General features: G+C 71.9%; 37 protein-coding genes and 1 tRNA gene (1 of these 38 only partly in view). 20 read left to right on the forward strand and 18 right to left on the reverse strand.

From position 1 onward, the window contains the following. Window positions 1–239: 239 nt before the first annotated feature. Window positions 240–974 (reverse strand): GOLPH3/VPS74 family protein, encoded by a 735-nt coding sequence (locus ACZ45T_RS13685; protein ID WP_030390041.1) that lies wholly within the window; start codon window positions 972–974, stop codon window positions 240–242. A 186-nt stretch (window positions 975–1,160) separates the two neighbouring features. Between ACZ45T_RS13685 and ACZ45T_RS13690 the strand changes: the two genes are divergently transcribed. From ACZ45T_RS13690 to ACZ45T_RS13710, 5 genes are all read left to right on the forward strand, one after another. Then, window positions 1,161–3,536: a D-alanyl-D-alanine carboxypeptidase family protein gene (locus tag ACZ45T_RS13690; protein WP_468440700.1), complete on the forward strand. Its 2,376-nt coding sequence runs from the start codon at window positions 1,161–1,163 to the stop codon at window positions 3,534–3,536. Window positions 3,537–3,645: 109 nt separating this feature from the next. Further along, window positions 3,646–5,553: an MFS transporter gene (locus ACZ45T_RS13695; protein WP_468440701.1), complete on the forward strand. Its 1,908-nt coding sequence runs from the start codon at window positions 3,646–3,648 to the stop codon at window positions 5,551–5,553. 99 nt (window positions 5,554–5,652) lie between these two features. Then, window positions 5,653–5,856, forward strand: coding sequence for a hypothetical protein (locus ACZ45T_RS13700; protein WP_468440703.1), 204 nt, complete (start codon window positions 5,653–5,655; stop codon window positions 5,854–5,856). Between the two features lie 217 nt (window positions 5,857–6,073). Continuing rightward, window positions 6,074–6,736 (forward strand): sortase domain-containing protein, encoded by a 663-nt coding sequence (locus ACZ45T_RS13705; protein WP_468440705.1) that lies wholly within the window; start codon window positions 6,074–6,076, stop codon window positions 6,734–6,736. Window positions 6,737–6,848: 112 nt separating this feature from the next. Next, complete coding sequence (locus ACZ45T_RS13710; protein WP_468440707.1) at window positions 6,849–8,162, forward strand: ATP-binding protein; 1,314 nt, start codon at window positions 6,849–6,851, stop codon at window positions 8,160–8,162. On the opposite strand, the gene ACZ45T_RS13715 is transcribed toward ACZ45T_RS13710, so the two are convergent. After that, window positions 8,065–8,913, reverse strand: a complete 849-nt coding sequence (locus ACZ45T_RS13715; RefSeq protein WP_468440709.1) for a nitroreductase/quinone reductase family protein — start codon at window positions 8,911–8,913, stop codon at window positions 8,065–8,067. The two genes, ACZ45T_RS13710 and ACZ45T_RS13715, sit on opposite strands and share 98 nt — an antisense overlap. A 232-nt stretch (window positions 8,914–9,145) precedes the next feature. Continuing rightward, window positions 9,146–9,218: transfer RNA gene (locus ACZ45T_RS13720), tRNA-Arg, on the reverse strand. Window positions 9,219–9,831: 613 nt separating this feature from the next. Between ACZ45T_RS13720 and ACZ45T_RS13725 the strand changes: the two genes are divergently transcribed. Next, complete coding sequence (locus ACZ45T_RS13725; RefSeq protein ID WP_468440711.1) at window positions 9,832–14,172, forward strand: ricin-type beta-trefoil lectin domain protein; 4,341 nt, start codon at window positions 9,832–9,834, stop codon at window positions 14,170–14,172. Between the two features lie 107 nt (window positions 14,173–14,279). Here ACZ45T_RS13725 and ACZ45T_RS13730 read toward each other — a convergent pair whose 3' ends face one another. Next, a complete protein-coding gene (locus tag ACZ45T_RS13730; protein WP_468440713.1) occupies window positions 14,280–15,011 on the reverse strand; it encodes a hypothetical protein in 732 nt (243 codons plus the stop codon). Window positions 15,012–15,126: 115 nt separating this feature from the next. Next, window positions 15,127–22,188: an RHS repeat-associated core domain-containing protein gene (locus tag ACZ45T_RS13735; protein ID WP_468440715.1), complete on the reverse strand. Its 7,062-nt coding sequence runs from the start codon at window positions 22,186–22,188 to the stop codon at window positions 15,127–15,129. Between the two features lie 353 nt (window positions 22,189–22,541). On the opposite strand from ACZ45T_RS13735, the gene ACZ45T_RS13740 reads away from it, so the two are divergent. After that, entirely contained in the window at window positions 22,542–23,036 is a 495-nt protein-coding gene (locus tag ACZ45T_RS13740) for a hypothetical protein (RefSeq protein WP_468440717.1), read from the forward strand. Between the two features lie 484 nt (window positions 23,037–23,520). Beyond that, on the forward strand, window positions 23,521–23,775 hold the full coding sequence (locus tag ACZ45T_RS13745; RefSeq protein WP_468440719.1) for a hypothetical protein: 255 nt from the start codon (window positions 23,521–23,523) through the stop codon (window positions 23,773–23,775). Window positions 23,776–23,826: 51 nt separating this feature from the next. On the opposite strand, the gene ACZ45T_RS13750 is transcribed toward ACZ45T_RS13745, so the two are convergent. Beyond that, a complete protein-coding gene (locus ACZ45T_RS13750) occupies window positions 23,827–25,476 on the reverse strand; it encodes a hypothetical protein (protein WP_468440721.1) in 1,650 nt (549 codons plus the stop codon). Window positions 25,477–25,932: 456 nt separating this feature from the next. Here ACZ45T_RS13750 and ACZ45T_RS13755 point away from each other — a divergent pair, with 456 nt between their 5' ends. Both ACZ45T_RS13755 and ACZ45T_RS13760 read left to right on the forward strand, forming a co-directional pair. After that, on the forward strand, window positions 25,933–26,733 hold the full coding sequence (locus tag ACZ45T_RS13755; protein WP_468440723.1) for an AfsR/SARP family transcriptional regulator: 801 nt from the start codon (window positions 25,933–25,935) through the stop codon (window positions 26,731–26,733). A 34-nt stretch (window positions 26,734–26,767) separates the two neighbouring features. Further along, complete coding sequence (locus tag ACZ45T_RS13760) at window positions 26,768–27,547, forward strand: thioesterase II family protein (RefSeq protein WP_468441112.1); 780 nt, start codon at window positions 26,768–26,770, stop codon at window positions 27,545–27,547. Between the two features lie 8 nt (window positions 27,548–27,555). On the opposite strand, the gene ACZ45T_RS13765 is transcribed toward ACZ45T_RS13760, so the two are convergent. Next, a complete protein-coding gene (locus ACZ45T_RS13765; protein WP_468440725.1) occupies window positions 27,556–28,224 on the reverse strand; it encodes a lysophospholipid acyltransferase family protein in 669 nt (222 codons plus the stop codon). Window positions 28,225–28,373: 149 nt separating this feature from the next. Between ACZ45T_RS13765 and ACZ45T_RS13770 the strand changes: the two genes are divergently transcribed. After that, complete coding sequence (locus tag ACZ45T_RS13770; RefSeq protein ID WP_468440727.1) at window positions 28,374–28,640, forward strand: acyl carrier protein; 267 nt, start codon at window positions 28,374–28,376, stop codon at window positions 28,638–28,640. Here the strand turns inward: ACZ45T_RS13770 and ACZ45T_RS13775 are convergent. From ACZ45T_RS13775 to ACZ45T_RS13820, 10 genes are all read right to left on the reverse strand, one after another. Next, on the reverse strand, window positions 28,630–30,369 hold the full coding sequence (locus tag ACZ45T_RS13775) for a beta-ketoacyl [acyl carrier protein] synthase domain-containing protein (protein ID WP_468440729.1): 1,740 nt from the start codon (window positions 30,367–30,369) through the stop codon (window positions 28,630–28,632). The two genes, ACZ45T_RS13770 and ACZ45T_RS13775, sit on opposite strands and share 11 nt — an antisense overlap. Before the next feature lie 2 nt (window positions 30,370–30,371). Then, window positions 30,372–36,704, reverse strand: a complete 6,333-nt coding sequence (locus ACZ45T_RS13780) for a type I polyketide synthase (RefSeq protein ID WP_468440731.1) — start codon at window positions 36,702–36,704, stop codon at window positions 30,372–30,374. Window positions 36,705–36,816: 112 nt separating this feature from the next. Continuing rightward, window positions 36,817–37,896: a beta-ketoacyl synthase N-terminal-like domain-containing protein gene (locus tag ACZ45T_RS13785; protein WP_468440733.1), complete on the reverse strand. Its 1,080-nt coding sequence runs from the start codon at window positions 37,894–37,896 to the stop codon at window positions 36,817–36,819. Continuing rightward, a complete protein-coding gene (locus ACZ45T_RS13790; RefSeq protein ID WP_468440735.1) occupies window positions 37,893–39,137 on the reverse strand; it encodes a beta-ketoacyl-[acyl-carrier-protein] synthase family protein in 1,245 nt (414 codons plus the stop codon). Before ACZ45T_RS13790 ends, ACZ45T_RS13785 begins: the two co-directional genes overlap by 4 nt. Window positions 39,138–39,149: 12 nt before the next feature. Beyond that, the gene (gene fabG, locus ACZ45T_RS13795; RefSeq protein ID WP_468440737.1) at window positions 39,150–39,899 is read right to left on the reverse strand and encodes a 3-oxoacyl-ACP reductase FabG; all 750 of its coding nucleotides are present in this window, start codon (window positions 39,897–39,899) and stop codon (window positions 39,150–39,152) included. Then, entirely contained in the window at window positions 39,899–40,219 is a 321-nt protein-coding gene (locus tag ACZ45T_RS13800; RefSeq protein ID WP_468440739.1) for an acyl carrier protein, read from the reverse strand. The genes fabG and ACZ45T_RS13800 overlap by 1 nt, the downstream gene beginning before the upstream one ends. Before the next feature lie 41 nt (window positions 40,220–40,260). Next, window positions 40,261–41,082, reverse strand: coding sequence for an SDR family oxidoreductase (locus ACZ45T_RS13805; RefSeq protein ID WP_468440741.1), 822 nt, complete (start codon window positions 41,080–41,082; stop codon window positions 40,261–40,263). Window positions 41,083–41,091: 9 nt separating this feature from the next. Next, complete coding sequence (locus tag ACZ45T_RS13810) at window positions 41,092–42,093, reverse strand: beta-ketoacyl synthase N-terminal-like domain-containing protein (protein ID WP_468440743.1); 1,002 nt, start codon at window positions 42,091–42,093, stop codon at window positions 41,092–41,094. Continuing rightward, the gene (locus tag ACZ45T_RS13815; RefSeq protein WP_468440745.1) at window positions 42,090–43,313 is read right to left on the reverse strand and encodes a beta-ketoacyl-[acyl-carrier-protein] synthase family protein; all 1,224 of its coding nucleotides are present in this window, start codon (window positions 43,311–43,313) and stop codon (window positions 42,090–42,092) included. The genes ACZ45T_RS13810 and ACZ45T_RS13815 overlap by 4 nt, the downstream gene beginning before the upstream one ends. 13 nt (window positions 43,314–43,326) lie before the next feature. Continuing rightward, entirely contained in the window at window positions 43,327–44,130 is an 804-nt protein-coding gene (locus ACZ45T_RS13820; RefSeq protein WP_468440747.1) for an alpha/beta fold hydrolase, read from the reverse strand. A gap of 250 nt (window positions 44,131–44,380) precedes the next feature. On the opposite strand from ACZ45T_RS13820, the gene ACZ45T_RS13825 reads away from it, so the two are divergent. The 7 genes from ACZ45T_RS13825 to ACZ45T_RS13855 all read left to right on the forward strand — a co-directional run bounded on the left by ACZ45T_RS13825 (window position 44,381) and on the right by ACZ45T_RS13855 (window position 53,946). Beyond that, window positions 44,381–45,340, forward strand: a complete 960-nt coding sequence (locus ACZ45T_RS13825) for a sterol desaturase family protein (protein ID WP_468440749.1) — start codon at window positions 44,381–44,383, stop codon at window positions 45,338–45,340. After that, window positions 45,337–46,941 (forward strand): MFS transporter, encoded by a 1,605-nt coding sequence (locus ACZ45T_RS13830; RefSeq protein ID WP_468440751.1) that lies wholly within the window; start codon window positions 45,337–45,339, stop codon window positions 46,939–46,941. Before ACZ45T_RS13825 ends, ACZ45T_RS13830 begins: the two co-directional genes overlap by 4 nt. Next, a complete protein-coding gene (locus ACZ45T_RS13835) occupies window positions 46,938–47,606 on the forward strand; it encodes a 4'-phosphopantetheinyl transferase family protein (protein WP_468440753.1) in 669 nt (222 codons plus the stop codon). The genes ACZ45T_RS13830 and ACZ45T_RS13835 overlap by 4 nt, the downstream gene beginning before the upstream one ends. Window positions 47,607–47,775: 169 nt before the next feature. Continuing rightward, window positions 47,776–49,371 (forward strand): isocitrate lyase/phosphoenolpyruvate mutase family protein, encoded by a 1,596-nt coding sequence (locus tag ACZ45T_RS13840; RefSeq protein WP_468440755.1) that lies wholly within the window; start codon window positions 47,776–47,778, stop codon window positions 49,369–49,371. Then, a complete protein-coding gene (aepY, locus tag ACZ45T_RS13845) occupies window positions 49,368–50,573 on the forward strand; it encodes a phosphonopyruvate decarboxylase (RefSeq protein WP_468440757.1) in 1,206 nt (401 codons plus the stop codon). The genes ACZ45T_RS13840 and aepY overlap by 4 nt, the downstream gene beginning before the upstream one ends. Then, window positions 50,570–51,694: a 2-aminoethylphosphonate aminotransferase gene (locus ACZ45T_RS13850; RefSeq protein WP_468440759.1), complete on the forward strand. Its 1,125-nt coding sequence runs from the start codon at window positions 50,570–50,572 to the stop codon at window positions 51,692–51,694. The genes aepY and ACZ45T_RS13850 overlap by 4 nt, the downstream gene beginning before the upstream one ends. Then, entirely contained in the window at window positions 51,691–53,946 is a 2,256-nt protein-coding gene (locus tag ACZ45T_RS13855; RefSeq protein WP_468440761.1) for an FAD/NAD(P)-binding protein, read from the forward strand. Before ACZ45T_RS13850 ends, ACZ45T_RS13855 begins: the two co-directional genes overlap by 4 nt. Before the next feature lie 50 nt (window positions 53,947–53,996). On the opposite strand, the gene ACZ45T_RS13860 is transcribed toward ACZ45T_RS13855, so the two are convergent. Further along, complete coding sequence (locus tag ACZ45T_RS13860) at window positions 53,997–55,274, reverse strand: M6 family metalloprotease domain-containing protein (protein ID WP_468440763.1); 1,278 nt, start codon at window positions 55,272–55,274, stop codon at window positions 53,997–53,999. A 417-nt stretch (window positions 55,275–55,691) separates the two neighbouring features. On the opposite strand from ACZ45T_RS13860, the gene ACZ45T_RS13865 reads away from it, so the two are divergent. Together ACZ45T_RS13865 and ACZ45T_RS13870 are read left to right on the forward strand one after the other, a co-directional pair. After that, window positions 55,692–56,348, forward strand: a complete 657-nt coding sequence (locus tag ACZ45T_RS13865; RefSeq protein WP_468441114.1) for a TetR/AcrR family transcriptional regulator — start codon at window positions 55,692–55,694, stop codon at window positions 56,346–56,348. Window positions 56,349–56,420: 72 nt separating this feature from the next. After that, window positions 56,421–57,671 carry the 5' portion of an MFS transporter gene (locus tag ACZ45T_RS13870; RefSeq protein WP_468440765.1) on the forward strand. The gene runs 282 nt beyond the window's last position, so only the first 1,251 of its 1,533 coding nucleotides appear in the window; its start codon is at window positions 56,421–56,423; its stop codon lies beyond the right edge, outside the window.

Raw genomic sequence — 57,671 nt, forward strand, 5'->3', positions numbered from 1 at the left:
GGGGAGGGGGTGTGGGGAAGTAGGGTGGCAGGGCAGTCATGTACGCCGCTGCCCCCCCCCCCCCCCCCCCCCCCCCCCCCCCCCCCCCCCGCGCTGGCGGCTCCCGGACCGGGTCTTTACGGACGCCGGTCATGGCGATGGCGTTGCGATGGAGCTGGTCGAGCGGTAGAGCGGTCGAACTGGTCGAGCCGGCATTTCGGTGGAGCTGGTGGAGCTGGTGGAGCTGGTGGGACTCCGGATCAGTGCGCGGCCGCGCGGGCCATCGCACCGGTCCGGCGCGGCTGCAGCGGGACGCTGCTCGCCGTGGCCCGGGCCGGCGGTGCCGGAGCGCGGTCACGGCGTGGCTGCGCAGCCACACCGTTCTGGACGTCCATCACGGCATGCGCCACGAGTCCGCCCATCGGGTCGTGCCGGATCAGGTCCCGCAGCCGGGACCTGGACGACCGCCCCTCGTTGCCGGGGTACAGGTGCTTGCCGAGTCCGACCGCGTGGGCCAGTGCGGCGAGCGCCGCGGTCCGCGGGTCCGGCGGGACGCCGGTGCGGATCGCACTGTCGAGCCGGGCTCGGATCTCCCGGCTGATCTCCGTGTCCGTCGCCTGGTAGCGAGTCGTCGGCAACACCCCGCACATCTGTCCCGCGACGGCATGAACCATGCCGCACCGCTCCAGGTGCGCGAGGTAAATCTGACGGAGCCCCAGTCGGGGTCCGCCGATCCAGTGGACGGCCCGAACCGGGCTGCCGCGCCTGCGCAGCAGTTCCAGTGCGGAGTCCAGAGTCGGATCTCCTGTCGGCCGTGGCATCACCACGGCGATACGATCCCCATCAGGGGCTATCCGTCCTGCCAGAGCCAGCTCCACTAGCTGTGCCCCGGCCAGGCCGAGGTCGAGCGACTGCGGCTGCGCCGTGGTACCCGTGGCCGGGTCCAAGGCGAGCAGCAGAAGCTCCTCCGGAATTGTTCTGCGGCTCCTGCCCATCCATGCCTCCCCGCGTGGATGAGTGACAGGGTGACGCCTCTCACATTCATCTGTCGAGAGCGCGTGGCCGCTTTGTGGGGGAACCCGCAGCTATGTCGTTCTCGTCTAGCACGGGGGCGATGCTCCCGAGACGGGACACTGTTAGACATTCGGACAGCCGGACGTGGCGGCGATGGAGGAGGAACGGTGGCGGGCGAGTCCCCCGACAAGTCGGTAGATGAAGGTGCGCCGGGGGCGGCGAAGTCGTCCGCGGAGCGTGATCCGAGGCTGTCCGTGTTCCGGCCGAGGGATCCCGAGGACGGTGTCGCCGGCGCCGGCGAAGCAGGTGTCGCGGCCGAGGCCGAAGTTGAGGCCGCGGTTGAGGCCGAGGGCGAGCGCGAGGTCGTAGCTGAAGCGGCGGCCGAAGCCGAGGTGGAAGCCGAGGCCGAGGTCGAGGCTGGTGTCGAGCCCGAGCCGGATGCCGAGCCGGATGCCGAGCCCGAACCCGAGCCGGATGCCGAGCCCGAGACCGAGCCCGAGGTCGAGACCGACGCCGGCAAGCCGGATCCGCTGCGCGAGGCGGTGGCGGCGTGGGTTGCCACGGCTGACGACGCCGATGCGGATGCCGATCCGGACGAGCCCGGCGCCGACGCGTCGGTCAGTGCGGATTCCGCTTCCGCTTCTGCTGCCGACTCGGCCGATGAGGTGAAGGCCGAGGAGCCGGCGGACAGTGAGCGCACTGCCGTGTTCCGTGCGGTGAAGCCTGCTTCCGCTTCCGGTTCTGCCGCAGACTCGGCCGACGAGGTGAAGGCCGAAGAGCCTGCCGACAGTGAGCGCACCGCCGTTTTCCGTGCAGTGAAGCTGGATTCCGCTCCGGCTTCGGAGAAGCCGAAGCCGAAGGCCGAGCAGCCCGTCGACAGCGAGCAGACGGCGGTCTTCCGGGTCCCGAAGCCGGATTCCGTTTCCGAGCAGCCGGCCGACAGTGAGCGCACCGCGGTCTTCCGGGTTCCGAGGCCGGACAACGTGAAGCCGGACGCCGTGAAGCCCGCGCTGACCAAGCCCGCGCCCGCCAAGCCCGCAACGTCCAAGCCGGCAACGCCCAAGCCCGCAACGCCCAAGCCCGCGCCCGCCGAGCCCGCGGCGCCCAAGGGCAGCACCTTCGTGCCGCTGCGCCCCGAGGGCGAGGGCGCCGCGCCGAAGCCCGAGGCCGGGCAGCAGCCGAAGGCGTCGCGCCCTGTCGCGCCGCCGCCGGCCGCCGCCGACCGGACCGAGCGGACCACGCAGCAGCCGCTGCCGCCCCGGCCGCCGCTCGACATGCTGGCCGACCTCACGAACAACCCGCCCCCGCCGCCGAGCCCGATGCGCACCGCCGTCCGGCGGTTCAAGATCTACGCCCCGCTCGTCGTGGTCCTGGCGATCGTCCTCGGCATCGTCCAGCTGGTGCGCCCGCTGCCCGAGCCGAAGCTCGTGATGACCGCGAAGTCCTCGTACACCTTCGGCGGCTCCAAGCCCGAGCTGCCCTGGCCCGGCGAGGGGCAGGCCTACATGGCCGCCGCGGGCCTCGGCACGCTCGGCCAGTCCGGCGAGCAGAAGCCGGTGCCGATCGCGAGCGTCACCAAGTCGATGACGGCGTACATCATCCTGCGCGACCACCCCATCAAGAAGGGTGAGCAGGGTCAGATGATCGACGTCGACAAGACGGCCGAGACCGAGGGCAAGAAGAACGACTCGGTCAACAACGAGTCCACCCTCGACACGGTCAAGGAGGGCGACAAGATCTCGGAGTACGACGCGATCGCCGCCCTCATGATCCCGTCGGCCAACAACATCGCGCGGCTGCTCGCGCGCTGGGACTCCGGTTCCCAGGAGGCGTTCGTCAAGAAGATGAACGACACCGCCAAGGAACTCGGCATGACCAACACCACGTACACGGACCCCTCGGGTCTGGACGCGACCACGGTGAGCACCGCCGAGGACCAGGTGAAGCTGGGCCTGAAGCTCGTCGAGATCGAGACGCTGCTGGACATCACCAAGAAGCCCAGCTGGGTCGACCCGTCGGGCAAGAGCTGGCGGAACTGGAACGGCCTGGTCCCGTACAACGACTCGCTCGGCATCAAGACCGGTACGACGACCAAGGCGGGCGGAAACCTCCTCTTCGCCGCGCAGAAGAAGGTCGGCAACACCAACCAGCTGATCGTCGGGGCCGTCCTCGGCCAGCACAAGTCGCCGATCATCGACAGCGTGCTCGCCGCGAGCAAGCAGCTCATGATCGCGACCCAGAAGTCCCTCGAGGGCGCGCCCGTCGTGAAGAAGGGCCAAGTCGTCGGGTACGTGGACGACGGACTCGGCGGCCGGACGCCCGTCGTGGCCACCGCCGACGTGCAGGCGGTCGGCTGGGCCTCGCTCACCGTGAACGTGAAGCTCGCGGACGGCGGCGGCAAGATCCCGCAGACCGCGAAGGCCGGTACCGAGATCGGTGTGCTGACGGTCGGTGAGGGTGCCAGCCAGGTGAAGGTGCCGGTGGCGCTGCAGAGCGACCTCGCCGCGCCGGGCCTCGGGAGCAAGCTGACGCGCGTCGGCTGAGTGCAGGTGAGAGCGTGGATCCGGCGCCCCGGGCAACCTCGGGGCGCCGGACCGCGTCTTGGGACCGGGACGTGTGCGGGTGTGGACTCATGTGTTGGGGAGTGCGGCAGTGACCACCGCTGAGCAGCAGGGCCGGCGCCGGGAGGCCAGCGCGCCGGCCGCCGATGGCGAAGCCGACGGGGGCGGCTCCGAGCCTGCTGCCGCCGCCGTAGGCGGCGCCGACGCCGCCACGCGGCCCCGCGGTCCCGTCCGGGCCGGTCTCGACTGGGCCCTGCGGCACCCGGTGACCGTCGCCACCGTCCTCGCCGGGGTGCTGCACGTCGTCTGGTTCTTCAGCTTCGCCAACAGCGGCGGCGACCTCGCCGCGCAGGACGCCTGGGCCGAGTTCGTCGGCCGCCATCCCGACTCGGCGTACAACCTCGCCTGGTACGGCGGCATGCACCCCGTCTCGTACAGCGTGGTCTCGCCGTACGTCATGCACGTGCTCGGTGTCCGGACCACGATGATGATCGCGGGCACCGTCTCGGCCGGGCTGCTCGCGCTGATCCTGACCCGCTGCCGCAGGGCCGTGCGCGAGCCGCTGTGGCCCGCCCTGGCCGGGGTGTACGGGCTGCTCTGCAACGCCCTGTCGGGCCGCGTCACCTTCGGCCTCGGCGCGATGTTCGCGCTCGGCGCGGTCGCCGCCGTCTTCTGCTGGCCCCGCAAGTGGTCGCAGCGGCGCTGGGCCAAGGCCGCGGTGGCGGCTCCGCTGGCCGGGATCGCGACCGCCGCCAGCCCGGTGGCCGGGCTGTTCCTCGGGGTGGTCGCGGCCGCGCTGTTCCTGAGCCGGCGGCGCCCGGGTGCGTACGCGCTGGGGCTGGCTCCGGTGGCCGTGGTCGGGCTGTCGGCGTGGCTGTTCCCGTTCTCAGGGACGCAGCCGATGAAGCTGGGCTCGGCCGGGCTGCCGTTCGTGTTCGCGCTGCTGATCCTGTTCCTCGTGCCGAAGCGGTGGAAGACGGTCCGGATCGCCTCGGCCGTCTATGCCGTCGGGGTCTTCCTGACCTGGGCGATCGACTCCCAAGTCGGTTCGAACGTCACCCGGCTGGTGATGCTGTTCGGCGGGGCCGTGCTGCTCGCGGCCCTCCCGTACGAGGTCCCGCGCTCGCGGCGCTGGTACGGGGTGCTGCTCGCCTTCGTGGGCATGAACGCCTGGATCACCGGCAACAGCATCACGGACATCGTCCGCACCACCCCGGTGGCCGCCTGGAACCGGGAGCTGGCCCCGCTCGTCGACCAGCTCCAGAAGGCGGGCGCCGACCGCGGCCGGGTCGAGGTGGTCCCGGCCAGCAGCCACCGCGAGTCCTCCGCCTTCCCCTCGTACGTGAACCTCGCGCGCGGCTGGAACCGGCAGGCCGACCTGGAGCGCAATCCGCTCTTCTACGACGACACCCTCGATGCCGACAGCTACCGGGCCTGGCTGGAGCGCTGGGCCGTGCACTACGTGGTGCTGCCCGCCGACAAACCCGACTCGGGCGGGGAGGACGAGGCGAAGCTGGTGCGCGAGGGGCTCCCGTACCTCCAGCAGGTGTGGGGCGACACGAACTGGCAGCTGTTCAAGGTCCACGAACCGACGGACCTCGTGGCCGGGCCCGCGACCGTGGTGCGGGCGAGCGCCGACCGGCTGGTCATCGACGTGAAGCAGGCCGGGCGGGTGCTGGTGCGGATCCCGCACTCGCCGTGGCTGGGGCTGGTGGACGGGGCGGGGAAGCCGGTCGCGCCGCCGCAGGAGACCTTCGCCTCGAAGGCGCGGGGCGGGAGCGGCAGCGCCCTTCCGAAGCAGTACGGGAACACGGCCGGGTGCCTGTTCAAGGCCGCTCCGGACGAGGCCGGCGACGTGTGGACGGAGCTGCTGGCCCCGGCGCCGGGGGAGTACCGGGTGGCGGCGAAGTACCAGTTGCCGCGGGGGACGCCGTGCCCGGAGGAGCTGATCTACGCCACGCTGGGGCCGTCGGAGCGGCCGGCGCCGCCCCGGCCTTGATCCAGAATCCTTTACGTCCGGTCCGGGTGCGTTGCCCGGCATATCTGCATACGATCCCAGTAGTCCGATTGGGTGCTTCTTTGAGGAGTTGACGACGGGATGAACAAAGAGCAGAAGCAGGACGTCCGGGCGGCCATCGCGAAGGCGCAGGAGCAGGCACAGCCGCCGCGCGCGCCGGGTCACGGCTTCAGTGGACCGGTGCGGAGCAAGGTCAAGGGCGGACTGCACACGAAGGCCGCGCTCAAGCGGGCCGGCACTCCGCAGGGCGACCGTATCGGTGAGCGCAGCAGTGGCCTGAGCTGACCCCCGCGCGGGGAAGCGCATTCGAGGTGGCACAGCCCTTCCGGGTCCGACCGGGAGGGCTTCGTGCATCGTGGCGCGGCTCCTGCCCCTTTGCCCCTGCCCCTTTGCCTCCCGCCCCTCTGCCTGGCGCCTCGCGACAGCTTCGCCGGGGAGCGGCCGGGCAACCGTTACATTCCCGACGGAATACCCACACGCGGCCCTCGTAACGTCATGTGCCATGACCAGCGCCCTTGCCCCCGTCCGCCCCCGTCGCCGCACCCACCGCACCCGCCGCGCCCTGGCCGCCTCCGCCCTCGCCGCCCTGGTCTGCGGGGGCCTCGCGGCGTGCGGCGGCGGGGCGAAGCTGCCGCCGGACCCCAAGGTCGGCAGTACGGTCGCCCCGGTGGCCGACACCGGCGACACCGGCGGCGCCGCCCCGGCCCTGCCCCGGTCCAGGCCGACCGGAATGAAGATCGACGCGGCCGGTGTGGACGCGAAGAAGATGGTCGACCTCACGGTGGACGCGGACTCCGGCGAGCTCGGCGTGCCGAACGCCGACACCGACGCCGACAGCCCCGGCTGGTGGACCGAGGGGGTCACCCCGGGCGAGAAGGGCGTCTCGGTCCTCGTCGCGCACTTCGACACCAAGCACGGCCCGGCGCTGATGAAGGACGTCAAGAAGATCCAGCTCGGGGACCTCGTCGAGGTGCCGCGCGAGGACGGGACGACGGCCAAGTTCAAGATCCGCGAGATCGAGGACGTGAACAAGAAGGACTTCCCGACCGACAAGGTCTACGGGCGCACCGACCGGCCCGAGCTTCGCCTGCTGACGTGCGGCGGCGAGCTGAAGGACGGCCACCGCACCAACAACGTGATCTTCTACGCGGACCTGGTGGCCTGATCCCTCCGGTCGGTGGTCGTGATCCCGCCTGCCGGCCGCCGGGGCTGGCGCATTACGGTGGCCTGACCGAGGACCGACAGGCCTTGAGGATCATGAACGGGGAGCTCCACTGATGAGAGTGCGGCTGCGCCTGCCCGCGTGGACCTCGACCCTGACCTGGAAGGCCGCGGTCTTCATCACCCTCATGTGCTGCGGGCTGGCGGCGCTGCTCGGCGGCCTCGTGCACAGCGCCATGACCCGCCAGACCGTCGGCACCGCCCGCGAGAAGGCGCTGGTCAAGCTGGAGCGCACCATCCAGGCCTACGAGACCGGCGCGCGCATGCCGCGCGGCGAGGGCATCGACCCCGCAGGCCTGCCCCCGGAGCTGCGCGCCCTGGCCGTCGGCGGCAAGCGCGGCACGGCCGTCGGCGAGCACCGCGGGCGCTCCGCGATGTGGGCGGCGGGGCCCGCCGCCGACGACACCGCGATAGCCGTGTCCGTGGACTTCCGCGCCAGCGAGCGCACCATCGCCGAACTGGACCGGGCCATCCTCGGCTCCTCGGTGCTCGCGATCGGCGGCACCCTCCTCATGGGCGCGTTCGGCGTCACCCGGATCACCCGGCGGCTGCACCTGACGGCGCAGGTGGCCCGCCGGATCAGCGCCGGCGACCTGGACGCCCGGGTCGGCGACAGCCCGCGGAACAAGGACGAGGTGGCGGCGGTCTCCCGGGCCCTGGACACCATGGCCTCGTCGCTGCAGCGCAAGCTCGAAGCGGAACAGCGGTTCACCGCGGACGTCGCGCACGAGCTCCGCACCCCGCTGACGGGCCTGAACGCGGCCGCCGAGCTCCTGCCGCCGGGCCGCCCGGCCGAGCTCGTACGGGACCGGGTGCGGGCCATGCGCGCGCTGACCGAGGACCTGCTGGAGATCTCCCGGCTGGACACGCGCAGCGAACGCGTGGAGCTGGAGACGTGCGACCTGGCCGACGTGGCGGCGCGCACGATCCGCGCCTCCGGCACCGACACGGCCTTGACGGTGGTCTCCCGGCTGCGGGTGGAGACGGACCGGCGCCGCCTGGAGCGGATCCTGGGCAACCTCGTGGCCAACGCGCACAGCCACGGCGCGGCCCCGGTCACGGTCACCGTGGACGGCCGGACCCTGACCGTGGCCGACTCGGGACCCGGCTACCCGGAGTACCTCCTCACGACCGGCCCGCAGCGGTTCCGTACGGAGGGCATGAACAAGGGCCACGGGCTGGGCCTGACCATCGCCGCGGGCCAGGCACGGGCCCTCGGCGCCACCCTCGCCTTCCGCAACCGGGAGGCGGACGGCGGCGCCGAGGCCCGGGTCACACTCCCAGGGCCCGCAGTACCGGGAGCAACTCCTTCTCCTCGTTGTCGAGATGAGCCTCCAGCTCCCGGCTCATCCGGTTCACGCGCTCACTGAACCCGGCGCCCGGCGCGTCCAGGGCGCGTACCAGTTCCCCTTCGAGCTGCGCGATGAGCTCGTGCTCGACGGTCATGCGCTGGATGAACTCCCGCATCTGCGGGGCCTTTTGCTCCAGGAGGGGGAAGAGACCGCCGTTCTCGCCCTCGTGGTGGGACTCCAGCGAGTGGCAGAACGCCAGGCAGTGCTGGCGCAGTTGAAGCCCGAGCGAGGCGATGGGCCCCCCGCGCGCCTCCTCCTCGGCGGCGAGCTCCCGTACGAGGGCCAGCTCGGACCGCAGCCAGCCGTGGATGTTGAGCAGCCTTCCGGCCAACCCGGCTTCGTCCGTGACGGGTTCGGGGGTCCGGTGGAGCGCCACGACGGGTATCACCCGCTCGGTCTTGGCCTGGTACTCGCCGTATCCGGGCGCCTCCCGTGCGACGTGCGCGAACAGCTCGTCCCGCCGCGCCCCTTCGACGGGCACGGCGACGGCCTCGTAGGTGGTGGTCCCGGTCTCGACTTGTACGAGGGGGCGTGCGAGCAGGTTGTGGTACCAGGCGGGATGCCGGTCGGCCCCGGCCGCGGAGGCGACGACGAGCGGCTGCCCGTCCTTGCCCTCCGCGGTTAAGAGCCCCAGCGGGACGGTGTGCTGCTTGAGTGACTTGGCCCCGGTGGTGGTGAGCAGGATCAGGTCGGAGCCTTCGAAGGGCCCGCCGACCTTGCCGGCGTTGGCCCGGAACTCTTCGATGATGCTGTGATTGAAAGATGACACGGAGTGTGGATTCCTCACGGTGTGTGCGCGTGCGTCGGCAGCGGAACAACTGGGGGAGATCACCCGTGACCGGCGGCGTGCAAGCCCTTGGGCACGGTCCTTGAGAAACGGATGCCCGCGCAGCCACCGCCCGGCCCCCATCCCTGTGGGCGGCGCCACACGACACCTGGATCATAAAATCACAACAAGACGAGGCCCCCCAGCCTGAATCGGCTGGGGGGCCTCGGATGTGTGCCCTCGGCAGGATTCGAACCTGCGACACCGGCTTTAGGAGAGCCGTGCTCTATCCCCTGAGCTACGAAGGCGGGGTCTGTCGAAAAGCATGTCCGAGACGAGCTTACCGGCAGGGTGCGGTGACCTGGCTGTGAGGCCGGGCCGCCGCGGTCAGTGTAGCGGGTGGTGCTTGATCCGCATCTGCGATTCACGGCGCCTGGTGATCACCGGCGGCGCACCGGCGGGGCCGTCAGGGAGCGGGCGCACCACGCTGCCGGTGTGAGGTCGATCATGGTGCAGGTGGTGCCCCCGTCGTCGCGGCGGGGTGTCGCGCTCGGGCCACCGCCCTCGACGGGTGTTGCCGGCGTCGGGGTCGACGCGAAGTTCCCGGGAGTGATCGACCGGGAAGGCCGCAACTCGCAACCAGAGCGGCAAAAGCGCCATTACCGTGCTGGAACCTCAAATTCTCTTGGTGCATAAATCCGGCGATCTTCCCGCGGATTGATCCTCACTTGACTGGCCGTCCCCGCCCCCCCATCGTTCCCGTCGAACGTCCGCGCGATCGGCGGACACAGCGGGAGGATGAGTAGCCCCTCAATGTTCAGATTCAGACCCATTTCGGCTGAGGTGCAGCCAAAGTCGGCCAGTAGAGGACGTGTTGTCCCTCTGGCCGCTCTGGTCGCCACCAGCGCGCTGAGCCTCGGAATGCTCGGCGCCCCCGGCGCTCACGCCGCACAGGGATCGTCAACTCCCTCAGCCGGGTCACCCGCCGACGCGAAGCCGGCCCTGACGGCGCTGCAGCAGGGCATAGTGGACGCCCGGGCCAAGGCCAAGTCGACCGGCAAGCCCGCGGTGGTCGACGCCATGACCACCGAAACCTCGCTGACCGTCATCAACCCGGACGGCACGGCCAGCACCACCGACAACACCCATGCCGTGCGCACCAAGCGCGGCAAGTCCTGGGCGGCACTCGACGCCACGCTGCGCAAGAACTCCGACGGCACGCTGAGCCCGGCCGTCGGCCCCGTGGGGATCACGTTCTCCGGCGGCGGTTCCGGCCCGATGGCGACGATCACCACGGCGGACGGCAAGAAGCTCGCCGTCTCCGCACCGTTCGCCCTGACCACACCCGTTCTGGACGGCGCGAGCGCCACCTACCCGAACGTGCTGCCGGACGTGGACCTGAAGCTCACGGCCCTGCCGGCCGGAGGCTGGCGTGACGTCATCGTCGTCAAGACGGCCGAGGCGGCGGCGGACCCCCGTCTGAAGAACCTCCACTTCCCCGTCGGAGTCAGCGGGCTGAAGGTCTCCACCGACTCCGCGGGAAACATCAGCCTCAAGGACGACAGCGGCAAGGTCCGGCTGCACGCCCCCACCCCGCTCCAGTGGGACTCGACGCCGGCGGCTCCCACGCCTCCCAAGGTCAGCTCGAAGTTCACCACACGCGGTGGGCCGTCGGCCGCGCCCGGAGTGAGCGCACCCGACCCCGCGCTCGACGCCTCCACCGCGGACCGCCCGGGCCCCGGGGCGAAGGAGTCCCCGATCGCGGTCCGGGCCGACGAACACGGCATCGACCTGACGCCCGACCCGGCCACCTTCGGCAAGGGCACCGGACCCTGGTACATCGACCCCAGCATCAGCGCCGACAGCGGCGCCGCGCACTCCGCGCAGGTGCAGGAGTACCACCCCAACACCTCGTACTACGACGCGATCAGCTCCCTGGGCACCGGGTACTGCGGATACAGCGACTGCACCGGCTACGGCCGCGAGCGCGCCTACTTCGCCATCAACATCAACCCGGCGATCTACACCCAGCCGAGCGGCGCCCCGGCCCCGCCGACCGTCTACGGCTCGACGCTGTACGCGAACGTGGACGGCGCGTCCAGCGGCACCAACACCCCGCTCGGCCTCTACTGGACCGGCGGCATCTCCAACGGAGTGACCTGGAACACCCAGCCGTGCAACGGCGGCGGCACCTTCGGCGGCTGCTCCAAGGTGGGCGGCTCGGACTGGATCACCGGCATCGGACCCATCGCCTTCGACGTGTCCGCCCACATGAAGCAGGCGGCCGCCCAGAAGTGGGCCACTTGGACCGTCGGCATCGCGCCCGACGACGAGAACAACAAGTACTACCGGCACCACATCGCCAACAACCCGCACATCACGACCAACTACGACCTCCAGCCCAGCATCTGGTGGCCGCGGACCAGCCCGAGCTCCGGCTTCGCGAACGCCGACACCAAGGGCAACCCGGCGAGCTACGACTGCACCAGCGGCGGCGCGCAGGCGTGGACCAACCCGGGGTGGATCGGCGCGAACCAGAGCGTCGTACTGAGCGCCAACAACTGGTCCCCGTCCGGGATGAACCTGTGGACCAACTTCCGCATGTGGGACGACAACGAGTCCGCCAACGGCTGGTCGGGCAGGTCCTCGTGGCAGGGGAGCTACAACACCGCCCAGGTCGCCGTCCCCGAATCGGTACTGAAGGACGGCCACCAGTTCGGCTGGACGGCCAACGCCTACGACGCTGACCCGATCGCGAACGGCCTCGGCTCCGCCGACTCCTCCTGGTGCTACTTCCGCGTCGACCGGACCGCACCGACCGTGAGCGTCAGCTCCGCACAGTTCCCGCCGTCCGGCTCGCCGGCCCCCAACCCCGTGGTGTACGCCAACCAGCAGGGCACCTTCACCCTCGGCGGTTCCGATCCCGTACCCACCGGCGCTGCGGCCTCCGGCCTCGCCTGCTTCAAGGTCAGCACCAGCTCGACCCCGGTCACCGGCTGGCGCTGCAACGACGCGGGTGTCGTGGTGCCCGACGCCGCCACGGGCAAGGGCACGTACAAGTACACCCCCGGCACCTGGGGCACCAACACCCTCTACGTGCAGGCGCAGGACAACGCCGGCAACTACAGCCAGCCCTACGCGTACAACTTCTACGCGCCCTGGAACCAGGCGAGCACCCCGGTGTTCGGCGACGTGACCGGTGACGGCAAGCCCGACATCACGGTCCCGGACGGCACCGGCAACCTGCGCGTGGTCCAGAACACCGGCGACCCGGCCAACGCGGGCTGGATCGGCGGCCCCGCCGCCATCTCGCCCACCGGCACCTGGAACGGCCTGCAGGTCACCCACCGCGCCTCGCTGCGCGGCCAGGTCCCGGTCGACGACCTGATCGTGCACGAGCCCGGCGGCGCGCAGATGCTGCTCTACACCAACGACGGTCACGGCAACTACACCCAGCGCACCCCGTTCTACCCCAACGGCACCACGCAGGCGCAGGTCACCTGCGTCGACACCGCCGGAGCGCCGGTGGTGGCGGGACAGCCGAGCGGCTGCCCGGCCGGTGTCGGCTGGGACTGGTCCCAGGTGAGCCAGGTCCTCGCGCTCGGCACCCCCGACGGCGAGACCACCACCCCCCTCAGCAAGACCTCGCTGGCCGTCGTGATCAACGGCTCGCTCTGGCTGATCCCGCCGGGCAGCGGCGCGGCGGTCCTGCTCAAGAAGACCGACACCCAGCTGTCCTCCCTCCCGTGGGACGGCTCCAACAACACCGACGGCTACGACCTGATCGGTCCCGGCCCGGCCAACGGCACCAGCTCCTGGACCGTGGGCGGGACGAACTACACGGCCAAGCAGGCGACCCTGTGGGCCCGTAACCGCAAGACCGGCCAGATCCTGGCCTACCCGATCACCAAGAACCCCACCACCGGCGTCACCGACTACACGGCCCTCGCCGACCCGACCAAGGGCGCCGTCATCGCCACCGGCGTCGACACGACGGCCTACCCCGTGGTCGGATCCGTGGGTGACTTCGACGGCGACGGCGTCGCCGACCTCTACGCGCAGACCGCGGACGGCAGGATCGTCGTCAAGGCGGGCGTCGTCGGGGACCCGGTGGGCAAGCCCGGCAAGGTGACCGCCCTCGCGGCCACCGCCGCCACCATCGGAGACCCGCGCGGTCCGCTCGGCCGGTTCCCGCTCGCCGGGCCCACCAGCGCCACCGACACCACGCACACGCCCGACCTGACGGGCCGCAACCCGGCCACGATCAAGGGCGACGTGGCATTCGCCCCCGCCACCCTCGGCGGCGCCGCCACCAGCGCGGCGGTCTTCAACGCCGCCGCGGGCACCACGAACAACGGCGAGGTCGGCTCCGCAGTGGTGGTGGACACCGCCAAGTCGTTCACCGTCACCGCGTGGGCCAAGGCGGATCAGCTGACCGACGGCGTGGTCCTCAGCCAGGACGGCAAGTCGACCAGCAACTTCATGATCTGGCCGGCCACCTTCTCGCCCGGGGTCACCAACTGGACCTTCGCCATGTCCAAGACGGACTCGGGCTGGGAGTACGACCACACCAACCCGGTCGGCAACGCGGACGCCAAGAACAACGCGGCCGCCCGCGTGCAGCAGGGCGCCTGGACGAAGCTGACCGCCAGCTTCGACGCGACCACCGGTCAGATGGCCCTGTACGTGAACGGGGCCCTGGCCTCGACCGGAGTGCACACCAGCACGATGGCACCGACGGGCTCGCTCGTCGTCGGCCGGTACTTCAACGCGGGCAAGGGCAGCAACCCGTTCAAGGGCGCCGTCGCGGATGTCGCGCTCTACCCCTTCGCGACCGTCCCGGGCAGCACCGCGGGGCCGCTGGTCTCCGGACTGAGCGCCGCCAAGTGCCTCGACGAGAACGGCGGCGTCGCCACCCCCGGCGCCCGCGTCCAGATCTTCGACTGCAACGGCTCGACCGCCCAGAAGTGGACCTTCCGGGCCGACGGCACCGTCGGCCTTCCCTTCGGGGGCTGCATGGACGCCACCAACTCGGGCCGTGACAACGGCACGCCCATCCAGTGGAACACCTGCTGGGGCACCGCCCAGACCAACCCCGCCCAGCAGTTCCTGCCGCGCGCCGACGGGAGTCTCTACAACCCGGTCTCCCGCCGCTGCGTGGATGTCCCGAACGGGAACGTCACGAACGGCACCCAGGTGGTGCTGTGGGACTGCAACGGCAGCCCCACCAACCAGTACTGGGGGATCACCCCCAACTCCTGACCCGAGAGGCCAGGGCGCGAGGCGGTCCACCGTCGTGGGCCGTCTCGCGCCGGGAAGAAAACTCAGAGCAGCGACCACCGCCGTCTACGACATGGATCGCCCAGAACTCAGAGAAGCCCCAGAACCTCGGCACTCCACCCCAGCGAATTTGGCGAATGCCAACCTGGACGGCCACCGGTAACGGCAAGATCGCGCCCTTCGGAAAACGCGTCGCGATACGAGTCCCCGAGAGCAAGGACTCGCTGAATCAGTGCCCTTGCCTCATCGAGCAATCCCCGGCTCACCAGAAACTCCAGTAGATCCTGCCCAAAGCCGGTTGGGCGAAGAAGTGCCTCCGGGGCCATGGCAACCAAAGTCTCAGGGGCCTCAGATGCGCTGAACCATGGCAATGCAACGTCTCTTACTTGCTCGCACAACCTATCGATGGCCGCAAGTCGATCGGCAGGGTGAGTGACAATCGCCGTAGGCTCCCGGGAAATATCCAGGAAGCTGGTGACACACACAATCCCCTCTACGGCTTCAGGGCGCTCAACCGTGCGGCTGGCATGAGACCGCCTCCACGCTTTGAGCTCTTCATCGAAAACTTCGAGGCTTACGATGCTGAACTGAATCAGGTGCCCGGCCTTGTTCCAGTGACTGCCTTCAAGCCGCATGCGCTCAAGTCGTCCATCAAGGTGACGTTCCAGGCTGGTTCGGCCTTTGAGCCAACGGAAGCCGTCCTGCTCCAACCGGTGCGCCATCCACTCGCCGGCAGCCAGAACGACTTCCTTGGGGGCTTCAAGTCCGATCAGCCGGTCAGCCAGATGCGCCGCCGAACGCCCCTGCTCATTGATACCCATGACCCTCATTATGTCGCATCCATCAAAGCCTACGCAGCGGAGCCACCCACTGCCGGACGGGTAAAACTCGACAAAAATGGGCCCGGAGCGCCTCACGCTCCGGGCCCATTCTCAATCAAGGGCTACATACGCCACACGTCCAATGGTCGATCTCCAGAGGCATCGTCATCCGGTCACCATTCTTGAATCCATACGATTCAAGCTTGCTTGTGCCGAGGATCGCCCCGCCGTTAGTGAGTTCCGGATACCCGACACTTTGATTATCTGTAACGGTACCCGTATTCACCTTGGATTCGATTGCCACCCAGTTGCCGCTCGGATTCCTCGCGACAAAGTCTGCAATGAAGACGTCACCATTGCTGTTGACGAATCGCACCTGCGGCGTGATGTCGGTGTACCCACCGGTCTGGAGTCGATTGAGCGATGCCGCTTCACCGATTGCACCGTGCGGAATTCCATCGACAGGGCAATTTCCGACGTTGTGCACCAGTACCGGCGTATTGCCTGCCAGCACGTAGAACGTGTGGAGTTCGGCGACCGTCAGGTTCAGCATGTCCGCAGCACCCTGCACGACCGCGGTGCCCGCGACGTAGACGCGGGTGTTCGCCGCGGTCTTCAGCGCGTCGCCGGTCAGTAGTTCGCCAGCGGGAATCCACCGCTCGCGGGTGTCGTTCCAGAACGGGTGTTTCGCCGTCGTGTGCACGACGGAGGACTGGCCGTCCGCGGTGGTGACCGTGAGGTCGATCAGATCCTCGTCGTGGTTGACGTGAACCGCTGTGACCTCGCGACCGCCGACATGCTCGCCGGTTGTGGGGTCAGCCGCTTCGACCTGATCGCCCTCGTCGATCTCACCAATGGGTTTCGACTCACCGCCTTCGAGCAGGACGGGAGTATCAGGGGAGAAGCTGCAGCCACCCAGCCCACCCATCTTCACCCCGGCGTACGAGGTGGCAGCGCCGACAGCCAGGCTCAGGGCGAGTGCGCCCTTGTCCTCGCAGTCGGTTGCGCACTGTGAGGCGAGTCCGGACAGCGCCCCGACCGCCACCGCACACGTGACGCCCGTCTCCGGGCACAGAGCCGCGCCCACGAGTCCTACGAGCAGTCCGGCGAGGTGTCCCTTGGAAGCGTCCCAGAGATCCTTGAGGGTCGCGGGTCCGTAGATCGCGATCTTCGCCCAATGCATGAGCGCGTTGTACGCGTGTGTACCTTCCTTGTTCCAGTCCTCCGGATCATTTTTCTTGATCATCTCTAGGTGTGCCTTGAATTGCTCCAGGCGCTCCTTGGGGACCGACTCCAGGATCGTGTGCATGACCGTCTTCGACGGCGTCGTGCTGGTCTTCCCGTTGCCGTTGCTCGGAGTGATCGTGTAGGCGACCGAACCGTCGTTGTTGTAACAGGTCAGACCGGCGCACCCGGGGTGCATGTCGGCCCAGGCCGACGTCGGGTCCATCGAGCAGCTGTCGCAGAACATGCCGCTCGGGTCACTGCTGTTGACGGGGTCGTTGTTGCTGTAGGCGTAGCCGTTCCACTGCTGCGGGTTGCCCGGAGCGATGATCGGGTCGGGGTTGAGGAACCTTCCGTGGACGGGATCGTATTCGCGGGCGCCGAGGTTGGTCAGGCCGGTGGCCGGATCCAGCGTGCCGCCGACGAAGCCCTTGTCGCCGGCCCAGCTACCGGGCGCGGGCTGGGTGCCGCGCGGGTTGCCGAACGGGTCCGTCGGGCGCCGGGTGACCGTCTGCGCGGCGTCGGTGTCGATCTGGACGCTGCCCGTGCCGTGCGGGTCGGCCGCCTGGTAGACGAGCTTGCCCCCGCCGGTGGGCGCTGTGACACGGGTGATGGTGATGCCACCGGACGAGCCGTAGTAGCGCACGTCGGTCATCGAGGCCGAGGCGGTGTCGAGGGTGAGCTCGTCATCGCCGAGGTTGAGCGTGGTCTTGCCCGGGTTGCGGCGGATCAGCTGGTTTCCGTCGGCGTCGTACAGGTACGAGGTTCCCTGGGCCTGACCGGTCTTGGAGACCGAGGCGAGCTTGTCCTCCCCGTTCCAGGTGAGTGAGGTCGTGCCACTCGTGTCGGTGATGCTCGTGGTGTTGCCCTGCGCGTCGTACTGGTAGGTGGACGCGACGGTCCCGCTCGCCGACTTCGTCGACGTGGACAGCAGGCCGTGGGGCCCGCCCGTGCCGCCGCCCGTGTTCGGGGCGTTGGTCGGGGTGTTGACGGACTTCGGCGCGCCGAAGGTCTGGGTCGTGGTGATGTCGTTGGCCGTCACACCGGTGACATTGTGCTGAACCAGTGAGGTCCGGTTGCCCGTCGCGTCGTAGCCGTAGCTCTGCCAGTACGGCGCGGGGCCGCCCACGGTCGGTTTGGCCGGAGTGCCCGTCCAGGCCGGGCCTCCCGCGTTGTTGCAACCACCGATCCCGGGGACGGATGGTGCGGCGTTGGTCTTGGTGCCGGCGGTGTCGGTCCAGGCGTTGGTGAGCCGACCGAGGTAGTCGTAGGTGAAGCACTGCAGGTCGGTCGCGGAACCGTTCTGCACGTCCTTCACCGAGGTGATCTGACCGGCCGGGTTGTAGGTGTAGGCGGTCTGGTCGAGCGAGGTGGTGCCGCTCTGCCGGTCCAGGAAGGAATTGACCAGCCGTCCGGTTGCCCAGTCGTACTGCTGGGTCGAGACGACCTGCGTACCCCAGTCGCCCACCGTCGTGCGGGTGGGTCGTCCCAGGGCGTCGTACTGGACGTCCGTCACCAGGGTGCTGTTGCCACTGGAGGCGATCAGCAGACCGGTGTTGCCGTAGAGGTAGTACACCTCCTCGGCCGGAAGGCCGCCCATCGCCGGCAGGACGGTGTGGTCCAGCGACCCGAGGACCGGCGTGTAGACGTTGCTCGTCGTGTAGGTACCGGCGAGCGCGCCCTCCTTGGCGGGAATGGTCACGCTGGTGCCCAGGATCCGGTACCTCGCGTCGTACCCGGTGACGGCCTGCGTGTAGGCGTCGCCCGAGGCCCCGCCGATGTAGCGGGTGGAGGAGGCGGGCCGGCCCTTGCCGTTCGGGACCGTGTCGTACTTCCAGCCCGCGAGCTGGTTCGCGGGCGCCACGCTCCCCGTGAAGAGTCCCGTCTTGCGGCCCAGCACGTCGTACGAGTACGCGAGCGTGTTGCCCCTCGCGTCCACGGTCGAGGCGATGCGCGAGTTCACGTCGTACGTGGTGCTGCTCGTACCCGTGTCAGGGTCGGTAGCCGACGTCTGACGCCCCAGGAAGTCGTACGTGTACGTCCACTTGTTGCCCGCGGAGTCGGTACGGCCGGTCTGCTGACCGCCAGGGGCGTAGGTGTAGGCGGTGACGTCGGCGTCCGCCGCGTTGCCCGTCGCCGAGCTGCCGCGGTACTGCCACAGTTGCGTCATGTTCCCGCGGAGGTCCATGACCGTGCTGGTCGGAGCCTTGCCCTGCGGCGGTACCGAGTCGACGCGGTCCACGCCGGGATAGGCGGACGTGGACACCCACTGCTGCTGTCCGTAGGACATGAACGCGTCAGTGGTCTTGCGGCCCATGCCGTCGTAGGTGAACCAGTTCTGCGCCGGGACCTGCGAGTCCTGCGGGGCGAAGACCTGCCCGTTCGGCTGGTTCGCGGCGTCGTAGTACGGTGCGGACGTCTTGACGACCCAGCCGTGCGAGTCGTAGACCGTATCCGCTACCAGACGGCCCGCGCCGCCGGTCGCGATCGTCGACTGGCTCTGCCGCACCCGGCCGAGCCCGTCATACAGCTCGTTCTTGGTCGAGTAGGTACCGTCCTCGTTGATCGTTTGTGACGTCACCACCGAAGGCGCCGTGATGCCGTTGATCGCATAGGCATACTTGAGGTTCGCGCCGAGGTTGGTGGCCCGGTCGGGGTGCCACACATCGGTCACTCGGCCCAGGGCGTCGTACTTCATGGTCGTGGCGCGCCCGTTCTGGTCGGTGGCGACCAGCGGCAGGCTGCGGCCCGGATCGAACGTCTGGGACCTGGTCCAGGCCGCTCCGGTCGGTCCGGTCAGGGTGACCAGGGTGGGAATCGCCCCGGTCGCCGGGACGAACGCCGTCGTCGCGCTCACGCCGTCAGGACCGACGGTCGAGACCGCACGGCCATAGGCGTCGAACGAGGCGGTGGCCGGCTGGCCGTACTGCGGCTGCCCATTGCCGTCGTAGGAGATGAGCTCGCGCGAGGAGGTCACATCACCCGTGGCACCCGCCTGGCCGAACGGCAGGCCGTCGTAGAACGACTGGCTGGCCTTGACGGTGTTGGCCGCGGTCGCGGCGGTCCCGCACGCACCGGTGATCGACGACTGCTCGGAGAGCAGCGTGCGGATCAGAGGGTTGGTGCTGGTCGCGTAGGTGTTGGTGGTGCAGATCTCGGGCGTGGTCGGGGTGCCGTCGCCCTTGTCGTCCACCTGGACCGCCCGGTTGCCGTTTGCCGGATCGTAGGTGGTCACCGAGCTGGTGGTTCGCCAGGAGCCGCTGGCCAGCTTGGCCCAGGCGGTCTCGGTGGTGCTGGTGCTCGCGTAGCGGGCGACCAGGTCGGGCATGCCGTTCTGCTGCTTGTGCGTCGCCGTCACCGAGTCGTTCGACGCGACGGTGGAGGCCGCATTGATGACGGCGCCGCCGGCCTTGTCGTAGCTCTGGTTGCCGAGCACGCTGCCCGCGCGCCACTTGTCGTCCGTCACCGTCGTCGCGGCAGCGCCGGGGTAGGGGGTGAAGGAGACGGAGACATTGCGGGCAGTGCCGTTGGCGAGGTAGTCGCCGTGCATGCCCCGCAAGAAGGTGCTGACCTGCTGGGTCTTCGGTGCCTCACCGGTGTTGCCGCTGCCGGTCGTCGTGGTGACCATCTGGTAGCCCCGGAAGTTGTCCCAGGTGCGGACCTTGGGGTCGACGAACTCGCCGTCGTTGCGGTGCCAGGCGGCGCCGCCCCCGTACGCGTAGTTGGTCGACTTGGTCAGAGTGGTGCCGGTGACCGCGTCCTGTTCGGTGACGGCCGTCACCAGGTACTTGTTGAACCAGTCGTTCACCGGTTCCGTCGACGAGGACCCCGGCAGGTACCAGTGCACGGGCATGCACGCCATCGAGTTGGTGTCCTCGGCGGACGGCATGTGACTGCTGACCCGCGAGCATTCCGCGTCCGCGTAGATCACGTTGATCTGGCCGCCGGTCTCGGTCGCGATCTGCTGGATCCGCGGCCGGTAGAAGGCGGGCTGCGCGGGCACCAGGCCGTCGACCCGGTTGGCCAGTTGACGAGCGGTGAACGACACGGCGGGCAGTTGCTTCGCTGTCTGCCCGTTGGTGCCGGTGCGCTGGATCGACGACAGCCACAGGGACGGCTTGGTGCCATCGCCCGGGTCCGGGAACGTGTGCTTCAGGGCCCATTCGTCGACCGTCGTGTAGCTCGTGCCGACCAGCACCTGCGTGCTGATCTTCGAGAGCATCAGGGGAGACCAGAACGTCGGCGAATTCTTGGTGCACGTTCCGCTCGACGCACACGCCTGGTCCAGCGGCGAGTCCGGCCAGTTCGTCTGGTTCGCCACGACGCGCTGGGCCGTCGTGCACGTCACCGATCCCGAGGCCTTGCAGCGCTCTTCGGTCGAGAAGAGCACCTTCGAGGCCGGCTTCACGGTGCCGTTCGCGGCGACCTGCTCCGGCAGGCGCTGACCGTACGCGATCTGCGTGACCTCGGACGCCCGGACGTAGGCGGTCAGCGTGCCGGTGCCGCCGTTCTGGCCGCCGCCACGGTTGTAGTAGTTCAGATCGCGCTGGTAGTTGTAGGTGACCAGGTTCTGGTGGGTGTCCACGACGTAGTCGAGGTTCCAGCGCCAGGCCTCCCGGCACCAGGACGCCGTGCCGGTCGTGGAGCTGTAGCAGTGGTCGCCGCTCTTCGGCGAGTACACCGGCACGTAGGCGACCGAGTTGGTCGCCGGGTCACTGTTGTTGCCGCCCGGCAGGTGGTTCCGGCCAAAGTAGTACTGGATCCCGTCCGAGGTCGTGAGCCGCCAGTACTCGCCGCCCCGCGCCTCGTTGGTGGCGCCGGTGAGCTGCTCGATCTTGGAGCCCTCGTCACCCTGCAGGTGCCAGGCACCCGTCGCGTCGTCGCGCACCAGGGTTCCGGAGTGGCCGCTCAGGCTCAGGACCGCGTTCTGCCCCGCCCAGCACTGGTCACCGGAACCGGTGATGCCGGCCTTGTCGCAGGGGCGGTACGAACGCTCGATGAAACCGGGCTCGTATCCCCAGCCCTCACCGACCCACGAAGCCTGCGCGTTCTGGGCCGAGGTCTTCCCGTCCGCACTCGACGAGTCGTAGGACAGCGCCACCTTCGGACCGGATCCACCGATCGAGGCCGGGGTCTGAATCGGGTACGAGTAGGTGAAGTTACCCACGTTCGTACCGGCGCCCCATGCGTTCGACGGGGAGAGCGGCGAGGCCGCGTAGTCGCCCATCGCGCCACCGGACGTCGAGGTCGCGGCCAGCACCATGGTGGACGGTGCGGCCGCGGGCGCCTCGACGTACCGGGGCTGCGCGTCCTGGCTGCCGCTCGCGGCCAGCAGGGTGCTCTTCATGGGTGCCTTGCCCAAGGTGACGGGCAACGTGACCTGTGCGGCCAGCACACCCGTCTTCGGGTCCACGCGGGAGGCCACCGGAGTCTGCTTCTGGCACTCAGCCCTCTGCGGCGTCGTCAGCGCGCACTCCGGAAGGGCCACGAGACCGGCCCGATCGGCCCATCCGGCGCCCTGAAGGGCCTTCAGGTCCAGGGCGACCTTCACATGGTGGTCACCCGAGGTGGCATCGGTGTCCGTCAGAGCCACCACCGGACCGGGCGCACCCGCGGCATTGCCCCGGCTGCTCTCCACTACTTCGACCTTGACCGATTTGGCGGAACTGCGCTCGCCTTGCGCCACCTTGACCGGCAATTTCCCGGCCTGAACCGGCTTCGCGTCCGGCAGGGCAACGGTCGCCGATCCGGTCGGCGCCGCCTTGGGTGTGGTGGCGGGCTTCCACTCGCCCGGTACGGGATATTTCGGCGCCGCCAACTTTCCCGGTTTCAGGTTCTTCCCCTTGACCGACTTCTGCCCCGAAATCGGTGTATTGGGCGGCGACCACACCTCCCCGTGCCGCTTCGCCGCGAACGCCTCGGTCGGCGGAACCATCAACAACGTTATGATCATGGACAGAACGCCAATAAGAGACACGGATCTGTATCTCCGTCTCAGCGATCTACCGTCCGGCGTCTGTATACGCCAAGCCCCCACGAGCATCTCTCCAATGGATACGTGGCCATGAAGTCGCACAGTCATGCGACTTGCCGGGGAGACCGTAGCGCGGGCACGGCCAAGCTTTCATCGCGCGTCTCACCGACAACCCGCCTGACCAGCCGAATCATTGGGGTGCCGACAGGAAAATGCGGCTATGTCCACCACCTGTGCAATGACAGGCACGCCCCAGGAGTGCAGACTGTGGTCGGCTTATCGGGCCGGCGACTTGCCGCGATTTCTCACGTGATCAGCGAAATGGGGGATTCTTGTCCGGGACCATCGTGATGCGCGCGGAACAGCCGGGGCTCGGCCGGGCAGGGACGTTCGGCGTGGTCGTCGGCAAAGTGACGGTCGGCCAGGTCGACCAGGGGGCCACCGCACGGTTCCCCGTGCCCGTCGGCACCCACACCGTTCGGGTCGCCGGGAAGGATCGCACCCGTTCCAACACCGTCACCGTGGACGTGACGGAGGGGCAGGACGTCCTGGTCGCGGCCCAGGGGACCGGGCTGAAAGCCGCCATCCTGCTTCCGCTCCTGGCCGGCATCTCGGTCCCCGGGCTCTACGTCGTGGCCTCCATGCTGCTGATCGGCGCGCTGTTCTACGCCGTCCCCGGCCTGCTGTTCCGGGTGCGGGTCGTCGGCGGCGCCGGGCGCCGGAGCGCTCAGGGCGCCGAGCCCGCGGAAGAGGAGCACGGCGGGACCGGCCTGTGGTGGGAGACGGACCCGGCACTCGCCAAGCGGTTCCGCAAGGGTTCCTCGTGACGGCTCCCGCGCCCAACCGCGCCTGGGGCACCAAGCAGTGACACCACTTCCAGGGGTGGCCACAAAGATTCGGCGGCTGCGTTGTGAGCCACTGACATGCACCCGAACGTAGCGTCCGTGCATGGCGGTGCACGGTGTCAGGTCTTGAAGTGTCGTACGCCTCTTCGCCGGATGACTCGCGAGGGTAAAGCGCGAGTTCCCGGGCGTGAGGGGCCAACCCGGCCATTACCGAATGGTACTTGGCGGTGCCTTAAGAGTTGTACTGGAGCAAATCCAGCCCTCCGTGAGGGCCGTCGTCGCAGGTCTAAGCTCATCGAGCGACATCGCAATGGGTCGAAGCGAGGAGCGATCGATGGCCCCTGGAAACGGTGCCCCGAGCCCGCGGGGCAGCAGGCGGCACCTGGGCAACGGCCATGCCGCCACTGTTTGCGCATGCCCTGCGAGGGGGCCGCGTTCGGAAGCCGATTGCCGCCACCCTCACTGCGTGGCGCGACGGGAGAGCGAACGGATCGAGCGGCTGCTGAGGCCCCTGAAGGTATGGCTGTGGATTCTGGGGAGCGCCGCTCTGCTCCTCGGAGCAGCCGTAGGCCTCCTGGTGCTGCTCGGACACGCGGACGCGGCTGCCCCGCTCGCCGCCTTGACCGGGACGTGCGGGGTCTGCTTCATCGGCCTGCTCGCCTACAGGGGCCACAAGCGGATGGAGTTGCACAAGCGCTCCGACGCATCCGATCTTTCGTGACGGCCATCGCCCCGGGGGCGGCCCGTGCGGCCGCCCCCGGGGCTCGGTCGGTCAGAGCTCGTCGTACAGGCCGAACATGTCGACCACCAGGTCGGTGGGCTGCCAGCTGCGGTTCCAGAAGTCGATGACGCCGTTCTTGCCGGTGCTCGCCTGGACCAGGTTCGGGACGGTCGCGCCCTTCGTCCAGTTCAGGTTGGAGGAGTTCGGCGGGGTGGGCGTGATCTGGGTGCCCTTGTCGTACTGGGACTTGGTGTTGGGGTCCGGGGAAACCGTGAGGTGACCGTTGCCCTCGGTGTTGGTGACCGTCGTGTTCAGGACGTAGCCCTTGATCGAGAGGTCGTGCGCACCGAGCGCGAGGTGCTCGTAGTCCTGGCCGGCGAGCTTGAAGCTCCAGTCGCGCGTGTCGTACAGCCGCGTCGGCGTGACGGGCAGGTAGGCGGCCTTGCTGCCGGGGCTGTAGTAGCCGACGACGTCCACGATCACGTCGGCCGGGCTCCAGGAGCCGTTACGGATGTTGATCTTGCCGTCCGGACCGACCGGCACGATCACCGAGTTGGCGACCGTCTGGCCGGCGGTGAAGTTCACGTTGGACGTGGACGGCGCCTGCTGTCCGCCCGGGAAGACGGTCAGGTGGCCGGAGTTCCAGGGGTTGGTGACCGTGACGTTGAGGGCCACCGCGGTGACGCCCTGGTACGGCACACCGGCGTGGCCGGCGATCGGGACGGCGAAGGTGCTCTGGCCGGCGACCTGGCCCGCGGCGGTGCCCAGCCCCTCCCGGCTGTCGACGACGCGGTACGGGTCCAGCGAGGTGTAGCCGCTGGCGACGGCGCGGGTGAAGTACCCCGTGACGTCCGCGATCAGGTCCACGGTCCCCGAGCTGCGGTTGGCCAGCTCGACGTAGCCGTCCGCTCCGACCGGCACGATCGTCATGTTCGGAACGGTCTGCCCCGCGACGAAGTTGACGTTCGAGGTGATCGGCCGGTCCGTACCCGCCGGGTACGCCGTGATGTGCCCGCCGGCGGCGGTGTTGGTGGCGGTGAGGTTGAGGGCCACGGCGGTCACGCCGGCCGGGATGCCGCTGTTGCCGCCGACCTTCACGCGGGTCGTGCCGTACGGGGCGACGGCCCCGGCGCTCGCAGCGCCGGTTCCGTCGCGGGTGTCCAGCAGCCGGGTCGGGGCGTGCGGGGTGAACTTGGTGCCGACCGTGGTGACCTCCACGCTGTTGGTGGCGGTGACGTTGCTCCGCAGGTCCTTCACGGTGACGGTGACCGTGCGGGTGCCGAGCTCGCTGTACACGTGCGTCGTCTTGACGAAGTCGCTGTCGGTGACCAGGTCGGAATCGGTCTTGCCGTCACCCCAGTTGATCTCGACCGTGATCGGGGTGGCGACGCTGGTGTAGACGTAGGACGTCAGCTCGATGCCGTACGTGCTGATGCCGCGGGCGGAGAGGTCGACTCCGAGGTCCGGGTTGTCCACCGCGCTCCCCGCCGCCTGCTGGGCCGAGGCGCCCTTGCGGACGGAACGTTCCTTCGGGCTGTGGAAGGTGGCGCCCTGCGCCGCCGCGGCCTTGGCGGCGGCCTCGGCCTTCGCGGAGCCGCTCTCGGCGGTGACGCCGGGAGTGCGGCCCGCGGACGGGCCGGCCGCCTGTGCGGTGCTCGGAACGAAACCAATCGCTGCCGCGACGACGGCAGCGGAAATCATGATGCGGTGACGGTGCACCGGCCCCCCCGGGTTGATTGAACACGTTCAATGATCATGGTCAAGCTACACACCTCCGACGCCGGTGCCGGTCAGGGGGGTTGCGGGCAAGATCAGACCTGGCTGAAAATCGCCGCAAGGTGGCTGGATCCAGGCCATCACCCCCAGCGTCGAGGGTGTGTTTCGGCCGTTCGGAATTGGCTTGAATCAATAGGGTGTGCTGGCGAGAAATAGCTCCCCAGATGCCTGCCGGATGCCTGTGAGATGCGGTCGATCTGCGTGGACCGTTCGCAATCCGGCGAATCGATCGCCCCACCTCAAGTGTTCCTCAGGTGCGAGTTGGCGGCTTGACTCAATCTGCTTCCCCCGTGAAAGATCTGCAGGTGCGGAGGGGGTTGCAGTTCGCAGACGAGTCGTTTGCACCACCTTCGCGGCGCACAGATCTACAGGGGGAATGTCGTGAAGTTCCAAGTGCTCGGACCGGTCGAGATCGAGACGCCGGACGGAGCCCAGGTGTCGCCGAGGGCGCTCAAGCTCCGCTCGCTCCTGGCCTACCTCTGTGCGCACCACGGCGAGGCCGTGTCCTCCGGCCGGCTCATCGAAGCCCTCTGGTCAGGCACTCCTCCCCAGACTGCCTCCACCGCGCTGCACGTCTACGTGTCCAAGCTGCGCAAGCACCTCCAGGGCCTGGGCCTCGACGCGGCCGCCCTCATCACCACGCAACCGCCCGGGTACCGGCTTCGGCTGGTCGGGTGCGACCTCGATGTGTACGAGTTCGACCGTTTGCTTGCAAAGGGTCGGGAATTCCGTGAATCCAATGATCGGGTAAAGGCTTCGGAAACTCTCGACCGGGCCATTTCGCTGTGGCGCGGACAGGCCCTCGAAGACCTGCGCGGTATCCCCGCATTCGAATCCCTGGGCCGTCGGCTGGACGAGAGGCGCTCCTTCGCCCGCGAGCAGCGGTTCGAGCTCGAACTGGAACTCGGGAACCACAAGGCCCTCGTCGGCGAGATCTACTCCCTGCTCGACGACCGCTCGACGTGGGAGAACCTCTACGGCTACCTGATGGTGGCCCTCTACCGCAGCGGCCGGACCGCCGAGGCGCTGGCGACGTACGGCAGGGTCCGGCGGAACCTCGTCGAGGACCACGGGATCGAGCCCGCACCGCGCCTCCAGCGGCTCCAGCACGCGATCCTGACCCACGACCCGTCCCTGGATGACTGTGGCGCGGATCGGCTGGTCGGCGTCATGGCCGCGTGAGGTCCGCCGGTCCGCTGCATAGGCTGGCCGCGTGATGACAGCGAACTCCCGTTCCACAACCGTCTGGTGGCCGTCACTGCGCGGCCAGGGAGCGGCCGATGCCGCCGAGGCGGCCGACGCGCCCCGGGTGCGCCTCCTGGTGTTCCCGCACTCCGGGGCCGGCCCCAACACCCTGCTCCCCCTCGTCGAGGGACTGCCCGCGTACGTGGAAGTGCTCGGCCTGTCGCTGCCCGGCCGGGAGCGCCGCTTCGGCGAGACTCCCGGCTGCCGGCTCGACCAGGTCCTGGCGTCCGTCTCCGACGAGGTGCTGGCGCGCGACCCGCTGCCCACGGTGGTCTTCGGCCACAGCCTCGGCGCGCTCCTCGCCACCCGCGCCGCACGCCTCCTCGGCGCGCAGTGCCGGGCGGCCGTCGTCAGCGGGCAGATGCCCGGGCGGTCCCGGCGCCTCGCCCACGCGACCACGACCGACGAGGACGCCGTCCGGCTGCTGCGGGACAACGGCGGCACGCCGGAGTGGGTCATGCAGGATCCGGTCATGCTGGAGCACATCACCCGCGTCCTGCGGGCGGACATCGCCCTCAGCCGGGAAGCCGCCACGGGGTTCGAGGACGTACGGTTCGACGCGCCCCTGCACGTGCTGGGCGGAACGCGGGATCCGCTGGTCCCGCACGAGCCGCTGGACGGCTGGGCGAGCCACACCACCGGCGAGTGCCGGGTGCGCCGTTTCGACGGAGACCATTTCTTTCTCCTGGCGGAGGAACACCGCGCCGAGGTCGCGGACGTCCTACGCCGGGCCGTCGCGGCGGAATTCTGAGACCCGCCTCAGCGGCTCTTCACGGTCGCGGCATAGATGTCCACGTATTCCTGGCCGGACAGGGCGGATATCTCCTGCATGATCTGGTCGGTCACCGCCCGGCGCGCCCGGCGGTCGGACTCCCGTCCGGCGTGTTCGGGGAAAGTCATCGGGGCGCCGAAGTGCACGTCGAAGCGTGAGACGTAGAGCCGTTTGGCTCCGGCCGGATGCACCCGCTCCGTGCCGACGAGGCCGCACGGGATCACCGGTGCGCCGCTGCGCAGCGCGATCCACGCCGTGCCGGTGTTCCCCTTGTAGAGGCGGCCGTCGGGCGACCGGGTGCCCTCGATGTGGACGCCGACGCCGTGCCCCTCGCCCATGACGCGCAGGGAGGTCTCCAGGCCGGCCATGGTGCCGGAGCCGCTGGTGCTGTCGACGGAGATCATCCCGACGGAACGGAAGAACACGCCCTGGAGCCGGCCCTTGAGGCCGGGCATGTCGAGCCACCCCTGCTTGCCGATGAAGTACAGGGGCCGCGGGGTGAACAGGGCGACGAATATGGAGTCGAAGAACGACAGGTGGTTGGCCGCGATGATGAAGGGGCCGGACTTCGGCAGGTTCTCGACACCGGTGACACGGGGTCGCATGACGAGCTTGAGCGGAATGAGGAGAAGTCGCCTCAGCAGCATCCGGAGCATGTGCAGGTCTCCATCTCTGGAATTGGTCGGGTATCAGTCGGGGATTTGTCGAGCGGTCAGGCGGACAAAAGCATCGCTTTAGCGGGAGCCTCTCCGCCGGTTGTTACGCTGCTGCGCATTCATTGCCAGGATTCAGAGACGAGGATGTTGTGCTCCAGCCCGCCGATCTTGCTTCCGTCCGTGCCTTCGTCGAGCGCGAACTCGTCGACTTCGGGGCGGAGCCCGACGCGATCACGGACGAGGCCAGGCTGGGGGAGCTGGAGATCGACTCGCTCGGTGTCGTCGAACTCACCGCGTCCATCAGGCGCGAGTTCGCCGTCGACGTCCCCCTCGAAGCGCTGACCAAGGACGTCACGGTCGCCGGGATCGTCGCCCTGATCCGTGCGGAACACGCGGAACACCTGCCTACGCCGTGAACACCGGGGCGTAGCGCCGCCGTTCCCACGGGTACGCCGGCAGGTCCAGGACCCGCCGCGGCAGGTCCCCGAAGCCGGGTGGCGCACCCGCCGGGACCTCCTGGGCCTGCGGCGGGGTGAGCCCCTGCGCGACCGCGGTCAGTGCGGCCGCCGCCCGGTGCCGGTCGGGTGCCTCGACGCGGATGCGGGTGGCCAGCGCCGAGCGGCCGTGCGTGACGGTGTACGCGAAGGCGGCGTACTCCTCGTCCTCGAGCTCGTCCAGCCGGGTGGCCAGTCGCGCCGCGTAGGCCCGCAGTGCGGCCGGGGTCCGCGCCGACACCTCGAAGCCGGTGACCGCCGCGGCGGCCGTGGTCACGGCGGCCGACGGCTGCGGATCGGCGGCGCCCAGCACCACGTGCGCGTTGGTCCCGCTCATGCCGAAGGAGCTGACGCCCGCGTAGGCGCCGGCGCCGGCCGGCCAGGGCTCCAGCTCGGTGGGGATGCGGAGGTCCGTGCCCGAGAGGTCGATGCGCGGGTTGAGCGTGGTGAAGTGCGGTACCGGCGGGATCGCCCGGTGCCGCAGGCTCAGCACGGCCTTGAGCAGGCCGAGCACGCCCGCGGCCGACTCGGTGTGGCCCAGATTGGCCTTGGCGGACCCGAGCAGCAGGGGAGCGCCGCCGCTGGGCCGGCCCAGGGCCGCGGCTAGGGCCTCCACCTCGATCGGGTCGCCCAGCGAGGTGCCCGTGCCGTGCGCCTCCACATGGCCGATGTCGGCCGGAGCGAGCCCCGCCTCTGCGAGCGCCCGCTCGACGAGCCGGGTCTGCGCCAGCACGTTGGGCGCGGTGAAGCCCGAGGCGCGGCCGTCGTGGTTGACCGCGGAGCCGTGGATCACGGCGTGCACCCGGTCGCCGTCGCGCACGGCGTCGGCCAGGCGCTTGAGGACCACGATCCCGCACCCCTCGGAGCGGGTGAAGCCGTTGGCCCGCGCGTCGAAGGGGCGGCACACCCCGTCCGGGGAGAGGGAGCCCGTACGCGCGGCCAGCGCGGTCGCCCGCGGCGACAGCACCAGGTTCACCCCGCCCGCCACGGCGATGTCGCACTCCCCGGCGCGCAGTGCCTGACGGGCCAGGTGGACCGTCACCAGCGAGGAGGAACACGCCGTGTCCACGGCCATGGCCGGGCCGGTGATGCCCAGCGCGTGCGCGAGCCGCCCGGCCGAGAAGCAGTGCCCGTTGCCGGTCGCCCAGTACGAGTCGGGGCCGTCCGGCATCCACTCCCGGTAGTCCTGGCCGGTGATGCCCACGTACAGGCCGGTGGCGGCCTCGGCCGCCCTCGCGGCCGGGATGCCGGCGTCGTCCAGGGCCTCCCACACCACTTCGAGCAGCATCCGGTGCTGCGGGTCCAGGGAGCGCCCCTCGCGGGGCGCGACGCCGAAGAACGGGCCGTCGAACTCCAGGACCTCGTCCAGGAATCCGCCCCGGTGCGGCACCTCGTCCCAGGCGTCCCCGAAGGGGTGGCGCCGGGACTCCGGGATCGGGCGCACCGCGTCCGCTCCCGCCGTCAGCGCCGACCAGTAGCCGTCGAGGTCGTCGATGCCGCCGGGGGCCCGCAGGCCCACGCCGACCACGGCGATGGGCTGCGCGCCCCGCAGGGCCGCCAGTTCCTCGCGCAGGGCGCGGATCGTCTCCATGGCCCGGCTGACCGGGGTGACGCGGGCGGCGCCCGCCGCCTTGGTGTCGTGCTGTTCCACTGTCAAGCCTCCTGTTCCGCGAGTCGTTCCACCAGGGCGCCGGCCAGCGGCCGCAGGGCGCCGTACGTCCACAGCAGCGTGGGCGAGAGCCGCAGCCCGAACTCGGCCTCCAGCCGGTTGCGCAGCTCCAGGCTCATCAGCGAGTCCAGGCCGAGGGACTTGAGCGGGGTCTCCCGGTCGATGGCGTCCGCGGCGATCCGCAGCACCCGCCCGGCGAGCTGCCGTACGCGTTCCTCGACCACCGCGGGCCGGTCCTCGGCGGCGGAGCCGGCCCACAGCTGCCGGAAGTCGCCGCCCGAGCCCGCTCCCGGGTCCTTCGTGCTGCGCAGCAGGCTCCAGCTCGGCCGGCCCGCGGCGGCCGGGTACGTCTCGAACCAGCGGCGCGGGTCCAGGGCGACGTACCCCACCACGCTCTCGCCGCCCGTGAGGAACGACTCCAGCGCCTGCCAGGCCTCCGCCGCCTCGAAGCCGTCCATGCCGCGGTCGGCGAGCCGGTCGCCGCGTGCGGCGGACCGGGCCGCCAGACCGATGCCGTCGAAGGTGCCCCACTGCACGCTGAGCGCGGGCCGCCCGGCCCGGCGCCGGGCCGTGGCCAGCGCGTCCATGTACGTGTTCGCCGCCGCGTACGCGGACTGCCCGACGTTGCCGACCAGTCCGGCCGCCGAGGAGAACAGGACGAACAGGTCCAGCGGATCGTTCGCCGTCAGCCGGTCCAGCCCGGCCGCCCCGTCGACCTTGGGCGCCAGCACCCGGGCCACCCCCGCTTCGTCGAGGTTGCGCACCACGGCGTCGGACAGCACACCGGCCGCGTGGAAGACGCCGCGCAGCGGCGGGAGTTCGGCCCGGATCCCGGCGAGGGCCAGGTCCAGGGACGTGCTGTCGGCGACGTCCGCGTGCACCACCGACACCCGGGCGCCGGCCTCGCGGAGCGCCGCGATGCGCTCCGCGGCCTCCGCGCCGGGCTCCGAGCGGCCCAGCAGGGCCAGGGCCGTCGCCCCGCGCTCCACCAGGTGCCCGGCGAGCGAGAGGCCGAGGTCGCCCAGGCCGCCGGTGATCAGGTAGGTGCCGTCGGCGCGGAACCGGCCGTGCGGCAGCGGATCCGCCACCACCCGGTCCACGGTCTGCGGGCCGTACAGCACGAACTTGCCGATGTGGTCGCCGTGCGACATGGCGCGCAGCGCCTCGGTCGCGTCGGCGAAGGTGTAGTGGGTGACGGGCAGCGCCGTGAGCCGGCCCGCCTCCACCTCGTCCCAGACCGCGCGGAAGAGACCCGCGAACCGCTGGGGACGCCGCATCACGAGTCCTTCGAGGTCCACGGCCGCGAAGCTGACGCCCTTGCGGAACGGCGCGAGGCCCAGCGTGCGCTCCCCGTGGATGTCCTTCTTGCCGACCTCGACGAAGCGGCCGTCCTCGGCGAGCACCTCCAGCCCGCGCGTGATGGCGGCGCCGGTCAGCGAGTTGAGGACGACGTCGACGCCCCGGCCGCCGGTGCAGGTGCGCACGGCGTCCGCCCAGGACAGCTCGCGCGAGTCGAAGACGTGCTCGACGCCCAGCTCCCGCAGGTAGGCGCGCTTCGCCGCGCTGCCCGCCGTCGCGATGACCTCGGCCCCCAGCATCCGGGCCACCTGCACCGCGGCCAGGCCCAGACCGCCGGCCGCGGAGTGGATCAGTACGGTCTCGCCGGGCTCCGTCCGGGCCAGGTCGTGCAGCGCGTACCAGGCGGTGGCCAGGACCAGGGGCAGCGCGGCGGCGTCCTCCTGCGTCATCGCCTCCGGCACCGGCCGCGCGTGGTCGGCGCGGACGGTCACGTGCGAGACGATCGCGCCGAAGACACACGCCACCACCCGGTCACCGACGCGGAATCCGGCCGTACCGGGGCCCACGGACACGACCCGGCCCGAGCAGTCCCCGCCGAGCAGCTCCTTGCCGCCCGCCTCGTCGGGGTACGTGCCCACCGCCTTCATCACGTCGATGAAGTTGAGGGAGGCCGCGTCCACCTCGATCTCGATCTCGCCCGGTCCCGGCGCGCGGCGCGCAAGCGGCAGGTAGCGCAGCGACTCCCACAGGCCCGGCCGCGGGCCGGGATGCAGCCGGAAGGGCTGGCGGACCGTGTACGGGAGGGGAGCGCCGGGGTCGTCCTGCCGGTGCCCGCCCCGCTCGAGGCGGCCGGCCAGCCGCAGGCCGGTGCCCTGCCCGCCCGCGCGCTGAAGGACCTGGTCCTCGCGCTCGGCGTCCAGCAGTTCGCGTACGACACCGGCCGCCCAGCGCTCCTCGCGCGCGGTGTCCACCAGCCGGGCCGCGAGCCCCGGGTGCTCGCCCTGAAGGACCCGTACGAAGCCCCAGTACAGGGCGGCTCCGGGGTCGGGCGTCTCGGTGGCCGAGGCGGCCTGCGCCCGTGTGGTCAGCACGCTCAGGCGGGGTGCCACGGGCCGGTCCGAGCAGGCGGCGGCGAGCGCGCCGAGGGCGAGCAGGCCCGCCCGCTGCTCAGGCTCGCCCGCCGCGCGGTCCGGGGCGACGAACACGACCTCCCCGCCGTCGGCGGCCCGCAGCACCTCGGCCCAGGCCGTCGCGTCGGCGGCGGCGGACCGCGGCAGCGCCACGGCGGTGGCGCCCAGCGCGTCGGCGAGCTCCTGCGCGGCGGGCGCGGCCGACTCCGGGGCGCACACCAGCCAGGGGCCCCGGGCCTGCTCCTGCTCCTGCTCCTGCGCCCCGGCCTGGTCCTGGTCCAAGCCGGGCCCCGTGTACTCCCGCTCGTGGAAGCCGAAGCGGTGCACGCGCTCGGGGGCCGGCGCGGACCGGTCGCCCGAGAGCAGCCGGCGCAGTTCCAGCCCGGTCACCCGGGCGACGGGCTGGCGGTCGGATCCGTACAGGTCCAGGTCGAAGAGCCCGTCGGGCCGGCGCCGGGCGTGCACCCACAGCTCGGTGAGGTCCGAGGGCCGCCCCGGCAGCAGGGCGAGCCGCTCGACGGCGACGGGCACCACCGTGTCCTCGTGCCCGCACAGCGCGAGGGAGAGCTGGAACGCCCCGTCCCACAGGGCGGGGTGCAGGACGAACCGGCGGGCGCCGGGCCGGCAGCGTTCGGCGAGGACCACCCGGCCGAGCGCCTCGTCGCCGCGCACGCGCAGTTCCCGTACGCCCTGGAAGGCCGGACCGTACTGGAGACCGCGCTCGGTGCACGACCGGTAGAACTCGGCGCCGTCGACGGCCGCTTCGGCCAGCAGGGCGAAGGGGAAGCCGGGTACGGAGGTCTGTTCGCCGCGGTAGGAGGCGCGGGCCGTCATGTGCCGCGTCCAGCCGTCGGCCCCGTCGGCCAGGGACAGCACCTCCAGGCCGGCGCCCTCGCCGCCGTCCTCGCGCCATACGCCGCCCAGGTGCAGGCCGCCGTCCGCGAGGGTCATGTCGCTCAGGAAGGACAGGCCGCGCAGCGATTGCGGGACTCCGCCGGTGCGGGCGGCCGCGGTCCCCAGGCACAGCTCGACGCAGGCCGCCGCGGGCACGACGACGGCGCCGTGCACCCGGTGGTCGGCGAGCCAGGGGTGGGATCCGGTGCCGATGTCGGTGGTGCCGTGCCAGGTCCCCGCCTCGGTCGGCAGCGGGACGAGCGGGAAGGCGAAGGCGGCCGACCGGCCCGCACCGCGCTGCGCCGCACCGACCCAGTAACTCTCGCGCTGCCACGGGTACGGGGGCACTCCCGCGTCCCTCGCGCGACTCGGGCGGCGGCCGTAGGGGGTCAGCCCCGCCACGTGGCCCTCCGCGAAGCTCTCGGCGAGGTCCCCGGGGGCGCCGCGGTCGCGGTGCAGGGTGCCCAGCACGGCCGGCGGCTCCTTGCGCAGCGCGCCGAGCCGCTCCAGCGCGGGCACCAGCACGGGGTGGGCGCTGACCTCCACGACGTGGGTGACGCCCTGGTCCAGGAGCGCGTCGACGGTGTCGGCGAACATCACCGGGCGGCACAGGTTCTCCACCCAGTACGCGCCGTCCATCTCCGGACCGTCCAGTACGACGGTGCGCACCGTGGACATCAGCGGGATTCCGGCCTTGCCCGGCCGCACCGGGGCCAGTACCTCGTGGAGCTCGTCGGTCAGGTCGAGCATGAGCGGGCTGTGGGACGCGTAGTCCACGTTGACCAGCCGGCAGTACGTGCCGTCCGCTTCGAGGAGTTCCTTCAGCAGCAGCACCGAGTCGCCGTCGCCGGAGAGCACGCAGGAGCCGGGTCCGTTGTGCGCGGCGAGCGCCACGCAGTCCTCGAAGCCCTCCAGGGCGGCGGCGGCCGAGTCCGCGTCCAGGTCCACGGCGAGCATGCGGCCGCTGCCCGCGGCCGTACGGAGCAGGACGGCGCTGCGGCGGGCCACGACCAGGGCGGCGTCCTCCAGCGAGAGGATGCCCGCCACGGTGGCGGCGGCGATCTCGCCCTGGCTGTGGCCGACGACCACGTCCGGCTCGACGCCGGCGGCGCGCCAGGCGGCGGCCAGGGCCACGGAGACCGCCCACAGCACCGGCTGGACGATGTCCACGCGCCCCATCCAGGCGTCGCCGTCGCGGCCGGTGAGCACATCGGTCAAGGACCACGCGGTGTGCGGGGCGAGCGCCGCGGCGCACCGGTCGATGACGGAGGCGAAGGCGGGGTCCTCGGCGTACAGGCGGGTGCCCATGGCGGCCCACTGCGAGCCCTGGCCGGGGAAGACGAAGGCGGTACGGCCGCGTTCGCGGGCCCGGCCGGTGACCGTGCCGGCCGGGGTGCCCGCCGAGGTGGCGGCCGTGGCGTCCGGCCCGGCCGCGTACGCGTCGAGCGCCGCGCGCAGCCCGTCGCCGTCCGTGGCGACGATGCCCGCGCGGAAGGGGAACTGGTCGCGCTGCCAGCCCAGCGTCGCGGCGATCTCCCGCGGATCGGCGCCGGGCCGGTCCAGGGCGGCTCGTACGTCGCGGGCGCGCTGTACGAGCGCGGCCTGGCTGTGGGCGCTCAGCGGCAGTACGAAGGGCGCGTCGGACCGGGCCCCGCCCGCGGCCTCGCCCGCGGCCTCGTCCGCAGGGTCGTCCGCCGGGTCGTCCGCGGCCGGCGGAGCGGCGGTGATCACGGCGTGGGCGTTCGTGCCGCCCCAGCCGAAGGAGCTGACGCCCAGGTAGACCGGCCCGTCCGTGGGCAGTTGCAGCGGTTCCCGCACCACTTCGAGGCCCAGTTCGTCGAAGGGGATGTCCGGGTTCAGCTCGGCCGAGTGCAGGCTCGGCGGCACGACGCCGTTCTTCAGTGCGAGCACCGCCTTGAAGAGGCCCGCGAGTGCGGCCACCGGTTCGAGGTGCCCGATGTTGGTCTTCACCGAGCCGATGCCGAGCGGCCGGCCCGCGCGCTCGGGGGCCTGGCCCAGCACCCGGCCGAGGGCCGTCGCCTCCAGCGGGTCGCCGACGCGGGTCCCGGTGCCGTGCGCCTCCACGTACGCGACCCGGTCGACCGGGATGCCGGAGCCCTCGTAGACGTGGCGCAGCAGGTCCTCCTGACCGGCCAGGCTGGGCGTGACCAGGCTGGGGCCGCCGCCGTCGTTGTTCGCGGCGGTCCGCACGATCACGGCGTGCACCCGGTCCCCGTCCCGGCGGGCCCGCGCCAGCGACTTGAGGTAGACGGCGGCGACGCCCTCGCCGCGTACGAACCCGTCGGCCTCGGCGCCGAACGCACTGCACCGGCCCTTCGCCGAGAGACCGCCGAAGTGGGTGAGCCCGATGGTCACGTCCGGGGTCAGCATGAGGTTGGCCGCGCCGACGAGCGCCCCGTCCACGTCGCCGGAGCGGATGGCCTGGCAGGCCAGGTGCAGGGCGACCAGGGAGGAGGAGCAGCCCGTCTCCAGCGTCAGGCTGGGACCGGTCAGGCCGAGGAAGTACGAGATGCGCGCGGAGAGCATGTCGAGCGCGTTGCCGGAGATGGAGTGCTGGGTGGGGCGGGCGCCGCGGTCCTCGCGCAGCCGCTCGTAGTCCTGCCACAGCCCGCCGAAGTAGACGCCGGTCCGGGTGCCGCTCAGACTCGCGGTGGGCACACCGGCGTCCTCCAGCGCGAGCCAGCTGGTCTCCAGCATCAGCCGCTGCTGCGGGTCGAGCACCTCGGCCTCGCGCGGCGAGACCCCGAAGAAGGCGGCGTCGAACTCGTCGACGCCTTCCAGGAATCCGCCGTGGCGCTGGATCTCCTTCTCCGGGTCCAGGGGCTGATCGGTGTTCCAACGGGTCGCCGGGACGGGGCGGATCGCGTCGCCGCGGTCCATGAGCAGGTCCCAGAACCGGTCCGTGTCGGGAGCGTCGGGGAACCGTCCCGCCATCCCCACGATGGCGATCAGCTCAGCCGGGTCGTGATGCACTTCCTACCTCCGTACGGCAGGGGTCCGGAGGTCCGGGTTCTCCCTGGTTCGTTCATGGCTTCTGGTACGCGGGCCGGGCGCGGGCCGCGGCGGCGAAGGACAGGCCAGGGGCCTACGGGCGGCGCACGACCACGGCCGCGGCCTGCCCGTCCTCGTCGGTCGTCAGCACCAGCGCGGGTCCGCCCCCCACGTCCTGCGGGCCGCCGGCCGTCGAAGGCACGCGGCCCTCGGCCAGGGCCCGGGCGGCCAGCGCCACTTGGAGCAGGGTGCTGGCGCCCGCGCAGTCGCCCAGGGCGCCGAAGGGACTGAGGGCGGCGGCGCCGGCCCCGGTGCCCGCGGGCACGGGCGGGGCACCGGCCGCGGAGGAGCAGACCAGGGAGAGGTCCCCGGCCCGCGCCCCGGCCTCGGCCAGGGCCGCGGCGATCGCGGGAGCGGCGGCGCTCCCGCCGTCCGCGCCGCCGCGCAGGGTGCTCAGCCCGGCGATCTCCGCGTGCACCCGCGCACCGCGGGCCCGGGCCCGCGCGGTGTCCTCGACCACGAACACCACCGCGGCCTCACCGGGCGGCGCGTCGGCGCGGCCCGCGGCGAGCCGCAGCGGATCCAGGACGTCCACGGCGGCCACGAGCACGGCCTGCGCCTGCCCCGTACGGACGTGGTCGGCCGCGACGGTCAGGGCGTGGGCCCCCGAACAGCGGCCGGCCGTGACCGTGACGATGCTGCCCTGCGCGCCCGCGGCGATGGACAGGTCCGAGGCCGCGGCGTTCAGGCTGCCCTGCGGACCCGCGTACGGGCTGACCAGCTCGGGGCCGAGGGTCAGCCCGTCGCGCATCACCTGGAGGTACCCGGACAGGCCGCCCGCGGCGGTGCCCAGGACGACGGCCGTCTCCTCCGGGTCCGGCGTCGTCCCCGGCTCGAACCCGGCGTCCTGCCAGGCGAGCATCCCGACCCGGGAGACGAGCAGGGACTCCCGGCTCAGCGCCCGCAGCCTGCGGCGGCCGAAGGCCGGTACGTCCGGGAGGTCGTCGGCCAGGGCGCCGGCCGGTGCCCGCACGGTTCCCGGGTACAGGCCGTCGGTGGCGGCCGTCTCCGTAAAACCGGTGCGGCCGGCCAGCAGCGCCTCCCAGGTCGCGTCGAGGCTGCCGCCGAGCGGACTGGCCAGGGCGATGCCGGTGACGGCGGCCGTGCGGCTCATCGTGCGCTCCCTGCTGTGCTGGTGGCGGTGCCCGTGGCGCTGCTCATGCGGGTGAAGACCGTGCATGCGGTGTTGCCCCCGAAGCCGAAGGCGTTGTTGACGGCGACGCGCACCGGGGTCTCGCGCGCCTCCCCGCGTACGACGTCCACGGCGCACTCCGGGTCGAGGTCGACCAGGTTCGCCGTCGGCGGGATCACCCCGTCGCGCAGCGCCAGTACGCACGCCACGGCCTCGATCGCGCTCGCCGCGCCCTGGGTGTGCCCGAGGGCCCCCTTCAGCGAGGTCACGGCGGGTGTCCGCGGCCCGAAGACCTCCCGCAGGGCCTGCGCCTCGATCCGGTCGTTGGAGGGGGTGCCGGTGCCGTGCGCGCTGATGTGGTCGACGCGGTCGGGGGAGATCCCGGCCCGCTCCAGGGCCCGCAGCATCGAACGGCGGGCGCCGCTGCCCTGCGGGTGCGGAGCCGTCATGTGATGGGCGTCGGACGCCGAGGCCCAGCCCGCCAGTTCGGCGTAGACGTGCGCGCCGCGGCGGCGGGCGTGCTCGTACGACTCCAGGACCAGCGCGGCGGCGCCCTCGGAGACCACCAGCCCGGCGCGGTCGCGGTCGAACGGCCGCAGGCAGTCGGGGGCCAGCGAGCGCAGGCTGGCGAACATCATCATGATCCCGCTGGACAGCTCGTCGACGCCGCCCGCGATCATCACGTCGGCGCGGCCCGCCCGGATGGTGTCCGCGGCGTGGGCCAGCGCGCTGTTGCCCGACGCGCAGGCCGTGGCGACGGCCAGGCCCGGCCCCAGGAAGCCGAGTTCGCGGGCGACCGTGCCCGCGAGGTCCACCACCGGCAGCCCGCCGGCGTACGGGGCCGCCGGGGGCTCCGTACCGCGGTGGAAGCCGGTGACGGCCGGCTCCAGCCCGGCGCGGCCGCCGAGCAGCGTGCCCAGGCAGACACCGGCCCGGTACGGGTCCCCGGTCCACCGCGGGATCCCGGCGTCGGCCGCCGCGGCCGACACCGCGGAGGCGGCGAGCCGCAGGCTGCGGTCACCGGCGGCGCGCGGTGCGTCGAAGCCGGCGACCTCGCCGGCCAGCCGGGCCGGGAAGTCGGCCGCGTCGGCACGGCGCAGGGGCCCCGTGCCGACCACTCCCCGCAGCGCGGCGTCCCAGAACCCCGCCACGGTCGTGCCGATCGGCGTGAGCACGCCGAGCCCGGTCACGACCACCGATGTGGACCTCGTCTGCGCTGCCATCAACGCGCTCCCTCAGTTGCTGATGCCGCCATCGATCCGGATCACCTGTCCTGTGATGTAGGCGGCGCGGTCCGACGCGAGGAACGCCACCGTGTCGGCCACCTCCTGCGCGGTGCCGATCCGGCGGAGCGGGATCTTGGCGAGGACGCTCTCGCGGGCCTTCGCCGTCATCGCCTCGGTCATGTCCGTCGCGATCAGGCCGGGGGCCACGACGTTGGCGCGGATGCCGAAGCGGGCCACTTCCTTGGAGAGCGACTTGGTGAAGCCGATGATCCCGGCCTTGGAGGCGGCGTAGTTGGCCTGCGTGGCACTGCCGCGCACGCCCGCCACGGAGGACACGGTGACGATGCTTCCCCGGCCCTGCTTCATGAGCGCGAAGACCGCGGCCCGGCAGACGTTGAACGTGCCGGTCAGGTTGGTGTCGATGACGCTGCTCCAGGCCTCCTGGCCCATCGTCACCAGAGACCCGTCGCGGACGATGCCGGCGCTGGTGACCAGCGCGTCGATCTCCCCGAGCCGCTCCTGCACCCCGTCCAGGAAGCCGCGTACGGCGTCCGCGTCGGTCACGTCCGCGGCCGCGTCGAAGACCCGGCCCCCGTGTGCGGCGGCGAGGCGCTCGATGGCGTCGGCGTCGTCGGGCCGGGAGCGGTAGCAGTAGGCGACGTCGTAGCCGTCGGTGAGGAAACGTTCCACGACGGCCCGGCCGATGCCGCGCGATCCGCCGGTGACCACCGCGACCCTGCGGCGCTCGTGCTGCTGCATCAGGCGGCCTGGAGCTTCTCGGCCAGCAGGTCGTGCACGGCCTTGAGGGAGCGCATCAGCTGGAGGTTCGACTCACCCATCTTCACGCGGTACTTGCGCTCCAGGGTGACCAGGATCTCCAGCGCCAGCAGGGAGTCGACGTCGAGGTCCTCCCGGAAGTCGGCGGTGTCCGTCACCTCGGAGGTGTCGACGTCCAGGATCTCCGCGATGAGGGAGCGGAGGTCCTCGATGTCCAGGACGGCCGCGGTGGCGGTGGCGGTGGCAGTGGCGGCGGTGGCGGGTGCGGTGGTGGCGGCGGGCGCGGTGGTCTGCTCGGTCATGATCGTTCTCTCTTGGGGTTCGGGTGGGTGCGGTGCGGGGATCAGACGAGGCCTTCGCCGCCGTCGACGTCGATGACGTTGCCGGTCATCCACGAGGAGTCGGTGGCCGAGAGCATGACGACGGCCTCGGCGACGTCCTCGGGGACGGTGAGGCGGCCGTGCGGGTTGGACCGCGAGGCGTGCTCGGCCAGTTGGTCGCTGCCGGGGATGCGCAGCAGCGCCGGGGTGAGGGTCAGGCCGGCGCGCAGGGCGTTCACCGAGACCCCGGAGGGAGCCAGTTCGACGGCCAGCTGGCGTACGTGGGAGGCCAGGGCGGACTTCGCGGCCGACACCGCGCCGTAGCTCGGCATCACGCGGCCGTCGCCGCGGCTGGTGAGCGCGAACACCTTGGCGCCGCGCGGCAGCAGCCCGGCCACGTACAGGTCCCGCACCCAGTAGACGAGGCTGTGGCCCATGACGTCGACGGTCATGTCCATCTGCCGCGGGGTGATGACGTCCTCCGTGCCGTCCCGGCCGTCCTGGCCGTCCTGACCGCCCTGCGGGAGGAAGGGCAGCAGGCTCCCGAACGCGAGGGAGTGCAGCAGCACCCGTACGCCGGCGGGCCCGGTCAGCTCGGCGAGGAGCGGCACCAGCTCGGCGCGGGTCTGCTTGCTGGCGGCGTTGCAGTTGTGGAAGGAGACCTGCACACCCGTGGCGCGCAGTTCCTCCACCAGCTCGTCGACTTCCTCCTGCTGGGCCGCCGTGCCGAAGTGGACGCCGAAGACGTTCGCGCCCTCCTTGGCCATGGCCAGGGCGGTGGCCCGGCCCATGCCGCTGGAGGCGCCGAGGATCAGGCACCACGAGCCCTTGACGGAAGTCAGCATGTGAACCTCTCAGTTGGTGAGTTCGGGGGTGTGTGTCGAAGCGAGCGCCACGTTGCCCGCGCGGGAGGCGACGACGACCAGGCGCGCGCCGCCGCCCGCCGGCAGGGGGCGGCCGGCCAGCCGGACCACCGGGGCCAGCGCCCCCGCCCGGGCCCCGGACCGCTCCGTCGTCACCGGCGCGCGGTCGGCGCACCAGGCGCGCAGTACGCGGGCCACCGTGTCGCCGACGGGCGAGGGATCGGCCAGGAGCTCGACCTCGTACGGGGCGGGGCCGCTCGCGCAGAGGGCATCCAGCGCTTCCCGTACGGACTCCTGCGCCAGGGCGCGGCCCTCCGCGGCGGCCAGCGCCGGCGGCGGGAGGAAGCGCAGTACGGTCCGCAGCACCGCGCCGCCGGCCGGTACGGGCCCGCCACCCGGGCGCAGGACGAGCAGCGCGGCGCCCGCCTCGGGCTCGGCGTCGCCGGGCCGGGGGTCGGGTGCCTCGGCGGCGCCGGCCAGCACCACGGAGGCGCGGCCCGCGGCGAGTTCGCGGGCGGCCAGGTGCAGGGCCTCGACGCCGGCCACCCGCGGTGAGGTCACCGTCAGGTTGAAGCCCTTGAGCACGTGCTCGGTCGACAGGCGGGCGGCGACGAGGTTGACCGAGAAGTACGGCACGCTCATCGGGCTCAGGGCGTCGGCCCCCTCACGGCGGACGGTGTCCAGGATGCCGGCGTGCAGGGCCGCCACGGCGCTGTTGGTTCCCACCAGGGCGCCGCGGAGCTCCGGGGCGTGCCGCTCCACCTCCTGACCGGATGCGGCGAGGGCGGCCCGGCCGGCCGCGAGCAGGTACTGGCAGGCGGGCGGCAGGTACTTGTGGCCGCGGCCCAGCCGCGCGCGGTGGTCGAACCAGGCCCCGCCCGGGTCGGTCCCGTCCGGCGGGACGACCAGCGCCGTACCGTGGACGACGGACTCGGCCACGAGGGCCTCGGGCACGACGGACTCGGCCACGACGGCCTCGGGTCGTGGCGTCACCGCGTCTCACCCCCGAACACCATCGTGAAGTTGCTTCCGCCGAAGGCATACGCGTTGACCAGCACGTTCGGCTGCGTGAGCGCGGTCGGCCCGCCCTGCGGCAGCCAGACCGGGCACGCGGGATCCGGGCGCTCCAGGGGGATGTTCGGCGGGATCTCGCCGTGCCGGACCATCAGCGCCGCGGACACGGCGGCGAACGCCGCGGCGGCGCCGGCGGTGTGCCCGATGAAGGCCTTCAGGCTGAACAGCGGGGTGCCGTGGGCATGGCCGCCGAGCACCTCCTGGAGGACCTGGTACTCGATGGCGTCGTTCTGCTGGGTGCCGGTGCCGTGCGGGATGACGCAGCCGATGTCGGCGGGTCCCCGTACCGCCTCGTCCATGGCCGCGCGGGCCACGCGTACGGGCTGTTCACCGCCCGGATCCGGCGCGGTGGGGTGGTGGGCGTCGCAGCTCCACGCCGTGCCCAGCACCCTGCCGTACGCCGGGCGGCCGGCCGCGGCCCGCGCGGACTGCAGGACCAGCACGGCGGCCCCTTCGCCGAAGACGGTTCCGCTGCGCTCGGCGTCGAAGGGCCGGCAGGTCTCGGGGTCGGCCGTGCCGAGCCGGCTGAAGCCGGCCAGGGGGACCCAGGCGATGCCTTCGGCGCCTCCCACCAGCACGGTGTCCGCCTCGCCGCGGCGGATCATGTCCACGGCGATCGACAGGGCGTAGCCGCTCGCGGCGCAGGCGTTGCTCACGCTGATGTTCGTGCCGAACGCGCCGAGTTCGCCGCCCACCGTGGCGGCGACGGAGAACATCGGCTCCCAGGCGCCGGACGGCGACCGGTCCCCACCCGTGCCCTCGCCCTCGTACGTGCCCTCGCCCAGGCCCTCGCGCCCGCCGCTCTCGCCGATGGCCGTGCCGATCACCACGGCCGCCCCGGCGAGCTCGCGCGGCAGCAGGCCCGCGTCCGCCACCGCCTCGCGGGCGGCGCCGAGCGCGAACCGCGCGGCCCGGCCCAGCGCTCCGGGCGTGCCGGTCGCCGGGCAGGCCTCTTCGGGCACCTGGTAGGCGAGTACGTCCGGGACGCGCTCGGTGAGGCCGGGTACGGCGGTGGGGCGGTGTCCGGCGGCGGCCTTCAGCCCGGCCCAGAACTCTTCCGCGGTGCCGCCGAGGCAGCTGACCGCGCCGATTCCGGTCACATGGACGTCGGGAACGCCGGCATGGCTCAGGGGGTCCAAGGGGTCCAAGGGGTCAACTCGCTTTCTTCGGAGCCGCGGACGGCTCCGCGCGGCAGTCGTCGAGCAGCCGGTGGACCGTGTCCGCGAACCGCCGGGGCTGCTCGGTCATCGGGAAGTGCCCGCAGCCCGGCAGCAGTTCCAGTCGTCCCTGCGGCAGGGCGGCCGCCAGCAGCGCGGCGTCCCGGGGGTCGGCGAAGCGGTCGTTCTCGCCCGCCACGACCAGCACGGGCAGGTCGAGGCCGCGCGTGTCGACGAAGGGGCTGCGCAGGTAGCTCTCCCAGAACCGCAGCCAGCCGTACGGACCGACGCGGTCGCGCACGAGGACGGCCATGTCCCGGCGGGTCTCGGGGGACAGTTCGCGCACCGGGTTGATCCGCAGCGCCTCCTCGAACACCTCCTGGAAGATGCCCAGGTAGTGGCCGGCGGTGTCCCAGTGGAAGTCGGCCGGGTCCCTGCGGTGGAACGGCGAGACGAGGACCAGGGCGCGCGGCCGCCCGGCCCGCGGGGCGCCGGCGAGGTGCTCGACGGCGAGGATCGCGGAGAAGGAGTGCGCGATGACGACATCGGCTCCGCCCGGGACCTCGTCCATCGCGGTGCCGATCCACTCGGCGGGGTCACCGTGATGGCTCCACGCGGACGTGCCGGCCGTGCCCCAGGGCAGTTCGGCGGTCCACAACTCGGCGTGGGGCGCGACCAGTTCGCCGAAGGCCCGCCAGGTGGTCCCGCTCGCGGCCAGTCCGTGCAGCGCGAGCACGCGCAGCGGGTCGGCGCTCCGTGCGGGCCGGTCCAGGCGGACCGCGACGCGACTCCCGCTCATCCGCACCCCGTCCCCCGGTCCATTGCCGCCAGTCGAATGGCGCCAGTTGATTAAAGAGTGGCGACGACCGGGAATTGCGAGTTTCGGTCGACGCGGACGGCGAGCGTAACCAGGGGGCGCTAAAACGACACTAAACAACTGCTGTAAAACGGGCCGTTATTGAGGTGCAGGCGGAAGTTAAGGCGGGCTTTAGGAGGCCTTTTAGGCGGGCCGTTTAGGCTCGTGCGGAAGCCGAATCAAGGAGAGTCCGATGCTCGACAAGGTCATAGACCGGCTGCATGATCCCGCCGTCTACGCCCTGCCCGCCATGGCGCTGCTGATCGCGATCGAGATGCTGGCGATCAAGTTCGGTGACGACCACGACGAGCGGCCCGGCTACGACCTTCGCGACCACCGGGCGAGCATCCTCACGGGCTTCGGCGCGCTGGCCTCCTCCACCTTGCTGCGGACCGTGGCCCTGGCGCTCTACCTGCTCGTCTACGAGTACGTCGCGCCCTGGCACCTGTCCTCGACCTCGTGGACCACCTGGGTCCTGCTCTTCTTCGCGGTGGAGTTCCTCCTCTACTGGTACCACCGCGCCGCGCACGGCATCCGGCTCATCTGGGCCGGCCACCAGGTCCACCACTCCAGCCAGTTCTTCAACCTCTCGACCGCCCTGCGCCGCAAGTGGGCCCAGTGGTTCGAGAAGATGATCTGGCTGCCGCTGCCGCTCCTGGGCGTGCACCCCGCACTCGTCTTCACCATGCACTCGGTCCACCTGGTGTACGGGCTGTTCGCGCACACCGAGAAGATCGGCAAGCTGCCGCGCCCCATCGAGTACGTCTTCGTGACGCCCTCGCACCACCGCGTCCACCACGGCAACGACCCGGAGTACCTGGACAAGAACTTCGGCAGCATCCTCATCCTCTGGGACCGCGTCTTCGGCACCTTCCAGCCCGAGGTGCAGCGCCCCACGTACGGCCTGACCAAGCAGCTGGAGACCTTCTCCATCTGGAAGATCCAGGTGCACGAGTTCGCCAACATGTTCCGCGACGTACGCCGGGCACGCACGCTGCGCCACAAGCTCGGCTACGTCTTCGGCCCGCCCGGCTGGAAGCCCGCCGAGGACCGCGCCGACGCCGGCGGGCCCTCCGGCCGCACGACCGGTCAGCCGTCCGGTCAGCCGTCCGGCCTGGCGGCCGCGGGACAGCCGGGTGAGCTCCTCACATGAGCAAGGCGACCGGACACACCGCGGCCGCGGAGGGGCAGGACCTGCCCTCCGCGCCGCGACGCGGCGTACGGGGGCACCCCTGGCTGACCCTGGTGACCCTGTCGGTCGGGGCCATGATGGTCTCGCTGGACGGGACCATCGTCACCGTGGCCCAGCCGGCGATGCAGGCCGACCTCGGAGCGAGCCTGACCGGCATCCAGTGGGTGACGAACGGCTACCTGCTGGCGGTCGCCGCCCTGCTGATCGCCGCCGGCAAACTCGGGGACCGCTACGGCCACCGCACCGTCTTCCTCATCGGCGCCGCCGGCTTCACGGCCACCTCGGTGGCCATCGGCGCGGCCGGCAGCCTGGGCTGGGTCATCGGCCTGCGCGTCCTCCAGGGGGTGTTCGGCGCGCTGATGCAGCCGGCCACCCTCGGACTGCTGCGCAGCGCCTTCCCGGCCGACCGGCTCAACATGCCGATCGCCGTGCGCAGCGCGGTCATCGCGGCGTCCACCGCGGCCGGACCCGTCGTGGGCGGCCTGCTGGTCGAACACGCCGACTGGAGCTGGGTGTTCTTCCTCAACGTGCCGCTGGGCGCGCTGGCCCTGGTGCTGGGCGTCGTCGTCCTGCGCGACGTACGGGGCGGGGCCCGGCCCGGCCGGCTGGACCTGCTCGGCATGGCCGCCCTGGGCGGGGCGCTGTGCCTGTTCACCGGCGGCCTGGCCACGATCGCCGACCAGGGCCGCCCCGATGCCCGCACCCTGGGGCTGCTGACCGCGGCGCTGCTGCTGGGCGCCTTCTTCACCTGGTGGGAGCGGCGCGCCGGAGATCCCCTGGTGCCGCCGCGGATCTTCCGGTCGCGGCGGTTCACCGTCGGCGTCCTGACCATGCTCGCCATGGCCTTCGTGATGTTCGGCGCCCCCTTCGTCCTGATCTTCTACTTGCAGAACGTGCTCGCGCTGACCCCGGCCGAGTCGGGCGTCCGCGTCCTGGGCCTGACCCTGCTGATGATCGTGGGCGCACCGCCCGCGGCCATGTGGATCAGCCGGTCCGGGCCCCGGGCGCCGGTGGTCGTCGGGCTGCTCGTGACCGCCGCGGCCATGTGCGCCCTGTCCCGGCTCGACGCGCAGTCCGGGACGCTGCAGACGACCCTGTGCTTCTTCCTCCTCGGGCTCGGCTTCAGCCCGGTGATGGTCGGCGCCACCAAACTCGTCATCAGCAGCGCACCGGTGGAGCTGTCCGGCGTGGCCGGAGGCATGCAGCAGACGGCCATGCAGGTGGGCGGCAGCCTGGGCACGGCCACCGTGGGCGCCGTCGTCGCCGCCCACACCGCTTCCGCCCTGCCCACGCGCCTCGCCGCGGAGGGCATCGAGCTCGCGCCCGGCGCCCTGGACGAGGCGGCCCGCAGGGTGGCCGTCGGCCTCACCCCGGAGCCGGGGCCGCTGCCGGGACCGGGGTCGGGGGCCGCGGCGCAGGACGCCCTGGCTGCGCTCGGCCAGTCGGTGTTCCTGGAGGGCATGCAGTACGCCCTGCTGGTCACCGCGGCGGTGGCGGCCCTGGGCGCGGTCGCCGGTCTCTTCGCGGGACGCGGCCGGGCGGGCGGAGGGCACGGTTCGTGATCGAGCGGATCCTGCCCGCCGGCGTGGCCAGTTCGGAGGCGTACGCGGACGTACCCGCCTCCCCCCTCTACCCGGAGGAACTGGCAGCGGTGGCGGGGGCCTCCGAGCGGCGCAGGCGGGCCTTCGCCACCGGACGGCACTGCGCGCGCCGCGCGCTGGACCGCCTCGGCGTGCCCGCCGGGCCGCTGCCCGTGGGCGGCTCGGGAGAACCCCTGTGGCCCGCGGGAGTGGTCGGCGCGATCACGCACTGCGAGGGCTACCGGGCGGCGGCCGCCGTCCGGTCCACGGAGCTGGCGGGACTCGGCATCGACGCCGAACCGCACGTCCCGCTGCCCGCGGGCGTCCTGGAGGCGGTGGCGCTCCCGCACGAGCGCGGCCGGCTGCGGGCACTGGCCCGGGCCCGGCCGGGGCTGCACTGGGACAAGGTCCTGTTCAGCGCCAAGGAGTCGGTCTACAAGGCGTGGTTCCCGCTCACCGGGCGCTGGCTCGACTTCACGCAGGCCGAACTCCGCTTCCACCCGGATCCGGGCCCGGCCGCCACCGCGGGAGAGTTCCATGCCCGCCTGCTGGTCGCCGGCCCGGTGGCGGGCGGCCGTACCGTACGGCATTTCACCGGCCGCTGGCTGGTGGCCGACGGCCTCGTGGTCACGGCCGCCACCGCATGAACGCCGGCCACCGTATGGACGCGCGCACCGGATAAACGGCCGCGACCGCGCGAACGGCCGCCACCCTTTTCGCCTATGGCCCTTTGAATTTCCGGCAATTGCATGATGTGGGCCGCCCCCCACGATGCTGCGCCCCTCACGCACGAATGCGGACAACAGGAGAATCGGCATGACTACTGGGACGACAGAGGTACGCGGGGACCACAGGACGTCCGGAGCCCGGCAGCTCCGGGACCTGTTCGCCCGCCCGGGCACCGTACGCATCATCGGCGCGCACAACCCGCTCGGTGCCCGTCTCGCCGAGCGCGCCGGCTTCGACGGCGTCTGGTCCAGCGGCCTGGAGGTCTCGGCCTCCCAGGGCGTGCCCGACACCGACATCCTGACGATGAGCGAACTGCTCGCCACCGCCTCCTCGTTGGCGGCCGCGGTCGGCGTCCCCGTCGTGGCCGACTGCGACGCCGGCTACGGCAACGCCCACAACGTCATGAACATGATCCGCCGGTACGAGGCAGCCGGCATCGCCGGCGTCTCCATCGAGGACAAGCGCTTCCCGAAGGTCAACAGCTTCATCCCGGGCCGCCAGGAACTGGCCCCGATCGCCGAGTTCTGCGGAAAGCTGCGCGCCGCCAAGGCCGCCCAGACCACCCCCGACCTCATGGTCATCGCCCGGATCGAAGCCCTCATCGCGGGCTGGGGCATGGACGAGGCGCTGCGCCGCGGCGAGGCCTACGCGGCGGCCGGCGCGGACGCCGTGCTGATCCACGCCAAGGGCAGCTCCCCGGAGCCGGTGCTGCGCTTCCTGGAGCGCTGGACCCTGCCGACGCCCGTCGTCGTGGTCCCCACCACCTACCACACCATCACGGCCACCGAACTGGCCGAGGCCGGCGCCAAGATGGTGATCTACGCCAACCACGGCCTGCGCGCGGGCATCGCCGCCGTCACCGATACCTTCGCGTCAATCCTGCGCGACGACCGCACGACGGGCATCGAGGACCGGATCGCCCCCCTGGCCACCGTCTTCGACCTCCAGGGCATGCCCCTCCAGAAGCAGCACGAGGCCGAGTACGTCACCCCGTACGCGAGCCGGGCCCGCGCGGCCGTCGTCCCCGGCCTGCCCACCGCGCCCGGCGCGGACCTGCTGGAGGAGCAGAGCGCCGCGCTGCGCCGCGCGGACATCGAAGCCGTGTCGGTCGCCGTGCGCGACGACCGGACGCGGGCCCCGCAGGACGTGACGCTCCTGCCCGCGCAGGCGGACGCCGCCGGAGCCGTGCTCGCGCTGGACGACGCCTACTTGAGCCGCACCGTGCTGCTCTCCGGCGACGCCTTCGTCGAGGGCGAGCCGCTGCGCCGGCTCGCGGCCGCGGGCAGCGACATCGCCGTCCTCGTCGACGTGTCCGCCGGGCCCGGCGCCGAGCGCCGTGCCGACGCCCTGCCGCTGGTCCTCGACTCCGTCGCCCGCGGCGGCCGCCGGATCGGCGGAGCCTCGGGCAGCGAGGTCCTCGCCGCTGCCGGAGCCGAGGCGGACGGCGAGTTCGCCGGCGCCGCGGCCTTCTCCGCCGTGGGCTTCACCGCGCTGCGCGAGGTCGCCGAGAAGCGCCGCGGCAACGACGCCGAGGCGACCCTGGCCGACCTGCTCACCGACCTGCTCGCCGCCGGGCACCGGGTCCACGCGGTCGAGATCGGATCCGGCTGGCTGGAGCTTCGGACTGCCGAGGACATCGGCCGCGCCACCGAGCTGCTCGCCACCCGCGAGGGCGGCCAGTGAGCGCGGGGAGCGCGGGGAGCGAGGGGAGCGCGCTGACCGCCGGGAGCGGTACGGGAGTTCTCGAGGCACGCACCCTGGTGGAGCTGCTCCGGGCGCGCGGGTTCGGGCCGTTCACCGGCGTGCCCTGCTCCTTCCTCGGCCCGGTCATCTCCTGCCTGGAGGCCGAACACCCGCACGACTACGTCATCGCGGCCAACGAGGGAGAGGCCGTCGCCCTGGCCGCCGGCGCCCACCTGGCGGGCCGCCGACCCGTGGTCATCCTGCAGAACTCCGGGCTGGGCAACGCCGTCAATCCGCTGACCTCCCTCTGCCACACCCTGCGCCTGCCCGTCCTGCTGTTCGTCACCTGGCGCGGCCGCCCCGGCCACGCCGACGAGCCGCAGCACGAGCTGATGGGCCGGATCACCCCCCACATGCTGACCGCCATGGGCGTCCGCAACGAGGTGCTCCCGGACGAGCCCGCCCTGCTCGCGCAGCGGCTCGACGCGGCGGCCGCGCACATGGCCGCCACCGGGCTGCCGTTCGCCTTCATCGTCCCCAAGGGCGCCATCGCCCCGTACGGGACGCCCGACCGGGCCGCCGAGGAGGCCGCCGACGGGGCCGCCGACGGGGCCGCCGACCCGGCCGCCCCGCGGCTGATGAAGCGGGCCGAGGCGATCGGCCACATCGTCGGCGCCATGGACCCGCGCACCCTGCTCGTCGCCACCACCGGCAAGACCGCGCGGGAACTGGAACGGGACCGGGACCGCCCGGAGAACCTGTACGTCGTCGGCTCCATGGGCTGCGCCTCCAGCGTGGCCCTCGGCGTGGCCATGCACGCCGGGGGCCGCCGGGTCGCCGTCCTCGACGGCGACGGCGCCGCGCTCATGCGGCTGGAGGCGATGGCGGCCATCGGCCGACAGCAGGACACGGACCTGTGCCACGTCCTGCTGGACAACGAGTCCTACGAGTCCACCGGCGGCCAGCCCACCGCCTCCGCCGGCGTGGACTTCGCGGGCATCGCCGCGGCCTGCGGCTACCGGGCCACCCACGACGTCGCCGACGCGGACGCCCTGCGCGCCGCGGTGGCGCGTTCCCAGCAGGACGGGGGAGCCCAGCTGATCCGCGTACGCATCGCCCCGGGCTCGGACCCGGACCTCGGCCGTCCGGCCCTGGCCCCGCCCGCCTCGGCGGCCCGATTCAAGGAAGCGATCGCCCGATGAACGCCAGCCCGCCCGCCCGCCCGGAGCGGCTCGTCCTCATGAACCCCGGCCCCGTCATCACCGACGACCGGGTGCGCGCGGCGCTCTCCGGGCCCGACATGTGCCACCGCGAGCCGGAGTTCTCCGGCCTGCTCACCCGCGTACGGCACAAGACCACCCTCGTGTGCGGAGGCGACGAACGGCACACCTCCGTCGTCCTCACCGGCTCCGGCACCGCCGCCGTCGAGGCGGCCGTCAGCTCGGCCGTCCCCCGGGACGGCGCCCTGCTCGTCATCGACAACGGGCACTACGGGGAGCGGCTGTGGCACATCGCGGACGCCCACGGCATCCGCGCCCACCGGCTCGAACTGGGCTGGGCCACGCCGGTGGACCTCGCCGCCGTGGACCGGGCCCTGGCCGCCGACCCCGGCCTCACCCATGTCGGAGTGGTCCACCACGAGACCAGCAGCGGCATGCTCAACGACGTGGCGGCGGTGACCCGGATCGCGCACGCGCACGGCCGCGAGGTCATCGTGGACGCGGTCAGCAGCGTCGGCGCGGAACCGATCGGGCTCGCCGAGGACGGCATCGACTGGCTGGCGGGCTCGGCCAACAAGTGCCTGGAGGGAGCCCCCGGCCTCGGCTTCGTCAGCGCCGCCAAGGCCGCCTTCGAAGGGCTGGCCGGCGCCCCGCGCCGCAGCTACTACCTCGACCTGCACCGCCACCACACGGCCCAGGAGAAGGCCCAGGCCCCGGCGTTCACCCCCGGCATCCCGGCCTTCTACGCCTTCGACGCGGCCCTCGACCTGGCCCTGGCCGAAGGCCGGGAAGCCCGCCACGCACGCTACTCGGCCCTGGCACGGCGGCTGCGCGACGGCCTGGAGGCGCTCGGCCTGGAGATCCTGCTCCCGCCCGGGCAGCGGGCCGCCTCACTGACGGCCGTCCGCCTCCCGGCCGGCACCGGCTACCCCGAACTGCACCGCGGCCTGCGGGCGGAGGGGTTCGTCATCTACAGCGCCCAGGAACAGCTGGCGGCGGACTACTTCCGGCTCTCGACCATGGGCCGGATGACGGAGCAGGACGTCGACCGCTTCCTCGACACGCTCGCCCGCACCCTGCCGGACCGAATGAGGTGCCCGTGACCACCCCCCGAGCCGACGCGTCCGGCCGACCCGCGGCGACGGCCGAGCCCTACCGCCTCGCCGTGGTGGGGGGCGGGCCCCGGGCCACGTACGCCCTGGAGAGGCTCTCGGCGACCATCGACCGGCTCGGGCAGGGGCGCCGCCTGGAGGTCCACCTCTACGAGCGCACCGGCATGTTCGGCGCCGGCCGGGCGCACAGCCCCGACCAGGCGCGTACGAGCTACCTCAACCGCATCGGCGCCCAGGTCGGCTTCGCCGCCGACGAGACGGTGACCGGCGCCGGCCCGCTGCGCCCGCCGGCCGAGCGGCCCACCCTGCACGAGTGGTGCCGGCGCCGCTACGAGGAGACCGGCGACCCGGACCTGGACCTGGGCCCGGAGGACTGGCCCAAGCGCTACGTGCACGGGCTGGCCCTGCGCGACATGTTCCAGGCCTTCGCCGCGGACCTGCGCCGCCATCCGGGCGCCGAACTCCACCTGCACCACGCGGAGGTCGTCGACCTCGCCCCCGCCCCGGACCACCGGCTGGAGGTCGTCACCGCCGACGGCGAGCGCCGCACCGCGGACGAGGTGCTCCTGCTCACGGGCCACTCGTACCACGCCCCGCAGCGCTCCGCCGCGGGCGGCGCGACCCGCCACGTACCGCACCCGTACCCGCTGGAGGAGCGGCTCGACGCCCGCGGCTGCGGACCGGACGCGGTCGTCGGCTGCGCGGGCATGGGGCTCACCGCCATCGACACGATCCTGTACCTGACCGAGGGGCGCGGCGGTACCTTCCACGAGACCCACGAGACCCACGAGACCCACGAGACCCACAAGACCCACAAGACCCACGAGTCTCACAAGTCCCACGAGGGCGGCGCCGGCCTGGTCTACCGGCCGAGCGGCCGGGAGCCGGCGGCCATCGTCGCCTTCAGCGGCTCCGGCCTGTTCACCTTCGCCCGGCCCGACAACCACAAGCCCAGCGACGGTTCCGGCGACCACCCCGGCACCTTCCTGACGCCCGGGGCGGTCGACCAGCTGCGGGCCCACGTCGGCCGGCCCCCGGCCGCCGGCGGCTCCGGCCGGCCGCAGCTCGACTTCGAGCGGGACCTCCTGCCGCTGGTCGTCCTGGAGATGGCCCACCTGCACTACGTAACCCTCTTCGGCCCCGCCGCGGCGCTGCTCCTCACCCAGCGCGCGCTGCCGGGCTACCTGGCCTTCGTGACGGGCGCGCCCGCCGACGGCCCCGGCCACCTCCTCGCACCGCTGGAGCGGGCGGTGGACGAGATCGCCGACGTGCTGGAGTCCGTACTGCGCGGCAAGTCCGCTCTGTCCACGGCGCAGGCCACCGTCTCCTGGGGGGTCCGCGACGTCCTGCTGCACTGGACCCGCACGGTGTACGGGCCTTCGGCCGAGGCCGGGGTGGCCCTGTGCATCGCGCGGTCGGTGCCGCCCGGCGAGGTCACCGACGCCCTCGACCCGGTGTCCGGCCTGGAGACGTACCTGCACGGCAACCGCTTCGACTGGCACCGGTCCGTCTCCCCGGTGCCGCCCGCCGGCTCGCCCGGGGAGTTCCGGGAGTCGGTCCGCGCTTTCATGGCCCGCGACCAGCTCTGGGCCCGGCAGGGCAACCTCGCCAACCCCCACAAGGCGGCCTCGGACGGCGTCTGGCGCGACCTGCGCCAGGTCATCTCGTACGCCGTGGACCACGCGGGACTGACCGCCGCGTCCCAGCGGGACTTCCTCCGGCGCTACGTGCGCCACCACAACCGGCTGGCGAACGGCGCCGCCCCCGAGATCATGGCGAAGATGGCCGCCCTGATCGACTGCGGGCTGCTGGACGTCGGCGCCGGACCGGACGCCCGGGTCACGCGCGACGGGGCCACCGGCAAGTCCGTGGTCGAGGGCCCGCACACGGGCCTGTCCCGTCCGGTCGACGTCCTGGTCGAAGCCCGGATGCACGGCTTCGACCCGCGGCTCGACGTCCTGCCGCTCTACCGCAACCTGCTGGACCGGGGCCTGGTGCGGCTGTGGCGCAACGAGTCGGCGGACGGCGAGGTCTTCCAGCCGGGCGGGCTCGACCTGACCCCGGAGTTCCACCCCGTCGGCCGGGACGGCACGGCGGACCCGCGGATCACCGTCCTGGGCGTGCCCTCCGAGGGCGCCCGCTCCTTCCTGCTGTCGGCGCTGCGCCCGAACGCCGACCACTACGTCATGCGGGACACGCTCGTGTGGCTCGACCGCTTCTGGCCGAGGGCCGAGCGGGGCTGACCGGAACGAAGGCCCGGCGCGGGAGCACCGGGCCTTCGTCGCGGATCCCGCTACGGCCGGATGACCCGGACCTGGAAGCTGCCGCCCTGCAGCTCACCCACCACCGAGACGCTGATGCCCGCCTTCTCGTCGGTGAAGGTCTCGCCCGGCCGGAACGGCGCGTCCGACAGCTCCGCGTGCACATTGGGCCGCCGGGTGCAGCCGCCGCTCGTGTTCGCGCTGTCCGACACCGTCACCGGGCCGTGCCCGGTGTCCACGTCGGAGTCCACCTTGTAGATGAGGACGCCGGGCTTGCAGACGGCCTCGTCGTTCCCGGCCCGGGTCCGCACCTCCACCGCGTACCCGGCGCTCTCCGACAGCGGTACGAAGGCCAGCTTGGTGCCGCCCTCCACCGCCAGCGGGGACAGGACGTGGTCGCTGGGGCCCGACTTCGACGCGCAGCTGATCTGCGTGCTGTCCAGCCAGCCCAGCTTCCACTTGTGCCAGCCCATCAGGTCGTTGTTGGCACCCCAGTCCTCGCTCATGATGTCCCAGTGCCCGACCGTGCTCCCGCCGTCGGAGGTGTAGAGGTCGGGCAGTCCGAAGACGTGCCCGTTCTCGTGCGGGAGCACCCGGTAGCCGGTCTCCCGGTAGGTGCCGGAGCCGTCGTCCTGCCGGCTGTAGACGAAGGACGTGTTGGCCAGCGGCACCCCGTCGGCCATCGGCGCCTCGGCGTTGCCCGAGAAGGTCACCGAGAGGACGGTGTCCAGGGCGGACGGCCCGGCGTTCGGCGTGACCAGGATGTTGATCAGGTCGTACCGGCTGAAGTCCACCTCGGGGTCGGCGGCCTTCGCGATGTGCTCGACGAGCTGCTTGTAGCCCGGCTCGTACGGGGACCCGCGCTCGATCCCGTACGCCGCGAACGGCATCGGCATCCGCAGCCAGGTCCTTATCGGCGCCTCGGCCCGGTAGGTGAGCCGCCCGTAGGAGCTGGTGCGGAACCAGTCGGAGGTCTGGGGGAAGAACTCCGCCAGCCGGTCCAGGGCCGTGCCCTCGCCCTTGGCGTCGGGGAAGTCGATCATCAGGTTCAGTGCCCGGACCTCGCCGGTCGAGCGCGAGTACCCGGGCGGGGTCGGCAGGCCCTCGGACATCTGGACGCCCATCGTGCCGGCGATCCGGCAGGGCGCGAGGGCCGATTCGGCGGTCGTGGCCACAGGCCCGGCCGCCGAGTGGCTGCGGCTGGATATCCCGGTGCTCGCGGTCGCCGTGACGCCGAGGGCCAGCGCGGTGAGCCCGATGTACGCGCTGGTGCGGCGTGGTCTGCGTATCCGGTGGCGGGTCTGCGGCATGGAGATCGCCTTCGGGTCCGCGGCAGCCGGCCCTGCCCGGTCTGCGCTCTGTTCGATCACCCTCCGACGGGCGTGGCGCGCCCGCGCGCCGGGAGAGGCCGAACGTGGACAGGGGCGTGACTCAGGTCACACGGCCGAGTGAAATAACCGGGGAGCAGATCCCCGTTTGCACGAGAGTCCCGCAAAGCGGGGACCGGCTCCCCGTTTGGGCGGCCGTACGGATCTCGGTGCCAGGGAGGCCCCGGAATGAAGCGCCCCACCACCGCTGCGGCGGCCCCGTCCGCCCCCGGGGCGGCCGTGGACCCGGCGCCGGCGCCCGTGGGAGCCGCCGGGGCCGCCCCCGCGCCGGACTCCGGCGCGGCCGGGACCGCCGCCCCCGCCGCCCCCGTTGCCCGCGCCGCCGAGGCCGCGGCCCGCGTGGTCCCCGCTGCCCGGGCGGCCCGCGGGGACGGGCCCCCGCGCCCGCGCGCCGACGCGGTCCGCAACCGCGAGCGGATCCTGACGGCGGCCCGCGAGGCCTTCGTCGAGTTCGGCTCCGGGGCCCCCTTCGACGAGGTCGCCCGCCGCGCCGGCATCGGCAATGCCACGCTCTACCGGCACTTCCCCGACCGCCCCACCCTCGTCCGCCACGTCGTGCTCTTCGTGATGGACCGGGTCACGGCCTCGGCCGAGGCCTCCCTCGCCGAGGAGCCCGACGCCTTCGCCGCGCTGTGCCGTTTCGCGCACGCCGCGGTCGACGAGCGGATCGGCGCCCTGTGCCCCATGCTCTCCGAGGACTTCGACCGCGATCACCCCGAACTCCTCGCGGCGAGCACCGCCTTGGAGTCGGCCGTCGAGACCCTCCTGGCCGCCGGCCAGGACTCCGGACTGATCCGCACGGACATCGGCGTCGGCGACCTGACGGTCGCCCTGTCCCAGCTCAGCCGTCCACTGCCGGGCACCGCCTGCCTCGACGTCGACGGCTTCGCCCACCGCCACCTCCAGCTCTTCCTCGACGGTCTGCGGGCCCCGGCCCGCTCCGAACTGCCGGGTTCGGCAACGACGTTGGACGACCTGAGGCAGAAAACCATGTGACGCGACCAGTGCGCCTCAAATAGCCTTTTCCAGGATTTTTCAGTCATTCCGCACAGTGAAGTGGGTACCCCCATGTCAAAAACAGCCGCGATCCCGCCGCTGTCCGCCGATCCCAGCCGATGGAAGGCGCTCGTCTTCATCGCCCTGGCCCAGCTGATGGTCGTCCTCGACGCGACCATCGTGAACATCGCGCTCCCCTCCGCCCAGAGCGACCTCGGCATCTCGGACGGCAACCGCCAGTGGGTCATCACCGCGTACGCGCTGGCCTTCGGCGGACTCCTCCTCTTCGGCGGCCGCATCGCCGACAAGTGGGGCCGTAAGAACGCCTTCATCGTCGGCCTCATCGGCTTCGCCCTGGCCTCCGCGCTGGGCGGCGCCGCGAACGGCGAGGCCATGATGCTCGGCGCCCGCGCCCTCCAGGGTGCCTTCGGCGCGCTGCTCGCCCCGGCGGCCCTGTCGCTGCTGGCGGTCATGTTCACCGACGCCACCGAGCGGGCCAAGGCCTTCGGCATCTACGGTGCGATCGCGGGCGGCGGCGGCGCCGTCGGCCTGATCCTCGGCGGCTTCCTCACCGAGTACCTGAACTGGCGCTGGACCTTCTTCGTCAACATCCCGTTCGCGATCATCGCGGCCGTGGGTGCCTGGCTGGTCATCCGCGAGCCCGCCGGCTCCCGCAACCGCGCCCCGCTGGACATCCCCGGCGTGATCCTGTCCACCCTCGGCCTCGTCGCCCTGGTGTACGGCTTCACCCGCGCCGAGTCGGCCGGCTGGTCCGACGAAGTGACGATCGCCATGTTCGTCGCCTCGGTGGCGCTGCTCGCGGCCTTCGTCTTCGTCGAGTCCAAGGTGAAGTCCCCGCTGCTGCCGCTGCGCGTCCTGCTGGAGCGCAACCGCGGCGGTGTCTACCTCTCGCTCGGCCTGGCCATCATCGCCATGTTCGGCCTGTTCCTCTTCCTCACCTACTACCTCCAGGTCGTGAAGGGCTTCTCGCCCGTCAAGACCGGCTTCGCCTTCCTGCCGATGATCGCGGGCATGATCCTGGGCTCCACGCAGATCGGCGCCCGCCTGATGACCCGCGTCGCGCCGCGCCTGCTGATGGGCCCCGGCTTCCTGGTCGCCGCCGCCGGCATGCTGATGCTGACCCAGCTGGAGGTCGGGTCCTCGTACCCGGCGCTGATCATGCCGGCGCAGCTGCTGCTCGGCCTCGGCATGGGCACGGCGTTCATGCCGGCCATGTCCCTGTCCACGCACGGGGTGAACCCGGCCGACGCCGGAGTCGCCTCCGCCATGGTCAACACCTCGCAGCAGGTCGGCGGCGCCATC

This window comes from Streptomyces sp. NPDC030995 (assembly GCF_055571215.1).

Bases quoted from the DNA above. Each gene is read 5' to 3' on its own strand.
- ACZ45T_RS13685 (WP_030390041.1), bottom strand. From the start codon at position 974: ATGGGCAGGAGCCGCAGAACAATTCCGGAGGAGCTTCTGCTGCTCGCC.
- ACZ45T_RS13700 (WP_468440703.1), top strand. From the start codon at position 5,653: ATGAACAAAGAGCAGAAGCAGGACGTCCGGGCGGCCATCGCGAAGGCG.
- ACZ45T_RS13705 (WP_468440705.1), top strand. From the start codon at position 6,074: ATGACCAGCGCCCTTGCCCCCGTCCGCCCCCGTCGCCGCACCCACCGC.
- ACZ45T_RS13710 (WP_468440707.1), top strand. From the start codon at position 6,849: ATGAGAGTGCGGCTGCGCCTGCCCGCGTGGACCTCGACCCTGACCTGG.
- ACZ45T_RS13725 (WP_468440711.1), top strand. From the start codon at position 9,832: ATGCTCGGCGCCCCCGGCGCTCACGCCGCACAGGGATCGTCAACTCCC.
- ACZ45T_RS13730 (WP_468440713.1), bottom strand. From the start codon at position 15,011: ATGGGTATCAATGAGCAGGGGCGTTCGGCGGCGCATCTGGCTGACCGG.
- ACZ45T_RS13735 (WP_468440715.1), bottom strand. From the start codon at position 22,188: ATGATCATAACGTTGTTGATGGTTCCGCCGACCGAGGCGTTCGCGGCG.
- ACZ45T_RS13750 (WP_468440721.1), bottom strand. From the start codon at position 25,476: ATGATTTCCGCTGCCGTCGTCGCGGCAGCGATTGGTTTCGTTCCGAGC.
- ACZ45T_RS13760 (WP_468441112.1), top strand. From the start codon at position 26,768: ATGACAGCGAACTCCCGTTCCACAACCGTCTGGTGGCCGTCACTGCGC.
- ACZ45T_RS13765 (WP_468440725.1), bottom strand. From the start codon at position 28,224: ATGCTCCGGATGCTGCTGAGGCGACTTCTCCTCATTCCGCTCAAGCTC.
- ACZ45T_RS13785 (WP_468440733.1), bottom strand. From the start codon at position 37,896: ATGAGCCGCACGGCCGCCGTCACCGGCATCGCCCTGGCCAGTCCGCTC.
- ACZ45T_RS13790 (WP_468440735.1), bottom strand. From the start codon at position 39,137: ATGGCAGCGCAGACGAGGTCCACATCGGTGGTCGTGACCGGGCTCGGC.
- fabG (WP_468440737.1), bottom strand. From the start codon at position 39,899: ATGCAGCAGCACGAGCGCCGCAGGGTCGCGGTGGTCACCGGCGGATCG.
- ACZ45T_RS13800 (WP_468440739.1), bottom strand. From the start codon at position 40,219: ATGACCGAGCAGACCACCGCGCCCGCCGCCACCACCGCACCCGCCACC.
- ACZ45T_RS13805 (WP_468440741.1), bottom strand. From the start codon at position 41,082: ATGCTGACTTCCGTCAAGGGCTCGTGGTGCCTGATCCTCGGCGCCTCC.
- ACZ45T_RS13820 (WP_468440747.1), bottom strand. From the start codon at position 44,130: ATGAGCGGGAGTCGCGTCGCGGTCCGCCTGGACCGGCCCGCACGGAGC.
- ACZ45T_RS13825 (WP_468440749.1), top strand. From the start codon at position 44,381: ATGCTCGACAAGGTCATAGACCGGCTGCATGATCCCGCCGTCTACGCC.
- ACZ45T_RS13830 (WP_468440751.1), top strand. From the start codon at position 45,337: ATGAGCAAGGCGACCGGACACACCGCGGCCGCGGAGGGGCAGGACCTG.
- ACZ45T_RS13840 (WP_468440755.1), top strand. From the start codon at position 47,776: ATGACTACTGGGACGACAGAGGTACGCGGGGACCACAGGACGTCCGGA.
- ACZ45T_RS13850 (WP_468440759.1), top strand. From the start codon at position 50,570: ATGAACGCCAGCCCGCCCGCCCGCCCGGAGCGGCTCGTCCTCATGAAC.
- ACZ45T_RS13860 (WP_468440763.1), bottom strand. From the start codon at position 55,274: ATGCCGCAGACCCGCCACCGGATACGCAGACCACGCCGCACCAGCGCG.